Here is a 57,671-nt window from a genome sequence, read left to right on the forward strand (position 1 = left end):
ACCGGCTCCTTCCCTCACAGCAGGCACAAGGGCTCCAGGCCTCCTTGAACTTCGAAGCGACCCCGGCCGGTCAACCGATGCACAGTGGACTGGCGACGCTACAACTCCTAGCGGAATTGTCGGAGCGACAACCGGTTCTCTGTATCGTCGACGACGCCCAGTGGCTCGACCCCGATTCCGCCGACGCTCTTCTTTTCGTCTCCCGGCGTCTCCACGCCGAACGGATCGTCTTCCTCTGGGGAGTGAGAGACGGAGACGGGCCGTTCTTCGCCACCCCGGGAATACCCGAAACGGCGCTGGACTCCCTGGACGACGAATCCGCCTGCGCTCTGTTGGACGCCTCCGTTCCTAATCTGCCGCCGGACGCAAAACGAACCGTTGTCCGACTGTCGGGCGGCAACCCCCTGGCACTGTTCGAAATTGCCTTGGCGCATAAAGAGGGTAGGGCCACCGTTCAGGGATTTGACGCCGCCGCCCAAAACACCGCCCTGCAACTGCGTCATTCCTTTGCCGAACGCATTCGCTCACTCCCCCAAGCGACCCAGACGGCACTGCTGCTTGCCGCAGCCGAACCCAGCCGTGACACGGCCGTGATCCTGCATGCCGCCGCCGTATCCGGCATTTCGGCCTCCGACCTCGCTCCGGCCGAAGCCAAAGGGCTCATTCGACAGGTGGGGGACGAAATTCAGTTCTCCCACCCACTCATGCGTACCGCCGCTTACTACGAGGCACCCCTCCACCGCCGCAGCGAGGCACACCGGCATCTCGCCATCAAGTCGGAGGGCTTGGAAGGCGGCTGCCGCACCGTGTACCACCTCACCTCGGCGACGTCCGGCCCCGACGAAGAAATCGCCACACTTCTCACCGATAAGGCCGCCGGTGACGCCGCACGCGGTGGCCACGCTACCGAAGCGGCCACCTACGAACTCGCCGCTTCATTGAGTACGGATCCGACCGCCCGGCTCGATCGCCTCATGATGGCGGCCGAAGCGGCCCTGGCGGCGGGAACGATCGCCACAGCCGAACAGATGGCCAAGACAGTCGTCTCCGAAGCAACCGACGATACGCATCGCATGCGCGCCACCGAAGTACTCGCCACCGTCTCCATGTGGCACGGCGACAAGGATCGGGCGGGACGATTCTGGTTCGACTCCGCCGCCTATTCCCAACGAGTGAAGCCGTCGCGATCCGGGTTTCCCCTGTTCATGGTGGTGGCAACCGCCATGAATCACGGTGATTTCCAGCTGGCCGAGGCTGCGGTCGATCAAGCCGAAAGCCTGAAACTCGAACACGCACCCTGGGTTCGGCTACTCTATACCGGAACGGTCGGCCTCAACCGCGTGAGCGAGGCGTCGATCGACGAGGCCGTTACCGCACTCCGCTCACTAATCGCTATCCATCAATCCTCTGATGCCAAACCTGACCGCAACGTTCAAATCTTTCGCGCCTCGTGGATGATCCTGACCGGTGATTACACCGAAGCCTACGGCTACATCAACGACGCCGTCACCGAATGCCGCCAACGCGGTTCCCACGGCACCCTCCCCCAAGCGCTCACGGTACGGGCCCTCATCGAACTGCATTGTGGACGCATGTCGGAAGCTCAGGCCGACGCCGAAGAGGCGCTTGCTCTCGCCGACGAGGTCGGTCATCGCGCCGCGTTCCGCAGAGATCCGGCCCTCGCGCTCGCAATGGTGCACTCCATACAGGGGAGAGCCGACGCCGCGGCCGAACTCGTGAATCGGCTCGACGACCAGGACAGCACCAGCGAACTCATTATGAGAGGCCTGATCGACCTGGCCGAACACCGCTGGACGTCGGCATGGGCACGCCTCAGCTCGGTGTTCGACGGCCCCCGTCCCATGCGGGTCCTGACGTTCATTCCCGACATGATCGAGGCAGCGGCCCGCTCGGGACACCTCGACCAAGCCAAAGAAGCGATCGAATACTACGCCACCTATGCCGACGCCACCGCGCAAGCGGGCCTGCAAGCGGTGTCGGCCCGCAATCGAGCCCTCTTGGAACACGACAGTGCCGAACCGCTCTACCGCACGGCGGTAGATCTACACCAACACTCGGGAGGTTCCGCGTTGGCCCACGCCAACACCCGGATACTGTTCGGCGAGTGGTTGCGACGGCAACGGCGCAATTCCGAAGCCCGGTCGCAGTTCGAGGTGGCCCGCGATATCGTCGAACGTCTGGGGGCGCAGCCGTGGTTGGACCGAATCGACGCGGAACTGCGCGCACTCGGCGCTTCGATCGCCGCCCCGCCGCGTCGAGGCAATAGACAACTCACCCCGCAGGAGCACCAAGTCGCCAAACTCGCCTCTACCGGACTCACCAATCGCGAAATCGGAAACATGCTCTTCCTCAGCCCACGGACGGTCGGCTATCACCTCTACAAGGCGTATCCCAAGCTCGGCATCAAAACCCGGACCGAACTGGCCAACATCGACCTCGACGCCTAACCGCGGACCCGCCGTTGCGCTTTCGTCCCAGGGTTGATTAGCATAAGCCCATGCCTCCTCACGATGCGAACGTCACCGAATTCGAGACATACCGGCCCCGGCTCGGTTCCCTTGCCTATCGGATGCTGGGTTCGGCAAGCGATGCCGAGGACATCGTGCAAGAGGCCTATATTCGTTGGAGCAAAACCGATCGCGGCAACGTGCGCGAACCGGGTGCCTGGCTGACCACAGTGGTGACCAACCTCTGTATCAACGAACTCAACTCGGCCCGCCACCGCAGAGAACAATACGTGGGAACCTGGTTGCCGGAACCGGTTCTCGACGGGCACCCGATGCTGGGCCCGGAAGAGGACGTCGCACAACGCGAATCCGTTACCTTCGCCGTTCTGGTCCTGTTGGAACAGCTCTCCCCCAAAGAACGCGCCGCATTCGTCCTCTACGAAGCGTTTTCCTACCCGCATAAGGAAATAGCCGAAATTCTGTACACCAGTGAGGCGGCCAGTCAGCAGCTCGTGCGGCGCGCTCGTGGACATGTCGGCCAGTCGGTCACCCTCGACGACCATGTCCGCTCGGCGCAGGCCCAACGGTTGCTGGAGGAATTTCTCGACGCCGCCACCACAGGTAACCTCGATCAGTTGATCTCCCTCATGACGTCCGACGTGACAACCTCCGGCGACGGCGGCGGACAGGTTCCCGCCACACCGTACCCGGTCCACGGTGCCACTGCGGTCGCCAAACTGCTACGGGGCCTGTTCCGCCCGAGCGAAGCGAAACGCCGTTTGGCGGGCGGTTCACCGCGACTGCATTTCAGCCGCGCCAATCGGACCCCTACCTTGATTGCCGAGGTCGACGGATCGATCGTGGCCACGATGCAGGTGACGATCGTCGACGGCAAGATCGCGGCACTGCGCACGGTCGCCAACCCCGACAAGCTGCGGTTCATCACCGCTCAGTGGAGTCGTGCACCGCACCCCGACCCCGGATACCCGATGTGGTAAACCACGATCCTGCGCCCCACCTGCATTTACGCCGATTCAGACGACGCAGTGCAATAGAGCGTGTCAGGTTTTGCTCGGTCGCGTGGTTCAAGTAGTGACCACGAATCACGCAGAGGAGTTCATATGACAACGCGCATCATTATTCTGGGTGCCGGCTACGCGGGACTACTGGCGGCAAACGGCCTGGCGGCACGATTGCGACCGGAGGCCGCGCAGATCCACCTCGTTGACGCGGAGGAAACGTTCTGCGAGCGCATCCGTATGCACCAATTGGCGGCCGGTCAGGCCGTGAAGTCCGTACCTATCGATCGACTGGTTCCCAAAAAGCGGGTTCGATGCCATACCGCCTGGGTGTCGTCCGTCGACCCGGAGCAGAAGCAGGTGGTGGTACGGAAAGGAAATCGCACCGAGCATCTTGACTACGACATTCTGATTGTGGCGCTGGGGTCGGGGTCGGCGGGGTCGCTTGTGCCGGGCGTCGATGAATACGCCTACCACCTGTCCCATACCGCGGAGGCGAGTGCACTGGATCGACGTCTGCGTCAGCTCGGCTCGTCGGACCGTGTCACCGTTGTCGGCGGAGGCATGACCGGAATTGAAATGGCGTCCGAACTTGCCGAGTCCTACCCGCGCCTTCCGGTGACTCTCATGTCTGCCGGTCAGGTGGGACAGTGGTTGCCGGATCGGTCGCGGCGGTACATCGTACGCTCGCTGTCTGATCTGGGCGTCGTCGTACGGGAAGATACCGAGGTCAAGAAGGTCGACGCGAACGGTCTGCACGTGTCCGACGCCGACTATGTGGATTCCGACGTCACGGTGTGGACGGGTGGTTTTCAACCCGCGTGCCTGACCGGTACCGAGGCGCTGGAGTCGAACGACTGTGGCCAAATCATCGTCGACGAGGGGATGCGTTCGGTCTCGCACTCCGATGTCTATGCCATCGGGGACATCGCTTCCGTCCCCGGTCCGAACGGGACGGCCATGCGTATGTCCTGTGCGGTTGGGGTTCTATCGGGTTGGCGTTCCGCTCAAGCGATCGCGGCACGACTCTCGGGGAGGCCGATGCGAAAGACGCCGTTGAAGTTTGTTGGGCAGAACATCAGTCTCGGGCGTAAGAACGGACTGGTTCAGTTCGTCACTCCTGACGACGAGCCGAAGAAAGCGCATTTGACGGGCCGAAAAGCGGCTTGGGTCAAAGAGTTCGTCAGTCGTGGGGCGATGTTGACTCCGCATTTGATTCGGAGATTCCAGCGGCGCAGACCTACGGATTTGTCCGTGGGGTTAGCCGCTCACAACGGTGCGCGGTGGAATACTTGAGTCTGATGCAAGCCGGCCGCGCAATATCAGTAAACTGTATCCGGGCAACTGCGATAGCCAAGCAACCGCCTACGCCGCAGGGCTTGCGGTGTCAGCCTGTGGAGACCTCGCCGCCGGGCGGTCGACGAATCAGGAACCAGTGGCCCCGCGAGGGGACCATGCCAACCTTCGGGTTGGAATCCCCCGGATTTATCCGTGGGGAGGAGGTCAATCGGTACACGCCTTTGCGCAAGTATCGGGTCGGGGCCTAAACGATTGGTCGTGGACCCGAATTCGGGTCCACGACCCCGCTCTGGCTAGGCCGGGTGACACCTCGGTGCCGCCCTCCTCATCCGATTTTCCCACCTTCCTGCGATGGGAATCACGACTGGTTCTCAGATTTTTTCTTTCCGTATACAGGTCGGACCTTTAGGCTGGAACAGAGTCGTCATTTCTCGGGATCCGGATCGCAATGACGCTACCCGTGATTTCAGTGAGGTCGTACGCCGTCTACCTTGACAACGCACGGTGACCTCATTGCCTTGAATCTTCTCTGTCCCAGCCCACCAGCAAATACGGATGCGGAGCTCGGCATGCGTCTTTCGCTCTTGTCCATGTCCATCGGTGCGTTCGCCATTGGAACCACCGAATTCATCGTCATGGGAATTCTCCCGGTCATCGCCGATTCCGAAGGCGTTTCGCTCGCGACCGCCGGTCTCTTGGTTTCGGCGTACGCCCTCGGCGTCGTCATCGGGGCTCCCCTGCTCACGGTGACCACGACACGTATCCCCCGGAAAGCACTCCTCATCGTCCTGATGGTCGCGTTTGCCACCGCCAACCTGGTCACCGCACTCGCACCCGATTTCACCACTCTCCTGCTCTCCCGCCTGGTGGCGGGACTTCCCCACGGCGCCTTCTTCGGGGCCGCCGCCGTCGTGGGTGCCAACCTGGTGCCCTATGAGCGCCGTGCGCGGGCCATAGCGGTCATCATGTCAGGTTTGACCGTCTCCACCATCGCAGGTGTTCCCTTGGGCGCGGTGGTCGTCAACCATGTCGACTGGCGTTGGGTCTTCGTCGGCGTCGCGGTCCTCGCGCTCGTCTGCGCGCTGGCCGTCGCGATGACCGTGCCGAATATGAACGGACGTGTTCCCACCACGAAACCGTGGGACGAAATCAAGGCTCTGGGTAATCGTCGTGTCATCTTGACCCTGGTCAACGGTGCCGTCGGTTTCGGAGCCATGTTCGCCTGCTACACCTACCTGTCCCCCATTCTGAGCGAAGTGACCGGGTTCGATTCGCTGGGCATAGCCGCGACGCTCGCGGTATTCGGCATCGGCATGACCGTGGGAAATCTGGTCGGCGGTACCATCGCCGATCAACGTCCCTTGACCGGATTGTATTGGGCTTTCGGCCTCGCTGCTCTGATCTTGACGTTCATGTACGCCACGGTCGCGCACCCGGTTATGGCGGTAAGCGCGGTTTTCGCTCTGGCTCTGTGCGTATCGACCATCAGCCCGATCCTGCAGCGTCTGCTGTTGGACGGAGCTCACGACGCCCCTTCCCTCGCGTCGGCCCTGCACCATTCGGCGTTCAATCTGGCCAACGCGAACGGTGCGTGGGTGGGCGGACTGGTGCTGAGCGCCGGATTCGGGCCAACGTCACCTCTCCTGGCCGGGGTGGGCTTGGCCCTCGCCGGTCTAGCGATCGCCGCCGTACTCGATCGAGCCCATCGGCTACCGTCCAATACGGTTCCCACAGGCCAACGCAGTCCACGAGAGTCTGTGGAGGACGACCGTACGGACGGCGATCTCACGTCAGCGTGACCACAGCCAGATTTCGGTACCGCGCGGTCGCTCTTCACCGGCTTCGACGGATTGTTTGAAGACGTATCCGCCGGTTACCAAGGTGACCTGTTTGACCTCGAACCCTTCGTCCCGCATGATCCGGGTGGCCTCGTCCATCGTCTTTCCCTCGACATCGGGAACCTCGACCGGTTCGGGGCCTTCACTGATGACCACATCGATCTCCGCGTCCTCGGAGACGCCCTGTCCGGCGGCGGGACTCGTGGAAATAATGTGTCCTTCAGGGATGGTATCGCTGTACGATTCCTCTTCATCGCCCATTTCCAATCCCATGGACTCCAGCCGCTCTTCGGCTTCGTCTTCGCTCATGTTGACGAGGTCGGGTACCTGCAAAGGCGAGCGCCCGTCGGATAGATATACCGTCACGTCGCTACCGGACCGTATCTCCTCACCACGGCTCGGATCGGTACGGATGACCTTTCCTTCCGGCACCGTATCGGAATACTCGGAGTCGAACGTGGTATTGACACCGATCCTGTCCAACTCTTCCGCGGCCGCTTGCCGTGACTTTCCGCTGAGATCGGGAACGGTGAACCGTTCGGGGCCCAGCGACGGGGTCACGGTGATCGTACCGCCTTGCTTCACACGATCTCCCACGTCGGGCGATTGCGACAAAAGTTCACCGGACGGGACGCTCTCCGAATACTGCCCGTCGCCGATCTCGACTTCGAAACCTTGCTCAGCGGCGTAATTCGCGACGGTGTCGACGTTCTGGTCCAACAGCGATGGGGCGGATACATAACGTCCGAAGCCGACCCACCATACCGCGACGATGGCCAACAGCGCGATCGCCGTCAGTGCCGCCAGCCGCGACCGGGCCTTCCATCGTTGCCGTTTCGACGGGGCGGCTCGAGCGGGGAGCGGATCGGTCGGCATCACCTGTGTGACGTTTCCCGTCGCGCGATTGATTTCTCGTGCGAACGCGTGAGCATCCGCCGGTCGTTCCGGGGGCGGAGCGACAACGGCGGCCAGCACGGCCTGCGCCAGATGTGCGGGAACGTCGGGGTTGAATTCCCGTGGCGACGGAGCCTGTTCGGGCGACGTCCGCATGACTGATTCGAAGTCCGTGGCCGCGAAGGGAGTACGCCCGCACAGCATTTCGTACAACACGACCGCTACCGAATACACGTCGCCGGCGGTGGTGACCTTACCGCCCCGCAGGACTTCCGGGGCCACATAGGCGGGTGTCGCCATGAGGGGACCGCTGTCGTCTCCCGATCGGGCGAGTCCGAAATCGACGATCTTGACCCGATCGGCCTGTGCGTTTTCCTTCAGCAGGATGTTTTCCGGTTTAATGTCGCGATGCACGATTCCCTTGGAATGGGCCGCCTGCAGCCCTTCCAACACCTGCCGAATGATGGTCACGGCCTCACCCGGCGGTACGGGACCCCGGTTCAAGCGGTCACGCAGTGAACCGCCGTCCGCGTGTTCCATGACGATGTAAGGAGCATTGCCGAGTCTTCCCGAGTCAAAGACCGCTACCACGTTCGGATGTGACAGCGCGGCAATGGTTTTCGCCTCATGATCGAATGCGTCCAGACTGAAGGTACGCGCCGCGTCGGAGTCGGGTGAAATCAGTTTGACCGCAACGGTTCGATCCAATCGGGTGTCAACGGCCTCAAAAACGTCCGCCATGCCTCCGGACGCGATGAGTCGGCGTAGACGGTATCGGCCGTCCACGACCGTCCCGAGTTCGATCCCCGTCGTCGGTTCCACAGATTTCCTTCCCTCTTAGGGTCGTTCACAGCAGGACGCTGCGTTTCCACCACTATTACAGTCTATTCGGTCCCTACGACCGACGGTTCGGCACTGTCATCGAGTAACCAGGTATTCGGCTCCGGGGAACAACGGCAAGGAAGTAGACACTACTCCCAGTTGACGAGTCGCTCGGGTGAGTGCGACGTACAGATCCCGCAGTCCCTGCGGGTCGGTCGCTATTCGGTCCGGTTCCACGACGATGACCGTGTCGTACTCCAGGCCCTTGGCTTGACGAGGGGTAACGGAGGTGAATTCCTGGCAATGCAGTTCGTCGACGGAGATGACCGCTACCGACCCGAGGGATTGAGCCTCCGCATACAGTCCGCGCACGGCTTCCTCGATGTCGCCCTTGGCGATATGCAGCCAGGGATCGATGCCGGAGCGACGTACCGCTTCAGTACGAGCCGCCGTCGGATCTATTTCGGACAGCACCCGGTCGGCTACCTCGAGAACCTCGGCAGGCGTCCGGTACGACACCGTCAGTCGGCAATGACGCCACGGCGAGTTGAGTTCTCCGAAGACCTCGTCCCAGTTGCCGGGAGCGGCCGGAGTACCGGACTGCGCGAGATCCCCGGCGACGGTGAAGGACTTCGTCACACAACGACGGAGGAGGGCCCGCCACATCATGGGAGACAACTCCTGCGCTTCGTCTACAATGACGTGACCGAAGATCCATTCCCGATCGGCGGCGGCCCGTTCCGCCACAGAGATGTAAAGGTCTTGGCCTTGCCGATTGCCGAGTTCGCCGGCGTCGATCAGATCGCGGGCGGACAGAATTTCCGAGTCTTCCTCATCTTCGAATTCAAACGACGCCGACCCGCTCGCAATCGAGAACACACCTTCGGCATAGTCCAAGGTGGGATCGAAACCGTCGTCCAATCGCCGCCGCTCTCGGCTGCCCAATTGCTCGGCGGCTTCATCGAGGAGAGCCACGTCGGCTTCACTCCAGCCTCCGCCCGGAACGCGATACAGCGACTCCTGCTGGCGGCGGGTCAAGGTGGCGGCCGCATTGGCCAACCTGGAGCGAGAGGCGAACAGGTCCTCAAGCAGATCGAAAGCGGACAGTTCCGGCCATAGGCGTGAAATCTCCGCCCGAATCGCAAAATCGCGTGCGATTTCCTCCGCCAGACGCGCCCGATCATTGAGGTCGAGGAAATTCTCCCCTCCCAGCGGGTCGGCACCGATGACTTCGGCGTACTGGTTGGCCAGATCCGCGATAACGCGTTTGTGAAAGACCTCGATGGAGTTATTGTGTCGATGACCGCTGTCGCGAGCCGCGTCCCGAGCCGCGGTCACCTTTTCAGGACGCAAATACAGTTCGACACCGTGATAATCGATCCTGATCGCTTCGTTCGGTACTTCCTCCCGATCGGCAATGGCCGCCGCGATGATCCCGGCCATGCGCCGCGAACCTTTCAATTGCGCGACTTCATCGGGTTCGGTGCGGTGTGGACTCACCCCGGGAAAGATCTGTCCCGGGGTCCGCAGCAGGACGTCGTTTTCCGCCAAGCCGGGCAGAACCTCTGAAATATAATGCAGAAAGTCCGTACCCGGGCCGATGACCAGTACACCGCGCCGCGCCAACTGCCGACGGTGCTGATAAAGCAGATAAGCCGCCCGGTGCAGCGCAACCGCCGTCTTCCCGGTCCCCGGAGCTCCGTCTATAACCGTAATGCCTTCCAGTGGAGAGCGGATAATATCGTCCTGCTCCGTCTGGATCGTGGCCACGATGTCGCGCATGTATTCGCCGCGGGGATCATTGAGAGCGGCGATCAGAGCCGACTCGGCGGCTATGTTGTTATCGGATGCGGCGACTTCGCCGGTGAAGTCCTCATCCGTGATCCCGGTTATCCGTCGTTCGCGCACCTTCAGATGGCGACGTCGTTTCACCTCTCCAGGATTGGCGGCCGTCGCCAGATAGAACTCCCGGCCCGCCTCGGACCGCCAATCGATCAACTGCTGATGGCCGGATGCGGATCTAATGCCAATTTTGCCGAGGTAATGCTGCTCGCGCGGAAAATCCAAACGCCCGAACACCAAACCGTCCTCCACGGAATTGAGAACCGCCAGGCGACGATTCCACATATGTGTTTCAATATCACGTTGCGACAATTCCTGGTCGGTTTCGACATGTTTCAACCGAGACGCGCGAATACCCGAATCGGCTTCCGTACGCATGTGATCGAGGCGCTCGTAGAGTGCGTCGAGATTTGCCTGTTCCTCCCGCATGGCGGAAGCACGATCGCTGGACATGAATCTCCTTTTAATGGCAGCTGACCCGACTATCCATGTTAACGTCCAGCATGACGACCACCTGTCCCAGGATGTGAAACCTGGAGGCACGGTCACCATCTAGAGCAACCCCGAGCGCTAGCCTGGGGTGCGCTTTTGACGAAACCGTACGATTGCCCAAGTAATTCACGATCGTATTCAAGGATGCGACCGGTGGACCTACCCAAGATTATTAGAGATATGTCCACGATATGGATACGATAACGCATCGATAACGAATACTTGTGCCATAAAGGTGGCCCCAGTACGGTATTACTACTTGTGAGTGCCCTCACTGTATGTGACTGGAGTAATTCGAATGACTAGAGAAAACTGGGGGACCCGCCTCGGATTCATCCTAGCCGCCGTCGGTTCGGCGGTCGGGCTTGGAAACATCTGGCGGTTCCCGGCCGTATCGTACGAAAACGGTGGCGGCGCGTTTCTGCTGCCCTACCTGATTGCCCTATTGACCGCCGGAATTCCATTGCTGATCATGGAATTCAGCATTGGACGCAAGTATCGGGCTTCCGCCCCGCTGGCGTGGCGCAAGCTCAACAAGAACACGGAGTTCATCGGCTGGTGGCAGGTAGCCATCGCCTCGGTCATCGCCGTGTACTACGCCGCGATCATCGGCTGGGCCGCTTGGTACACCTGGTACTCCTTTGACCAAACCTGGGGGTCAGAGCCCGACGCGTTCTTGTTCACCGACTTCTTGGGCGGCGGTGAAGGTCCGGTCACCGAAGTGGGACTATTTGATCACTTTGGCGACTTTGTCCCGGGCATCGCTCTGGCGATGGGGGTTATCTGGCTAATCGTCGGAATCGTCATCGTCGCGGGTGTCCGTAAAGGTATCGAGCTGTCGAACCGCATCTTCATGCCCTTGCTGATCGCCATGTTCGGAGTTCTGGTCGTTCAGGCGCTGACACTCGACGGAGCAACCGACGGTCTGGACGCGTTCTTCACACCGGACTGGGAAGCCCTCAGCGGTTCCGGGGTATGGGTCGCCGCCTACGGACAGATCTTCTTCTCCCTGTCCATCGGTTTCGGTATCATGATCACCTACGCCTCATACCTGAGGAAGAAGGCCGATCTGACGACCTCGGCACTGACGGTCGGCTTCGCCAACTCGTCGTTCGAACTCCTGGCCGGTATCGGAGTGTTCTCCGTTCTCGGTTTCATGGCCGCTCAATCGGGTACCGGTATCGATCAACAGGTCACCGATGGTGTCGGCCTGGCCTTTGTGGCCTTCCCGAACATCATCAACACCCTGCCCGTCGCCGCCGGCCTGTTCGGCGTACTCTTCTTCCTCTCGCTCACGGTCGCCGGGCTATCCTCGTTGATCAGTATCGTTCAGGTGCCCGTGGCCGCGTTCAAGGACCGTTTCAACCTCAACCACAAGGCGACCGCCATCATCGTATGGCTGGTGCTGGCCGTGGTTTCCGTGGGATTCTTCCCCACGGTGAACGGTCTGCTCCTGCTGGACGTCGCGGACGGCTACATCAACTCCTTCGGCATCGCCGGTGCCGGATTCATCTCCATCGTCTCGGTCGTCTGGTTCACCCGCAAGTGGAGAGACCTCATCGACGAGGCCAACCGGACCTCGGTATTCCAGGTCGTCAAGCGGCGCAAGGACCTCTGGTTCGGCGCTCTCGGGGTTCTCACCCCGCTGATCCTGGGTATCACCTTGTACTCGGACGCTCGCGAGCGCTTCGATCCGAACGTGGTGGACAGCTCGGTTCTGAACTACGGAATTGCGGTGGCCGGTGGCGCCTTGGCATTCGGAATCATCATGAACCTGGTCCTGCGTGCCTACAAGACGCCAGGTGAGGACGACAGAGACCCAGAGGACGAACCGACCACCGATCCCAGCGACGACTCCTCTTCCACCGAAGTCGAGGAATCGCAGGACGATGACTCTGCGGAGCGAAAGGAGGCACAGCAATAATGAGTATCTCGGCAATCGTCATGATGATCGTGGCCATGGTCGTCATTTTCGGCGGGCTGATCGTTTCAGCTACCACGCTCCTTACGCACCCGGAAAAGGACGATTAGAAACCACAACTCGACTGCGTTTATTCGATGAGTATTCGAATCAACGCGACAATCAAACATTACGCGCGGTGGAAGGCGCGGGCCATCATACGGCCCGCGCCTTCCACCGCGTCTATCCGCAACACGCCGTGTTTTCCCATGTCTCAAGGCCAGACGCTCTTAGGCTCTGTATCAGCGCATCACGCCCCAATCGGGCTGGCTCCCTGAGCCGTAAGAGAAGAGGTGAAAGGTGTTTCCTCGGCTGTGGATCCCCTTGTTCGGTTCGATCATGATAACCGGAGGCTGTGCCGACGACCCGGAGGTCAGTAGACATGTCGACCTCCAGCCGATCGAGGCCGCAGGAGAATCCCATGCGGACGCCCGAGGCTCCGCCGTCGTCCGGTCCTTCGCACGGGGAACCGACGTGGAGTTGGAGGTCGAGGGTCTCCTGGAGTCGGAAGCGTACGTCGCTCATATTCACAACCAACCCTGCCAACACGATCCACCGGGCGGCGACCACTGGAAACGCGACCCCGACGCCGGAGAAGGGGCCGACAACGAAATTCACCTGAACTTCCACACCTTCGCCGACGGCACCGCCCAAAGTTCTACGCACAGCGGTTTGGAAGCCCACGAAGACATGAAATCCATCGTCGTTCACCTGGCAACAGTCCCCGATGACCTCGACATGAAAACAGACCGCGCCCTCTGCGGCGACGTAGGAGGTGACCGCTGAGGTTGTTCCAGGTGCTGCAGATTTGCGCGAGGAGGACTCGCAGCGGCCTCATGGCCGCAAGAGGCCCCCACAGCGTAAATCTGCAGCACCTGGAACAACCTCAGCTCCTCTCCAGCTCTACCGCTTCTACGCTTCGCTCGAAGCTCGCCAGTGACGTAAAGGACTGGTGGGATAGTCGAGTGTCTCCTGAAGGAGCAGCCAATCCCACCGCCGCACACACGCCCTTCGCGTTGCCAGCGGCTCGCCGGTTGGCTCGTCTGTGGGGATGGTTGAGTGATTGAGCTCGTTAGGGAACACAGCCGGCTCTACCGCTTCCACGCATCGCTGGAAGCTCGCCGACTGATTACTCCATGGAGCCAAGGTGGTGATTGGGTTCGTTCCAAGAAAAGCCACCGCCATCACCGGATCACAGCAACTGCAGTGTCCTGCAGGGCATCTTAATCTGCTGCCATGCCGTACGTATCGGCATCGAGTTTCACGGTATTCTCTTCAAATTGATCTAACAGTTAAGTTTCATAAGTTTGACATTATTACTTTAGTTCACTATATTAATAGATCCATACCCATCCATTACAAATGGAGGAACAATGCGACATACGAAACGCCTACTTATGTCCCTTCTCAGTGCGGGGGCGCTTGTCGTCAGTCTTGGGCTCCTTGGTGCGCCCGCATCCGCCCATGCCTGGGTTACCGATCTCCCCAGCCGACAGCATTACTGCTCTGACGGGACACTCGATGACTGTGGAGCCATCCAATGGGAGCCACAGAGCGTGGAGGGCCCCAAGGGATTCCCTGAATCCGGAGTCGTAGACGGGCAGATTTGCTCCGCGGAAAACGGATCGTTCGCTCAGCTGGACAATCCTCGCGGCGGAAACTGGCCCGCCACGAACGTCAGCGGAGGTGAATACAGCTTCACTTGGGAACATACCGCGCGACACTCCACAACCAAGTACTCCTACTGGATAACCAACGGATCGTACACCGCGCTCGATCCACTGAGCCGTTCCGATCTCAACCTGGAACCGCTCTACGAGGAATACCTCAATGGACGCCAGCCCAATACCTATGAGACGCACACCTTCAATATCCCGCAGCTCTCAGGTCGCCAACTCATCCTCGCCTACTGGGAGGTGGCCGATACCGGTAACGCCTTCTACGCGTGCATTGACGTCGACTTTGACGGCAACGGCGACCCGGGAGACCCCGGCGATCCGGGTGACCCCGGAGACCCCGGTTGTGGCGGCCTCAGTGAATGGGCCTCTGCCGATGTGTACACCTCCGGTGATGAAGTACAGCATGGTGGAAACCAGTACCGCGCCAAATGGTGGACTCAAGGAGAAGAGCCCGGCACCACCGGTGAATGGGGCGTCTGGGAGAACCTCGGTAGTTGTTGACCACCAATGCGGTACAGCGCTTCCCCTCACTTAGCTGAAGTGCGTTAGCGCAAAACCCCTCCATTACGACCACCTCATCAACGTGTCGGCTCTCAGCGACACCTAAGCAAATCAATGCCGGAGTCCAATAAGGCCTCTGGCCGAAATCTCTAAAAGAAAATCCCCAAAACGGTTTGGTACGCAACCAAATCACAGAGCCGGAATCGAGACCGGATATCGCCTTCGTCGGCAAACTCAACGATCATGCCGCCAGCGCATAATTCCGTGCCCCCATAGGGCCTTCCACATCCTCAAGATAAGCCCGTACAGCATGCGCCCATACTTCTACCCAACAAGCCGTCTGTGGCGCTCAGAAGTAGCCACAGCGCTCGCCGGTGCTCCAGGATTCCTACGTTTCCATCACGACCGCACAGCAATACAACATACAGTGCCCCTGAAGCAGGGATCGGCCACGACGCTGCCCCACCCCATGAATCACCACCAACCGATCTGCAAGCACGAAGCGCACCATACATTCGTCTGCATTTCCGAATTGACCCTAACAACCGCACCTCCCCGGAGGTGCTAACCGGCGAGCCGCTAACGAAGCGCCACAGGCGCAAGTGCAGCGGCGGTAGAGCTGCCTGTGCTTTCCAAAAGAGCTCTACCACCACACCCTCCCCACGGATACGCCAACTGGCGAGCCGCTAGCACTGAAAGTGCGACGCGGCGGTAGAGCTGGAGAGGAGCTGAGGTTGTTCCAGGTGCTTCAGATTTGCGCGAGGAGGATTCGTAGCGACCTTCAGGTCGTGAGAATCCCCCACAGCGCAAATATGGAGTGCCTGGGGCAAGCTCAGCGGTCACCTACCAACCCCAAAAAAGGGATGTGCATACCCCCGATGAATTACGTGAGAAATTATTTAGTATTCTCTCCTAAAAACAAGCCACAAACGTCATGGTTAGGAGACGAGATGGGCTTTAAGAAAATGTTGGCGGGAGGTGCGGTCGGTGCTGGAGCGGTGGCCGCTTCCTTCGCGATCGCCAGTCCGGCACTCGGACACGGTTGGGTTACCGACGACGTCGGCGACCTGACCTCTCGCTCAGGTTTCTGCGCCGAGGGCGTTGCGACCGACTGCGGTTCCATTGAATACGAACCGCAAAGCGTCGAGGGCCCCAAGGGATTCCCCGAAGCGGGACCGGAAGACGGCAGCATCTGCGGCGTGGGAGCCTATCCCGAGCTGGACGACCCGCGTGGTGGTAACTGGCCGAAGAACGAGGTCTCAGCCGGGTCGGTGGACATCGGCTGGAACTTCACCGCCAACCACTCCACCACGAAGTGGGAATACTACATCACCCAGGACAATTGGGACCCCACGGAACCGATTACCCGCGCTCAGCTCGAAAGCGAGCCCTTCGCGGTCGTTGACTGGGACGGCAGCCAGCCTCCGAAGCAGTACATCGACACCGTCGACCTGCCTGCCAAGGACGGCCACCACGTCATCCTCGCGGTTTGGGAGATCGACGACACCGCGAACTCCTTCTACAACTGCATCGACGTTGACTACAACGGAAACAACGGCGGCGACGACGGGGATGACGGCTCCGACGGTGGTGACGACGGCGGCGACCAGCCCGGCACCTGTGAAGGTGTGAGCGACTGGAGCGAAGGCGCCACCTACACCTCGGGCGATGAAGTGGCCCATGACGGCCGCCTCTACAGCGCACAGTGGTGGACCAGGGGCGACGAGCCTGGCACCACCGGCGAATGGGGCGTCTGGACCGACGAGGGCGCTTGTTAGTCGTGCGTTAGAGGAGCTTATGTTCCTCCCCTAAGCGCATACGATGTCATTGCGGGCTCCCGCTGCTGCGACAGCGGGAGCCCGCAATGTTTGAAACGGTCGTGACGATGGCTAGGAGACAATCGGTGACCGTCACACGACTATGGTAATCACTCGGTTCGAGCCCTTTCGACCGAGTTCATCTAATTTAAAGTACTTCACCTTCGAGCCATTCGACGTAGGCCCCGGAAACGGCGGTCGCGCAGTCTATGAGTTCTTCCAGAAGGGCGATCGAGATCCCCGGACGAACCGGTACCTGCATCTCGCCGAAGACCGGCAAAGCGCCCGAATCGGTCGGTTCTCCCACATAGGCCTTCAAAAATCGCCGGGTACGGTTCCATTCGTTGACCGCCGCGTAGGCGCGCAGATTGAATTCCTTCGGGACGGTTTGATAGGCGCGGCAGCGCAGCACCAGAATGTCTTCGTCGGGTCCTTCCGAACGCAGCTGAACCACGTGGCGTTCCCAGAGGGCCACCAGGCTACCGCGGTCGTCCACTAGGTAGCGGATACCGAGATTCTGCAGCGCTTCGATGATTCGTTCCGAGGTAAGGTGCCTTACTTCGTGGCAGGAATCGGAAGCGATCTGACGCAGATCGTCCATGAAGGTGGGATCGATGTCTTCCAGATCCTGTTTAATCAGCTGCCAGCGATCGGCGTCCTCATTCTTGGACTCCGCCGGATCGTGCAACTGGGGAAAATCAATGTGGTCGCGCTCGTACGAGACGAGATCCTCGAACGTGGCCTGCTCCGGAATCGCTTCCGGCTGCGAACCGCGCGCCTCACTACGTTCATCGATGAACTCTTCGGTCATCGATTCCGGAATCGCACCGGAGGACTTTTCAGAGTCGCGCTTTTTACCGTTGCGCCACCATGCCATGTCTCTTCCGCCTCCCACCCGAAATACGCGTGTCAATGGCTTATGCGGGCTCCGCAAGAGTGGAACGTTCGCTCCACAAACGAACCTTGCCGGTGCGCCCGTATCTCAATCCCAGGCGAGTCCCACGTGCCCTACCACAAAACGGCAGAACATCACGCGAACGCCTCGTACCTGCAACGCTACGTGGAATCGATCTAGGCAGCCTAGAGCTTCGGACCAACATTGCACAACCGTCAGTGAGAAATGACCGAAAGTACGAGTCGCACATCACGCTTAACGTCGAATGCGTGTTCTACCTCACTGAATAACTTCACCCGTTGGAGCGATACACGACGGAAGCCCCCATTGCGACCATTGTTCATCATCGGGGAGTCAAGCTCAACGTTCGATCCAACTCCCATACTTCTCCGTTGCGCGCCCGTAGCCCGACCCGGTCGCTGCGATCGCACAGCACTTGAACGTGTCCATCGAGGTCGCCACCGAGGAAGGCCATCCGCATGAGCCCACTGACCAGGCGTTGACGCACGTCCAGCCGCCTCCCTGCCGATTCCACCTGAATAACGACGTGATCCAGCAACACGTCACGGAGACGTCGGTCACCTATGCCATGACCACGTCGTTCACGCAGCGCGGCCGCTGCCGCCTGGTCGATCCGGTATATCTCCGTTTCCGGAATCGATTCCACCACCGTCAAGGGTGATTTGGGAAGACGCTGCCGCCAGCGCGATTGACTCGCGGCAGGCACGGACTCGAGTAGTGCCTCGGCATGATATCGGCCGGGAGCAACGTGAGAGTCCGCGATTCGGTGCACCACGACGTCGATGGGCAGTACCGCCCACAACGCTCGCGTGTCGCCCTCCGCCGGGTCTATGCGAACCACGGTCGTCGTGTCGAATCGCGCGACCCGACGCGCGAAGGTCTCCACATCCGTGCTGTCGTGCGAGTCTACTCGGTCCATCTACTCAGGAATTCCTTCTCCACGTCCGTGACACGTCGCGGGCGTTCGGCTTCGGGGTCCAAGAGCACCATCGTAGTCTTGGCGCGGGCGGCGACCTTACCGTCCGCCAAGAGGTCGTAGGCAAAGGTGAAGGACGAATTTCCGATGCGGTCGATCCACGTCTCCATCCGTGTCCGCTGACCGTACACGACCGGGAGAAGGAAATCCGTCTCGTGACGTGCGACGACGATTCCCTCCTCAAAGGAGGTGATGCCTTCCTTGGCGGCGGCGGTGAACATCGCCGCTACTCGGGCCTCTTCGAACAGAGTCGAGTAGACCGAGTTGTTGACGTGACCAAACTTGTCCATATCGGACCAACGCAGGGTGATGTCGGTTGTGAAGCGCGCCATGCTTAGGAGTCTCCTCGTTCCACGGGGTCAATACGATCGGCCCGACTGGGCACTGCCGTCAATCATGAACGGCTTCATTGCCGATACTCCTCGGTAGGGGCGAAATCTGGGGTGGACCGCACATGCGGACCACCCCGTGTCATAACCGTTGGATCGACGTCGTCGCCGTCGTCCTAGCCGCGCGTCAGCTTGCGGTGCGTGACGCGGTGCGGCTTGGCCGCATCGGGGCCGAGACGTTCGATCTTGTTCTGCTCGTAGGATTCAAAGTTCCCTTCGAACCAGAACCACTTCGGATTGCCGTTCTCGTCCTCGCCTTCCCAGGCCAAGATGTGTGTGGCAACGTGGTCGAGGAACGCGCGGTCGTGGCTGACGACCACCGCACACCCCGGGAAGTCGAGCAGAGCGTTCTCCAGGCTCCCCAAGGTTTCGACGTCCAAGTCGTTCGTCGGCTCGTCAAGGAGAAGCACATTGCCGCCCTGCTTGAGAGTCAGCGCCAGATTGAGACGGTTGCGTTCCCCACCGGACAGGACCTTGGTGGGCTTCTGCTGATCGGGTCCCTTGAATCCGAATGCCGCCAAATAGGCACGGGACGGCATTTCGACCTTGCCGACCATGATGTAGTCGAGTCCGTCGGACACGACCTCCCAGACGGTCTTGTCGCCGTTGAGCCCCTCACGATTCTGGTCTACATACGACAGTTGAACGGTCCCACCGACTTTGACGGAACCGTCATCCGGTTCCTCCATCCCGACGATGGTTTTGAACAGGGTCGTCTTTCCCACACCGTTCGGCCCGATGACACCAACGATACCGTTACGAGGCAGGGTGAAGCTCAGTCCGTCAATGAGTAGCTGGTCGTCAAAGCCCTTCTTGAGGTCGGATACCTCAATAACGCTCGAACCCAGGCGTGGTCCAGGCGGGATCTGAATTTCTTCAAAGTCCAACTTCCGGGTCTTGTCCGCCTCGGCCGCCATCTCTTCATAGCGCCCCAAACGGGCCTTGGACTTGCTCTGCCGGGCCTTCGCATTGGAGCGAACCCACTCCAGCTCGTCCTTCAGACGCTTGCGCAGTTTCGCGTCGCGCCGCCCCTCAACCGCCATACGTTCGGCCTTCTTCTCCAGGTACGTGGAGTAATTGCCTTCGTAAGGATACGTACGTCCCCGGTCGAGCTCCAAGATCCAATTGGCCACGTGGTCGAGAAAGTAACGGTCGTGAGTAATGGCGATGACGGTGCCCGCGTAATCGGCCAGGTGGCGCTCCAACCACAACACCGACTCGGCGTCGAGGTGGTTGGTGGGCTCGTCCAGCAGCAGGAGGTCGGGGGCTTCCAGCAGGAGCTTGCACAACGCCACACGACGCCGCTCACCTCCGGACAGGTGGCCGACTCCTTCGTCCCCGGGAGGGCAGCGGAGGGCGTCCATAGCCTGCTCCAGTTTCGAATCCAGTTCCCACGCCTCCGACGCGTCAAGTTCCTCTTGGAGGCGCCCCATCTCCTCCATCAGGTCATCACTGTAATCGGTCGCCATCTTCATGGCCACTTCGTTGTAGCGATCAAGTTTGGCCTGAATAGGGGCGACGGCCTCCTGGATGTTCTCCAGGACCGTTTTTTCTTCATTGAGCGGCGGCTCCTGGGCGAGCAGCCCCACGGTGGCACCGTCGGCCAGTCGAGCCTCGCCGTTCGATACCTCGTCGATACCGGCCATGACCTTCAGCAGACTCGATTTACCGGCACCGTTGGGTCCTACGACACCGATTTTCGCACCAGGCAGAAAGTGCAAAGTCACGTCATCGAGCACGACTTTGTCGCCGTGCGCTTTACGCGCCTTCTCCATTGAATAAATGAACTGCGCCACAATAATCCTTCGTCTCGCTTTGCTCTGATAACTGCCCATGGCCATCGACGTCGCCCCGGAAGGCGGGAACGTTGACCGTTACTCCGCCGTATTTTCCTGATTTCGACCGTGGAGGAAACAAGGATGGCCTCTACCAATGATGCCAAGTCATCCAACCTTGACTCAGGCGGGGCAGGTGTCTCATCCCACCACAACAAGCACTGAGATACCTACATTCGACGGTTCGTTCGCCGTTGTTGTCAGACACTGTACATCCAACTGTTTCATACTGGATTTCTACAGGTGGTACGACGAGGGCCATGCTGATAAGGAGTAAATCGCCGGATATTGACTAAAAGCTACATTTCAGTCACACGGTTTATTTCCGTCTCGCGACACGATATCGTGTCCCCAAAGAAGGGAATCCTCATGCAAAACAATGCTGCCTTTATTGTCGTGGCAAATCGCCTTCCCATCGACGCCTCGATAGACGAAGAAAGCGGCGAAGTGCGCTGGGAACGCTCGCCAGGTGGATTGGTCACCGCCCTCGAACCGGTCCTGCGGGAACATAACGGAACCTGGATCGGCTGGGCCGGCGGAAAGGGCCCGACGCCCAGTCCTTTCGAGTCCGACGGCGTGCGACTACTACCCGTGGAGCTGTCGGGTGAGGAAATCAAATCCTATTACGAAGGATACTCCAACGCCTCTTTGTGGCCTCTTTATCACGATGCCGTCGAACCGAGTGTTTTCCGCCGTTCTTGGTGGAAAACGTATTGCGAAGTAAATGAACGTTTCGCCGAAGTATGCGCCAATGAGGCCGCCGAAGGTGCCACCGTCTGGGTCCAGGACTACCAACTTCAGCTGGTACCCGCACTGCTGCGGAAACGCCGCCCCGACCTGCGTATCGGCTTCTTCCTCCACATCCCCTTTCCACCAGTGGAACTGTTCATGCAACTCCCACAACGCCAAGAGATCCTCGACGGCCTGCTGGGTTCCGATCTCATCGGTTTTCAGCGCCCACTGGCGGCCAGAAACTTCCTAGACGCCATCGACATGCTGACCGATCTTCACCCCAAGGGCCACCTCATCAACGTCGATGGGCGGCACGTCAATGCCGACGCCTTCCCCATTTCCATCGACAGTGACCGCAATGAGGACATCGCCTCCTCCGCCAAGGTCTGGCATCGCGCCAAGGAAATACGCACCGAACTGGGAGACCCCAAGACCCTGATTCTCGGGGTGGACCGCCTGGACTACACCAAGGGAATCGAACAGCGCCTCAAGGCCTATCGTGAACTGCTGGAAGACGGCTCACTGCAAGTCCCCGACACCGTTATGGTGCAAGTGGCCACCCCCAGCCGGGAGCGCGTTGAGCAGTACCGGGTACTACGCCACCGCGTGGAACGTGAAGTCGGTCGTATCAACGGGGATTTCGGGCGAGTGGGTTTGCCGGCGATTCACTATCTCCATCAGTCCTACGACCGTCTGGAGTTGGCCGCCTTGTATCGGGCCGCCGACGTCATGACGGTGACACCCTTGCGAGACGGAATGAATTTGGTGGCCAAGGAGTATTGTGCGGCGCGGGTCGACGACACCGGTGCCCTGCTGCTGAGCGAGTTCGCCGGGGCCGCCGGCGAACTTACGGAGGCGTTCTTGGTCAATCCCTACGACATCACTCAACTCAAGCGTCAACTGATGGCGGCGGTGGAAGTACCTGTGGGAGAACAGCAGGACCGCATGAGTCGAATGCGGAGGTTCCTGAAGGACCACACCGTCGATCGTTGGGCGCGCAGTTTCCTTACGGCGCTCGGCGTCCCAGATTCTGCGACGACCTACAATCCGGGTAACACCTTTAACGAGGGTGAAGTTACAAATCAGTTACACAATCGCAAGACTTGGTGTTGGAGATATGTATGTCCGAATCGCAGCAGTCGGCTTCGACGGCTCCTGACTCGCTTCAGGATGCACTTAAACACATCGGGCGGGTTCCCACCCTGCTTATCGCCTGTGATTACGATGGGACACTCGCGCCCATCGTCACGGACCCGAGCAAGGCCAAACCCGTCTTGGAATCGGTGACTGCTCTGCGGACACTGGCAACACTGCCTAACACTCAGGTGGCGGTGATATCCGGTCGAGCGCTTCGGGATTTGGCGGCGTTGTCGCGTCTGCCGTCCGAGGTCCATTTGATCGGTTCACACGGCTCTGAGTTTGATGTGGACTTTCCGAAACAACTCAGCGACGACGACCAACGACGCCGGGAAAAACTGCTTGGAGAACTGCAGTCGGTCGCCGCTCGGTTCGACGGGGTGAGCCTTGAGGCGAAACCGGCGGGGGCGGCTCTGCACACGCGCGAGGCGAACGACTCCGACGCCGAGGATGCCACGTCAGCGGTACTTGAGGGACCCGCGTCCTGGCCGGGAGTCCAGACGACGACGGGAAAAGCAGTGGTTGACCTGTCGGTGGTGGCCACCCATAAAGGTGACGCGTTGGAACAGTTGCGCCACCAGTTCGGTGCTTCCGCGGTACTGTACATCGGCGATGACGTTACCGACGAGAACGCCTTCGGTGCCCTTCACGGTCCGGACGTCGGCGTCAAGGTCGGTGAGGGCGATACCAAGGCGAGCTGGCGGGTGTCCGACCCTACTGCGGTCTCGGAGCTGCTGGCGGAAATGACCGACGTGCGGGCCCGCTGGCTCCGTGGAGAATCGTCTACTCAGATCGAGCGCCATTCCATGCTGGCGGACGGTGCCAATCACGCGCTGGTCACCCCGGACGCTCGCATCACGTGGCTGTGCCACCCACGTCCGGATTCGGGTGCATTGTTCGCGTACCTCTTGGGAGGTGAGCCCGCCGGTCACTTTACTGTGCAACCGGTGGAAAAGGGTCTGCCTCTGGGACAGCGTTATCGGGCCGGAACCATGAGCGTGGAAACCCGATGGCCTGGGGTGACGGTCACCGATTGGATGGATTCCACCCCACGGCGGCGGGGTGATTTCAACGCCACCGTTCTCATCCGTGAAGTCACCGGTTCGGCTCCGGTGGAACTGGTTTTTTCTCCGCGTCCGGAGTTCGGGCAAATCGCCGTGCAGCTGCAGCCGGTCGGTGACGGGCTCATGGTTTTGGGCGGTAATGAACCTCTGGTCTTGCGTTCCCCCGATGTGGACTGGACGATCGAGCGGGACGGCGCACACTGTGTGGCCACCGCGGAGGTGGACCTCTCCCGGATCAACGGCCCCTTGGTTCTCGAATTGCGCTGCGGGGTCGACGACCTCACCGAGTGGCCGACTCCGGTGAAGGTACGACGGCGTACTACCGAGGCGGCGTGGCGCAATTGGTCGGATTCGCTCAAGCTGGGCCACGTGGAGACCGACATGGTACGCCGTTCGGCACTGACTCTCCGGGCACTGTGCCACCAACCGACCGGCGCGATCTTGGCGGCGGCGACGACGTCGTTGCCCGAAGATCTGGGTGGAGTTCGCAATTGGGATTATCGCTTCTGTTGGATTCGCGATGCGGCCCTGTCGGCACAGGCCTTGGTCGATTTGGGCAGTCTGCAGGAGGCTGAACAGTTTTTTGACTGGATAGCCGGGGTGCTGGATCGAACCGACGGAAAGCCGGAACGGCTTGCGCCGCTGTACGATGTGGAGGGAATCGCTCCGGGGCCCGAGGCGGTCATTCCCACGTTGCCCGGTTACGCGGGTTCCCGACCGGTGCGGGTTTCCAACGCTGCCAACCGGCAGGTCCAGTTGGACGTGTTCGGTCCGGTCGCCGCACTCATCGAGTCCGTCGCGCATCGTCGCGGCCACCTGTCGGAGTTCGAACAGAAGATCATTTGGCAGATGGTCGGAGCGGTTGAAAAACGCTGGCACGAACCCGACCACGGGATTTGGGAGGAGCGGCAGGCTCCCCGTCATCACGTCTACTCCAAGGTGATGTGTTGGCAGACCATCGATCGGGCGATCAAGCTCTCCGAACAGTTCGGCATGGAGGCCGGTGACGATTGGCGTGAACTCCGCAAGACCATCGCCGACAACGTTCTTGATCTCGGCTGGAACGATCGCATCGGTGCCTATACGGCGGCGTACGGTTCCGACGACCTGGACGCCGCTTCGCTGTGGATCGGCCTGTCGGGTCTCCTTCCGGCAGATGATGAGCGCTATTTGAAAACGGTGCTCGCCATTGAAGCGGCATTGCGGCAGGGACCGACGGTATATCGCTATGTCAAGGACGACGGCCTTCCCGGTGAGGAGGGGGGTTTCACCCTGTGCGCGTCGTGGCTGGCGGAGGCGTTCGTACAGCTGGGTCGTCGGGTCGACGCTGAAGAGCTCTTCGATCAGATCATCGCTTCGGCGGGGCCGACCGGTCTGTTGTCGGAGGAGTGGGATCCCATTGCCGAACACGGCTTGGGTAACCACCCTCAAGCGTATTCACATCTTGGCCTGATTCGCGTCGCACAATTGTTGGAAAAATGAATTAACCGTCCGCATGAGACACAGCACAGGGGTGTTCGTACAATTGTACGAACACCCCTGTGCTGAAGCGAGGCTTCGCCGCCTCGCACGGCTCACCGTCGGGAGGTGAGACGAAGTCTTATGTCACTCCGGTCTGAGGAACGTGGCTATGCGCGTTCGACGCCCGCCTCAACCGTGTTACGCGGCAGCGGCCTCCTCGGCCTCACCGAATACGCCGGCCTCTTCCAAACCCTTGAGCGCGCCGTCCCAGTCGTGATCCGGGAATTCGGCGGAAAACGCCTTCAGCTCGGCTTTGATCTTGTCACCGTGCCCGGCCTCGACCTGGGTCTTAACGGCTTCATGGAAAGCGTCGCTGCCGACTTCCAGGTGCAAGGTCTGTCCGTCGGTCATCTTACGGAGGTAGACGTGCTTACCCTGGTTCAATGGGATGAGGTACTTAAATTCACCAAGTACGCTCAGTCCACCACCTTTTGCTTGACCCGCCTTAACAGATGCACGCGCAGTCTTGGACGTGTTTGCGGCCACGTCTGTCACCCCAATCAAAAAATCAGTGAATCAATGTATCGCCGGAAGATTGTTTGAACTCTTCACACACGGAAGCATATTGTGGCAAGCTACCTGCCAACCATCACCCACTCACGAGGAGCCGGCGCTCAGCAATTGTATCTCAAGCCCACATCACACAACGAGAGAGCCTTTCCGGAATATTCCCATCGCCACCAGCACATGAGGTCAATGCCACCCTGAAATACACATCTTGATGTCAATCAATGAAAAAAATCGGACTTTAAAGCAGTTTTGCTCTGGCGCTGCCGACGATAAACTGTCAAGATGTAGTGGGATGGATTATCAACCCATGTTCCGTACTCCCCGGAAAATGCTCACGAGTTCCGGCCGGCGCCAATTAATGACGCAAACCGGCGCGCCACAACAGGCACGGTTATCGGGTACGCTCGCGTTGATGCCAACCACGACCCTACCTATAGTGATAATGAGAGCTTTAACACTCTACGGGCAGTCCTGAGGAGGTGCGTCATGTCAACTCGCGGAGTCATCTACATTCACTCCAGCCCAGCAGCCGTGTGTCCACACGTCGAGTGGGCGATCGGACGTGTCCTCGGAGTGTCCAGCGTCAAGCTGGGTTGGAGTCGCCAGCCCGTCGATCCCGATACCATGCGTGCCGAAAGGTCCTGGATGGCCGCGCCCGGCGTCGGAGTGGAGTTGGCCTCCGCCCTGGCACAATGGCCCATGCTGCGATTCGAAATCACCGAACAGCCCAGCACCGGACGCGACGGCGAGCGCATCATGCACCTCCCCGACCGAGGAATCTACCGTGCGGCCATGAGTGCCGACGGATCGATCATGATCGCCGAGGATCGCATTCGTGCCCTCATGGCTACGACGACGAATGGGGAGTCCTTGCGCAGCGGATTGGACCAGCTCCTCGGCATGGAATGGGAGCAGGAACTCGCGCCCTACCGCAATTCCGGTCGCTCCCAAGAGCAGTCGTGGCTCGCTCAGGTGAGCTGAACCGACACGCCTCCAGTAGCTTTCAACGTTTTGGGACGCCCGTAGAAGGACGTCCCAAAACCGCGTCTATCGGCTCGGTGTGTTTTCTTCGCTTTCCTCGTCCATCCGATGTGGGGTGGCGCGGTGGCGCATGACCATACCCATGACGACCCCGAACAGGATGCTGCAGCCGCCGATCACCCAGGTAACCACAACCTGGGTGGGACTCAGGTTAGCGTCTTCGGCTACGCCGCGGAACGTGTCCACCTGCTGCGGGATGTGTTGGAACAGCAGGATGTAGCTGAGAAGCACCGCGGTCAATCCCAAACAGGCGTACCAGAACCATCCGATGCGGAAAACCGAGGTGCGGTTGGCGTTGTCGGCCAAGGCCTTGATCTTGCCGCTAACAAACGCGGTAATGATCGTGGCCAGCCCGGCGGCCGTGAGCCCGTAGGTGGTGACCGCTCCATCGACCGCGTCCAAAATGATGGGCCCGTTGGAGGTGGGGTAGATGGCGATCGAAACCAGTGCCATCGGGATACCAATGAACAGTACCGATTTGCTCCGACTCCAGTTGAAGCGGTCCTGGAAGGCCGCCAGGGGCACGATGAGCATGGAGATCAGCGAGGATATTCCCGCGACGACCAGGGACCCGAAGAACAGCAGCCCCATGACCTCGGTGGCCGGCATTTCGTTCAGGATGGCGGGGAAGGTCACGAAGGCTAGTGCCCCACCGTCGATGGGTGCTTCGTCGCTGATGACGTTGCCACCGGACTCGGCGGCCATGAATCCCAGTACCGAAAACACCCCGATACCGGCGAGCAGTTCGAAGGAAGCGTTGGCGAACCCGGCGGTGACGGCGGTGGTGGTGATTTCGGCGTTCCGACGGAGGTAGGAGGCATAGGCGATCATGGTGCCCATACCGATGGACAGAGAGAAGAAGACTTGTCCGTATGCGGATACCCAGATGCTCGCGTCGGTGAGCTTGTCCCACTGCGGAGTGAAAAACGTGGCCAATCCGTCGGTCGCTCCGTCGAGGGTAACGGACCGAACAACCAGAGCGCCGAACAGCAACAAAAGAATCGGGATACAGATTCTGTTGGCCAGTTCGACGCCTTTGCGAATTCCGCGCCACATAATAAACAATGCGACGGCCCATACGCCGATCAACGCAACCAGAATTGTTCCGTTGTATTGTCCGAATTGGGCGATATCATCTCCTGCTTGGAGAAATTCCTCCCCAAAGAAAACACCGGGTTCGTCCGCCCATTGGCTAGTGGTGGAAAATCCGACATAACTCACTGCCCAGGACAAAATCAATGCATAGAAAGTGGCCAGAAGAATCGCCACGGCCACCTGCCACCATGCGATCCCTTCGGCTTTGGGGTTCAGCGCGCGAAAGGCAACCGGGCCGGCCCCCTGGGCTCGCCGCCCGATGGTGTATTCCAAAATCAGCAGCGGAATACCCGCTGTCAAGAGGGCTATCAGCCACGGCAAGAGGAAGGCGCCACCTCCGCCTTCATAGGCCTCCCCGGGGAAACGCCAGATGTTCCCCAGCCCGATGGCAGACCCGACGGCGGCCAAGAGGAACCCCATTCGGGTTCCCCAGTTTTCGCGTGAGGTTTCGGTCATGTTGTCGTCTCCGTTTCGGGGAAGCATGGTCGGTTCGGGTCGAACGGTTCTTCGTACGCCCACCTGTATCGACTAGCGATCCTATGTCCGTCGTCGTTTGGGGACGCCAAACGACGTACTTCGGCCGATAGGGTTTCATACGACCGACGGTGATAGTTCATATTGAATTACTCCAGTCACGTACTGTGAGGGCACTCACAATTATTTTTACGGTACTGGAGCCTCATCGCACCGCACAAGTAGTTGTTATCGATGCGTTATCGATGATCGATAATACGAGATTCAACACGCCACGAGTCGTCCTTGACCCGGGAGCGCAGCGAACAGGAAGCGTCGACCCCTCAGGATAACCGCCGACATGGTGCATATCCGCTGTGCTTGCCCGTATTTCCCAGTAGTTGAGACAGATGTCGACGCTACATAACGTCCAGACGCGTTGTGGGGCGAGGCGCCCCTCCGGCAACCTCGCCCCACAACGCTGAAAGCAGGAGTTATAGATTCCCCTGAGTATCTACGAATCGGCTACGTTCGGGGGCACGTCCCGAGTCCGCTTCAATTCGAAGAACTCCGGCATCGTTCCGGCCACACTGACCCCGTCCCAGAGCTCACCGGCACGCTCACCTCGTACGACCTCGGAAAGGACCGGCCCGAAGAAACCGCGCTCCACTCCGTCGGTGTTGACCATGGCGATGACCGGCGTTCCTACGTCGTTCCCGACCAGACGCATCGCACCGTCATGCGACTCCTGCAATCGCTCGTCATGATCCTCGACGTAGGCCTCCTGCGCCAGATCTGCGGGAAGCTCCGCGTCGCGCAGGGCAGCCGGAATATACGTCTCCGCATCCTTCTCACCTTGACGATGAATGTATTCGCCCATCGCCCCGTACAGACGCCCCACGGCGGCATTGTCGTATTTCTGTGCCACGGCGGTAGCGAGCCGAACGCCGGGGCGCGTCTTCGGCAGCATGTCCCGATATTCCTCGGGCAGTTCGTCCAGCCGGTCCTTGTTCAACAGGTACAGGCTCATGACGCGCCATTCGATGTCGATGTCGCGGACGGCGGCGGCCTCCAACAGCCAACGTGAAGTGATCCAGGCGAACGGGCAGGCGGGATCAAAGTAGAAACGTACTTTTTGTGTCATGATCCGAGATTAGGCTACTCGTCGGACATTGCCCACTGCGCGCTCGGTAACCAGATACTCCACGATGCCTGCAGCTAAGCGGTCACTGCGGGACGACGAAGTCCGTCTTAAGGCGATTCCCCTGATCACGACCCACCGCTAGCAGAGCCTTATGTGAATCGAGTACCGCATACGGCCCCGCCACCCCTCGCGGGGCGACGGCCTGGCCGTATCCGATTTTGCGGCGCTCGGCATCGTCGACCGTCACCGTCGGCAGTAGCTCCGCCGCACTGTCGGACATCGACAGCACGGGCAGGGAGTCGAATTCCTTCAATTCCTCCAAGGTATGCGCGTCGCCCAGTTCGAACGGGCCTATCGACCGGCGACGTAGCGCGGTGAGATGCCCGCCGACGCCCAACTCCTCCCCCACGTCACGGGCGATCGCCCGAACGTAGGTTCCCGAGGAACAGGTGACGGTAAGGTCCGCCTCGAGAAACTCGCCGCGACGAATACGATGCACTTCCAGGGAGTGGATCGTGACGCGGCGCGATTTCAACCGCACCTCTTCGCCGTCTCTCACCCTCTGATAAGCACGTTTACCGTCGACCTTCACGGCACTCACGGCTGAGGGAACCTGGTCGACCTCACCCACCAAACGTTCCAGTGCAGACCGGAGTCGAGTTTCAGTGACGTCGGAGACCGGCGCGGTCGAAACGACGTCTCCCTCCGCGTCGTCGGTGGTGGTCGCCTGTCCGAGCCGGACGGTTGCCACATAGGTCTTCGACGAACCCGACACATAGGTCAGCAACTTGGTGGCCTTACCTATGGCGATGACCAACAATCCTGTCGCCATGGGGTCGAGGGTGCCGCCATGTCCCACCTTCTTGGTGCCCGCGATGCGTCTCATGGCGGCCACCACTCCGTGCGAGGTCGTGCCCTGAGGTTTGTCAATTAGTACGAAACCGGCTTGATCTGTCACGGACACCAAGCTTACAGGTGCCGTGACAGAGCCTTATACCACTATTGATGCCGTTCCAGTGACTCTTGCAGCGCTCGCCGCAACTCGTCGGCGGAATCGCCGCGCGAGTCGGTCGTCGTGCTGTGTGAACGAGATTTCTGGGACGTGTCTTCGTAACGCATTTCGGTTCCTTCGATCGGTTCGATCGCTGCTCATGCCGAAAAACAGGGCAGGCAGCGCAGATGTGCACAATGAAATAGAATTCCCAAAACGGACTCGGAAGACGATCGTCTTCTGATATTGAGCTGAATGAGGTGGGAAGCCGCGTCGTCCATGTATACGACCGACAACGGCGGGCCTGGTTATGGCCTAAATACCTCAGCGCACGCGAACTGATCGAAGTCACGCACGTCGCAAAGCCAATTGGGATCAACCGGCCAATCGGTGATTACTCCGCGACGAGGTGCCGGTAGGGTGGAAACCCGTCGCGGCAAGCAAGAATTTTGTCGTTCCGCATGGCTCAAATCCTAACGGTCGTTAAGCCACTCTGAGACAAGTTTCCCGAAAAGTGAGAAGAAAAAGTTGAACGAACGTTAAGCCGGTTCTCTCTCAATCCCTACGACGCTCCAAGTTCCCTGGTACATGCGCCATAGGATGAACACCAGACGCACGCACATGAAGCAACTGAGGCCTGCCCATATTCCGGACAGCCCCCATCCGAACGTCAAAGTCAGCCAGGTGAACGGAAGCCACGACACCGCAGCCGTGACATTCATATTCCGCATGAACCGCAGATCACCGGCCCCGATCAACACGCCGTCCAAGGCATAGACCACCCCGGCGACCGGCATGAGGAGAACCATCCACCACCAGACGTGGTTCAACTGCTCACGTACCTGCTCATCGGAGGTGAACACCGAACCGAGGAACGATACCGCCACCAGCAGAGCGAACAGGAAAACAACGCCGTACCCCAACCCCATCCAGGTCAGCCGACGCGCGGTGGCCTTGGCTCGATCAACCAGTCCGGCCCCGAGGTCCGCTCCGATCAATGCCTGCGCGGCGATGGCGACCGCGTCCAAGGCCAAGGCGATCGCAAACCAGAGCTGGATACCGATCTGATGCGCCGCCAGCGCGGTGGCTCCTATCCGGGCGGCCACCGCCGCCGCGGATATAAAGCAGGCCTGCATGGCGGCTCCGCGCACCAGCAGGTCCCGATTGGCCGTCAACTGTTTGCGTATTAGCGTGACGTGTGGGCGCAGGGAAACACCTTCGCGCGTGATCGCACGCAGGAACAGGCATCCGGCGATGATTTGAGCGACCACATTGGCCACCGCCGACCCCAGCAGCCCCATTCCCACCGGATACACCAATGTGGGGGTCAGGATTGCGGCTATGACAAACCCCAGACACACAAAGTACATGGGTCGCCGCGTGTCCTGGAGCGCTCGCATCCATCCTTGGCCGGCAGCGGTCACCAAGAGAAAAGGGGCTCCGAAGACAGCGGTGCGCAGCCACAGCTCCGCCTCCGCCGCTACTTGGGGGTCGTCGCCCAATGTCTGCGCCAAGGGCCCGGCGAACAGTTGAGTCGCCACGATCAATGCGCTTCCGGCCGCTAGCGCCAACCAGGTTCCCTGTACGCCTTCACCGACCGCTCCCTCGCGATCTCCGGCCCCGAACCGACGGGCCGCTCGAGAGGTCGTTCCGTACGCGAGAATGGTGCCGATCCAGGCGGCCAGACCCATGACGGTCGTTCCCAACGCCAGCGCGGCCAGCGGGACGGCACCCAGATGGCCCACCACCGCGGTGTCGATCAACATATAGATCGGCTCGGCGGCCAGAACCACCAAGGCAGGGGCCGAAAGGGAAATGATGCGCCGCACCGAGACGGCGGAGGTGGATTCGTCGGGGTGGTCACAGCGGGAGCCGTCTCCCGTGGCGGATCGTTCGTCCATGGAAAGTGTGTTCCTACTGAAAACATGCCCTGCCGAAGCAGGGCAAGGGTCACTGAGGAAGTTCAGATGTCATCGCCGGCTTCGCACCGTCGCCTTGCGGCGACGGTCGCCGGGCCTAACGGATACGCTTCGGTTTACTTGGCGTCGTCACCGGCGTCGTCGCGGTAAGGATCCGAATCTCCGGCGAACTGAGCACCGTCGCGTTCCTGCTGTACCGAGGCGTCCCGCTCGGCCGCCTCCGCGATGAGGCTCTCGATTCGATCGGCGTGTTCGGGGACCGTATCGGCCACGAAGGTCAAGCTGGGACTGTTGCGCATGCCCAGAGCCTTACCGACGACGCTGCGCAAATGCCCGGTGGCACTCTGCAGCGCGGCCGCCGTGTCCTGAACTTCCTGTTCTGTACCCAGTACCGTGTAAAACAGGGTGGCATCCCGCAAATCGGAGGTAATCCGGCTGTCGGTGATGGTCACCATGCCCATACGCGGATCTTTCAATCCACGCACGGCCGTCGCGACGAGGGTACGAATCCGTTCCGCCACCTGGGCTTGTTTCGCTGGGTCTGCCATTGTTCTGTCGGCTCCTTTTAATTCACTCATACCACGGCTCGGTCGGACGGATGCGACATCCTAATCCTCCGGACCGTACACACGCCTACGCGTGCTCAACAACTGTACTTCTACTCGGTCGGCTATCGCCCGCTCGCAGCGGTCGAGAACCTCGGAAAGGTGGCCATGATCCGGAGCCACGGCCGCCACTCCGAGACGAGCCCGACCGTACAACTCTTGGTCGGCCACCTCGGCAACCGACACTTCGAACTTTCGCAGCGCCGCGACGAGTGGACGGACGTAACCGCGCTTGTCTTTCAGGGAGTGTGACTCCGGGGGAAGCAGGATGTCGAATTCAATGGATCCACAAAACACCCTCAGAGAATACGTCAGGAGTTCCCCGCCGGCAACGACATTCCCGGTTCCCCGTTCCTCGTACGCCGTCTCTGTTCGCCACAAGGCATCGCCTCATGTCGACGTGGTGGTCACGATTCGGACGCGACGGTGAGATAACCGGATTCGAGGAAATGTTTGATCACGGGAAAGAGACCCGCGTACAGGGCACCGGTGTCGCTTCCGTAAGCGTCGGCGAACACCGACACGAGAGCGCCGACCGGTACGGATCCATCACAATTTCCCAGGAACTCCACAATGAGAGGATCGATTTCCTCCGCCACGCCGAGATCCCCGTGTGATTCGATCCATTGCCGTTCCACCTCCCAACCGTCGGTACCGATGGTGGCGAATTGCCCCAGCCTGACGTTCGGGCATAGGACAAGGGCGGCGTTCCACAGTCGGTCGGGTTCCCATGAAACCAGACGGTGGAACAACATCCGTTCCACCAAATCCGACCACGGTTCCGCAACGGCGTGGCGCAGATCGTCACAGCGAACTCGAGAAAAGCCCGGGGTTCGCCGCAGGTTGACGAAACCGAAGCCGATTCCCTCTACCTCTCGTTCGTCGAACCAGTTCAACCATTCGGCGGCCTGCTCCGCATCATGCTGCTGGCCCGCATCGGCCTGCCAGGTACGCACGTAATCGAGCGGGTCTACGACCTCCCGTTGCACCACCCATGCGGTGACATCGTCTTCGGGAATCCAGGAACCGACCCGCTCAGTCCACGGTTCACCCTTCCGGTGCAACCAATTGGCGAGAAACTGCATGGTCCCGCCCGGGTTGAGCACAGTCGGGGCGGACGCGGCCAATTCCGCACCGATCGCGTCGGCCGCACGTCCACCGTCACGGTGGGTCCACCCCTCGCCGGGGGTACCGACCACGAAGGGCGGGTTCGCAATGACCTGATCGAAAGTACGGCCCGCCACGGGTTCGATCAGGTCCCCCTGTCTCCAATCGACCTCCAGGTCGTTCACACCGGCGTTGAGAAGTGCGAAGGCCAAGGCTCGTTCGGAAAGATCGGTGGCGGTGACGTGTGAGGCGCGAGCGGTAGCGTGAAAAGCCTGAATTCCGGATCCGGTACCCACGTCAAGCACGCTGGCTACATCACGCCGCAAGGTCACGTCCCACAGCAGACGTGACGCCCCGCCGATACCCAATACATGGTCACGGGAACGTGCTCCGCGCATCCCCGCCAATTGGTCCGAAAAGATCGCGTGCCCGGCCGGGTCGAACTGCAGACCCCACCCGGACGTCAATTCCGCGGTCAGCAATCCGATCTCCCGAGCACCATCGACGGTCAACGGATCCAGGGCCGAACGCGCCTCCGACGGCGACACCGACATTCCCAGGGTGAACCACCGCACCCAGGTGTCCTGCACCCCGTCACCCAACTGCCGCATAACGGCCCGATAGTCGCCCCGATCGGCCTGACTCATCGCCGTCGCGCCGAAGCGATCCCGGAGTGCCTCAGGCCAATATCCCGACCTCAGCCACGCCGTACGCAAACGGCCGGACGTCTCGGCGTCGATTACCTTACCGGTCATCCCTCACTCTTTTCTGCCACCGACACAGGACGGCGGGCCAGGGACGATCTCCCTGGCCCGCCTGGAATACCGATCGAGGACTACTCGCGCGGCTTTTCCCGCATCTCGTAGGCTTCGATCAGGTCGCCCACTTCGATGTTGTTGTAGTTCTTCAAGGTAATACCGCATTCGAAGCCTTCACGCACTTCGTTCGCGTCATCCTTGAATCGACGCAACGAAGCGAGTTCCGTCTCCGTGACCGTCTTGCCGTCGCGTACCAAGCGTGCCTTCGCATTGCGCTTGACGACGCCCTTGGTGACCAAAGTACCGGCGATGTTGCCGAACTTCGACGAGCGGAACACTTCGCGGATCTCGGCGGTACCGATGTCCACTTCCTCGTACTCGGGCTTGAGCATCCCTTTGAGGGCCGCTTCGATCTCTTCGATCGCCCGGTAGATGACCGAGTAGTAACGGATGTCCACGCCTTCGCGATCGGCCATGTCCTTGACCTTGCCTTCAGCGCGAACGTTGAACGCCAGGATCGAGGCCGTCTCTTCGTCGCCCGCACTGGCGAGGTTGACATCGTTCTCGGTGACCGGACCGACGCCACGGTGAATGACGCGCAGCTGCACCTCGTCGGGAACTTCCAGCCCGATGAGAGCTTCCTCCAACGCTTCCACCGAACCGGCGCCGTCACCCTTGATGATGAGCGACAAGGTCGTGCGCTCGCCTTCGGCGATCTTGTCCATGAGGTTTTCCAAGGTGGCACGGCCGACACGCGAAGCCTGCTGTGCCGCACGACGTCGCGCCTGACGCTGTTCCGCGATTTGACGCACCGTACGGTCGTCGTCGGCGGCCAGGAAGACGTCTCCCGCCATCGGAACCGACGCCAAACCCTGCACCTGCACCGGGAACGACGGCTTGGCTTCCTTGACCCGTCGTCCCTGGTCGTCCAGCATGGCACGAACGCGACCGTAGGCGTCTCCCGCCACGATCGAGTCTCCGACGCGGAGCGTACCCTTCTTGACCAGGACCGAAGCGACGGGACCGCGTCCCTTGTCAAGATGCGCTTCGATCGCCACGCCCTGAGCGTTACCTTCCCGGGGAGCTTCCAGTTCGAGTGCCGCGTCGGCGGTCAACAGCACTGCCTCCAGCAGACTGTCCATACCGATGCGCGGTTTGGCGGCGACGTCGACGAACATCGTGTCACCACCGTATTCCTCTGCCACCAAACCGTATTCGGTGAGCTGCTGGCGCACCTTCTCCGGGTTGGCGTCCGGAAGGTCGGTCTTGTTCACCGCAACCACGACAGGCGAACCGGAGGCCTTCGCGTGGTTCAGTGCCTCCACCGTCTGCGGCATGACGCCGTCGTCGGCGGCCACCACCAGAATGACGATGTCGGTCACATTCGCACCACGGGCACGCATGGCCGTAAACGCCTCGTGCCCCGGGGTGTCAATGAAGGTAATGGCCCGGTTTTCGTCCTCATGGTCCACACTGACCTGGTAAGCACCGATGTGCTGGGTAATCCCCCCGGCCTCACCGGCCACCACGTTGGATTGCCGCACGGCGTCCAACAATTTCGTCTTACCGTGGTCGACGTGACCCATGACCGTCACGACCGGCGGACGCGGCTTCAATTCGGACTTGTCCTCTTCGAGGTCGATACCGAACTGCGCCAACAGTTCCTTGTCCTCTTCCTCGGGAGAGACCACCTTGATATTGAACTCCAGGTGCTCACCGAGCAACTCCAGCAATTCGTCGGGAACCGACTGGGTCGCCGTCACCATCTCACCGAGGGAGAACATCTCCTGGACCAGGGTGCCCGGCTGAGTGTCGATCTTGTCGGCGAAGTCCGCCAAAGTCGCACCTCGCGGTAGGCGAACCTCACGGCCCTTACCGCGCGGAGCACCCGACTGCATCTTCGGTGCCGACAGATTGTCGAACTCCTGCCTCTTCTGACGCCTCGACTTACGGCTCTTTCCGCGCGGTCCGCCTTTACCGAAGGCACCTGCGGCACCGCCACCACGGGCTTTACCGCCACCACCGGCGCGGCCACCACCGCCACGATACGGTGCCGGCGCGCTCTGCGGACCGCCGCGCGGACCGCCGCCACCGTAGTTGCCACGGTAGTTGCTGGCTCCACCTTGTTGGCCGCCTCGGCCGCCACGACCACGGCCACCTCGACCGCGACCACCGCCGCCTTCACTACGACCACCGCCGCTGGGGCGCGAGGACATCATGTTCGGATTGGGACGGGCCGGCATCATGCGCGGCGACGGACGCGGACCACCGCTGCGTTCACCAGAGCCTTCTCCGCCCTTGGCCGGGCGAGGCTTACGCTCCGAGTCACCGGAAATGCCGAACGGATTGTTTCCACCCGGACGCGGTCCCGGCTTCGCACCGCCACGCGGCCCCGGTTTCGGACCGGGTTTGGGAGCGTTCGGACGAGGTCCGGGCTTAGGCGCCTTGAAGGGAGCCTCCGTAGCGCTCGAACCGCCCTCGCTGTCGCGCTTCTGCCGGTCGGCGGCCTTACGAGCCGCTTCTTCCTGCTCCTTCTTCAGCTTTTCCGCACGCGCCTGCTCCGCGGCCACCTCGATGTCGCGGGCGCTCGCCGGTTTCGCGGCGGCCGGCTCGCTCTTGCGCGGTCCAGGCTTCGGAACGGATTTACGCGGGGCCTTAGGTTTGGGGGCACTCTTCGCCGCCGCTTCAGTATCGGCGGTCGCCTTGGTGTTCGCGGTTTTTTTCTTGTCCGCTTCCTGGGCCTTGGTGGTTTTGGTTTTGGCGACCTTGGCCGGCGAGGGAGCGGCGGCACGAGGTTTGGCCGCCTTTTTGGCCGTATCGGTCTTGGATTCCTTCTTGGCCGCCGACTTGGCGGTCTTCTTAGCGCTCTCGGCGGGGGCCGACTTCGTTTCGACGGCCTCTCCACCGCCTTGGGCGGCAAGTTCTTGTCGCAGTCGTCGGGCCACCGGGGCCTCGACGGTGCTGGACGCGGTTTTAACGAACTCGCCCATGTCCTTGAGCTTGGCCAACGCCTCTTTGGACGTGATTCCCAGCTCCTTGGCCAGTTCATGTACGCGGGGCTTAGCTGCCACTGCACTCCTCACTTCGAGGTCGCACGGGCAGAGCCCGGCGACCCTATCGGTCCACTTGAAGCCTCATGATTAGTGGGCGTTCATTTGGTGGTCTGCATTTCTGTCTACCTACTTCGTGTACGGGAGCTTTCCTTGCGGTCACTCCGAGTCGAAGAACGTTCGTATTGCGCCGTCGTCGATGGGCCCGGAAAGACGTAGGGCCCGGCGAAAGGCATGCCGACGCAATGCCTGCTCAAAGCAGTGCACATTTCTGTGAACATGAGCTCCACGGCCATTGAGGCGACGCCGTGGATCAGGCAGAAGCCGTATGGGCACTTCACCTGGTCCGCCAATGCGGTCGGCGACAATACGCAACAACCGGTCAGCTGTTGCACGCTTCTTACAACCCACGCACGTGCGGGTTGGGTTGGCGTTACGAACCACTCCCCAGTCTACCCCCTCCATTTTAGCCCCGACACGGCTGGGGCGCTGCCGTCTTTCACGCCCCTTTCCCGCGCACGACTCGACACGGTAGAGAGAAAAATGGTGATATCGAGGACATTTGCGCAGCACAAGGGGTTATAAAGTTAATTCTTTCAATGACGAATCCGGACGGTCCCGCCCCTACTCCGGCGGGACCCGCCTACGTGTTTTTCGCTACATCGGATTCGGATTTGATGTCGATCCGCCAACCGGTGAGACGTACGGCCAGCCGAGCGTTCTGTCCTTCACGACCGATCGCCAAGGACAGCTGGTAATCGGGAACAACCACTGCCGTCGCTCGGTTCTCCTCATCGACGACCCGCACCGAACTGGTTTTTGCCGGTGACAAGGAGTTGGACACGAATACCGTGGGGTCTTCACTCCAGTCGACGATGTCGATCTTCTCACCGCCCAGCTCGTTCATCACGGCCCGAACCCGAGCCCCCATCGGACCGATACAGGCCCCTTTGGCGTTGAGGTCTTCGGTTGTGGCGTTAACGGCGATCTTGGTGCGGTAGCCGGCTTCGCGCGCGACCGCCTTCACCTCGACATCGCCTTCGTCTATCTCGGGAACTTCCAATTCGAACAGTTTGCGCACCAGAGCCGGGTGCGTCCGCGACACCGTCACCTGCGGTCCTTTCGCGGTCCGGTTGACTTGGGTCACCACCGCCCGAATACGCCGACCGTGTTCGTACTTTTCGCCCGGAACCTGTTCGTTTACCGGCAATTGAGCTTCGATTCGCCCTAGATTGACCATCACCATGCCACGCTGATTGCGTTTTCCATCGGCTTCGATGACACCGGTGACGATATCGCCTTCCTTGCCGGAGTACTCACCGAACGTCGCTTCGTCTCCAGCCTCGCGCAGACGCTGCAAGATGACCTGTCGGGCCGTTTGGGCGGCGATTCGCCCAAATCCCTCAGGGGTGTCGTCGCGCTCGGAAACAACCTCACCGTCATCGTTGAACACCGGTACCAGTACCGATGCGATGCCGTCCGTGCGGTCCACCTCCACACGAGCCTTGTCGTTTGCGCCGGGGGTGTGCTTATATGCGGTCAATAGGGCGGTTTCGATCGCACCAAGAATGGTCTCAAAAGGGATGTCGCGCTCACGCTCCATTGACCGTAGCGCCGCCAGGTCGATGTGCACCTGATCTCCTTAACGTTGTGTAGTTGTAATGGCCGGAAGAGGCGATCGTGGCCAAACGCGGACGACCGCGCTTATTTCAGTTCGATCTGAACCTTCCCCGGCCCGAGCTCACTGTATTCCAAGCGGCGGTTCGCACCCTTGGACTCCAGTTCAATCCCCCGCTCATCGGCAGCGGCGATGCGGCCGTTCAGCCGCTCCTCCCCCACAGACACCGCTACCAAACGCCCGATGTTCCGTTTCCAATGCCGGGGCAAGGTCAACGGACGGTCGATTCCAGGGGAAGACACTTCCAGAGTATAGGGGGCATCGGCAAACCATCCACCGGTTGTTTCCGCGCTCTCAAGTGCATTGTTGACTTCCTTGGAGATTTCGGCAACAGCATCGAGACTGACACCGTTGTCCCCGTCCGCCACCACCGTGACGACGACTCGTCGTCCTGCCTTTTTCGCCTTGAGATCATCCAAATCATAGCCGAGACGTTCCACTGCCGGGGCGATGATCTCCCGCAGCTGATCGATATTCACATCACTCATGCGCTCTCCTTTAAAATCGCGTCCATACCAAGCGGGCCGTGCACGCCTCTCCCCCGAGTCCATTATCCAGAACACCATTGCCCACACAGTGGCGGCCAACAGCCCATTCACACATCGGTAGCGGCACGAATACGGCCCAATCGTCGAGAGTAGCGGCCCGCCGCGAGCTGCGTTAGCGCACTTGCGAAAATAGTGTCGTGGCTACTAGACGAACCGTACTTTTCAGCGCCGCGGTCGTGGGGCTCGCGACCGGTTGCTCCAATTCGGAGTCTCCGCCCCCGAAACCCGACCCGGCTATGGAAGATATGCTTTCGGCATCTCTCGCCCTACGAGACATCGCCGACACCTTGGAAAGAGAAGATATCTCGGCAGACCACAGTGCCCACGCCGAAACGCTCCAGCGCCTTCTCGGCGATGTCGACGTAGAACCCCTCGAACTCGAGGTCACCGATATCGCGTCGCTGGCTACAACCGAATCCGAACACGCCGAAGCAGCCCAGGAGGCGGCCCTGACCGCCGATCGGGGGTACGCCGTCCTACTCGCCGAAATCGCCGCCTGCCGAAGTGCCCACGTAGAAACCTTGCAGAACCATGACTGATCACCACCACCTCGATCGCGGACTCCAAGCCGAGTACGCGGCGATATACGCTGCCGAAACCCTTTTGCCCGAGGTCAGCGGCGCGGAACGCTCCGCCGTCGAACAGACCCTGGCGGCTCACCGCGAGCTCCGCCTCGCTCTGTTCGATGTATACGACCAGGAAGACTGGTCGATACCGAAAGCCGAACCCGCCTATGAAATAGACGATTCAGAGGACACCACCACGATCCTGGTCGAAATAGAACAACGGGTCGCCACCACTTGGCGGGCCGGTTGCGCCTCAGGCAATGACACCGAAAGGAAACAGTGTGTAGCGGCGTTGGAAACCGCGGCGATCAATCTCGTCAGGTTGAAGGCGTCTCAAGGTTCTTCGATCATCAACCCCTGGCCCGGCCGTACGGACGGGTGACGTGGGTTAGCGCATTTACTCCATTCAATGAAATGCGTATTCTGAAGAGCACCACTACATCGGACCCATTACTGAGTATACAAAGCACCCGTGCCATACTACCTGTAACACTGTTTCGGAGGAACGTTCATGAGCATAAAATACTCGCTATTGGCGCTACTCAAGGCCAAACCCGCATACGGCTATGAGCTACGCGCCTCATTCGAATACACGACCGGCTCCACCTGGCCCCTCAACATCGGCCAGGTATATACGACACTTGCCCGGCTGGAACGTGATGGTTTGGTGAATTCCCTCCCCGAGAATGAAGCGGGGCAGCGTCTTTACGAAATCACCGAGGCCGGCCTGTCGTCCTTGGAAGCCTGGTTCACCGCACCGGTCAAATCAATCGACAATACGCGTGACGAACTCGCCATCAAAATCGCGCTTGCCGTAACGACCCCCGGTGTCGACACCACTGCCGTCCTGCAAAAACAACGCATGGCAACGCTGCGAACTCTGCAGGAATACACTCGGTTGAAAAATGCCACCCACAGTGACGATCTTGCCTGGATTCTGGTCTTGGAGTCGATGATCTACCGGGCCGAGGCCGAAATCCGTTGGATCGATCATACCGAGGCGGTCATCGAGCGCACGCCGCAGCACAGTCTGAGTCCGGTTGAACCGCGTGGATTGCCGTCCCAGCAAGCGGAGCGGAAGGCCGACAAGGCCCAATCCGGTTAACGGAAACTTGTTGGTACGGACCTGATACGGTCGATGTGCCGGAGCAATCGTGGGCCCCGACGGTCCCGCGGGCGCTGACTGCGGGATTTTGTTTGGGGCCTTCCAACCGTTCCGGCCTTAACCCCACAGAATTCAATCTGTCCCCCGTTTCCACAGACAGGACCACATCATGGCTGTCCTCTCCATGCGGAATGTTTCGCGCACTCACGGTTCCGGAGCCGCCGCGGTAACCGCCCTGATCGACGTCGACCTTACCGTGCAAGCCGGTGAATTGGTCGCGGTTATGGGACCGTCCGGTTCCGGGAAGTCCACATTGCTGAATCTTGCCGGCGGACTCGATCAGCCCTCCTCCGGCGACGTTCACGTGGAAGAGTCCGATCTCGCCACTCTGAACAAGACCAAATTGGCGATTGTGCGACGCAATCGCGTCGGTTTCGTCTTTCAGGATTACAACCTGGTTCCCTCGCTGACCTTGGTGGAGAATGTGGCTCTACCACTCGAATTGGACGGGGTCAAAGTTCTCAGGGCCCGTCAGGAGGCCATGCGTGCGCTTACCGAAATGGGCGCACACGAACATGCCGACAAGTTCCCCGAGGAAATCTCTGGCGGGCAGGCGCAGCGAGCCGCGATCGCACGAGCCCTCATCGGACCGCGTCGTCTGATTCTGGCGGACGAACCGACCGGTGCCTTGGACTCGGCCGCCGGCATGGATGTTCTGGACGTTATCAAGAGCCGCTGTGAACGGGGAGCCTCGGGGATCGTCGTCACGCACGACGCGCGTGCGGCGGCCTGGGCCGATCGAATCCTGTTCCTGCGTGACGGTCGTATCGTCGACAGCTCGGAACCGCTCAGCTCCGTGGATTCTTTGCTGGAGGAAACCGGACTATGATCCCGTCTCTACGGCTGGCCGGCCGTATCGCCTATCGGGAAGCGTGGCGGAACAAGGGCCGCACCGTACTGACCATCGCCCTATTGATGTTTCCACTGGCCGTGGTCTCATTCGCCGTCACGTCCTACAGCACGTTTCGGATGGACCTGACCGATAAGGTCCAGTATGAAACCGCTTCGGCCGATGGAATGATCAAGGACTCTGGATTCACATCGGTATCACAGCCGGACTCCTCTCGTCCCAACGTCGGTTGGAACGAGACCGGGCCGGAACACGAACGGACCACAAGCGAGCGGCGACGCCAACTGCAGGAACTGGTCCCCGACGTCAACCGTCTCACCCCTTATTCCGAGTGGAACGGTGGAAACGCCACCACGGTTCACTTTCAAGGCTCCTATCAGTCCGCCCAGGCCACTCCGTACGATCCCACCGATCCTCTGTTGGATTCGGTGTTTCGGTTTCAAGGTGGCCAACCGACCGAATCGAACGATGAAATCGTCGTCAGCAGCGCCTTGGCCGATCACTTGGATCTTCAGATCGGCGACATCGTTCAATTCGCGGTGGAAGGCGTCCGCAACGATTTCACCGTGACGGGAATTGCCGAGCGTTCCAGCGATTTGAATGCCTACTTCCTCCTGAACCCGACACTCTTCGATGACGTCATCGAGCATCCGTACCGCTCCTGGCTCATCGACACCGATGGGGTGGAACTTGATTCCGCCACCGTGCAAGCGCTCAACGACGCCGGGTTCGGCTACTTCACCACTTCCTATCCAGCGGAGGACGATTCCACCCCGTTCTTTAACCGTCGCAACCCGAACGACGCCATCATGCTCGGGTTGACGATCACCTTCGTTCTCATCGAGATCGTCCTGCTGGTCGGCCCCGTCTTCACCATCGGCGTTAAGCGCCGCACCCGTGAATTCGCGATGATGAGCGCCAACGGAGCCACTCCCCGTCAACTACGCCTCACGGTGCTCGCCAGTGGCCTGTTCCTGGGATCGATCGCCGCCTTCGTCGGTATCGCCGTCGGCAACAGCATCGCGCTCGTGAGCCTTCCCGCACTTGAACAACTGGTCGGGCATCGAGTGAACACGCTTAGCTTCGTAGTGCCGTTGCAATTGGCCGCCATGATCACTGCGGTCTTGACCGCAGTCGCGGCAAGCCTCACTGCGGCCGTCTCGGCCTCTCGTGTCAACGTCATCAAGACCATTTCGGGCCATACCGCACCGCCCCGGGCCCGCAAACGGTGGCTCGTCATCGGCCTGATCGGCATCGCGCTCGGATTCGGCTGCTCGATCGTCGGATTGTGGCTCAATGTGACCTCCGTCAGCATCGCCGGGGTCATCATAGTCCAAATAGGCCTTATCGGTTGCACGCCCAGTCTGGTGGCGGTGTTCCAGGTTCTTGCGAAGCGCCTTCCCGTCACTCCCCGAATCGCACTGCGGGAAACCGCTCGCAGTCGTTCGATCGCCTCACCCGCCGTCGCGGCGATCATGGCCGTGGTGGGCACCGGCCTGATTCTCAGTTCCATCGCCGTCATCAGCGGTGAACGTGATGCCAACTCACTGTGGGGAAATCATTCCGACGACGACCATCTCGTTCTCAACTACCATTTCCTCTCCGAAGAGGAGTTTCACGACGCCGACTATGAGAGCCTCCGTCACGACGTGCACCGCTCGCTCCGCGAGGTCATCGACGGAGCGGAGTTCTACCCCTATTACGATCGGCTCAACTGCAGTTCCAGCACTGAAAACATAAGATGTCCGATAAGTCTTGACGTTCCCGCTGAAAACAGGTGCCCCTGGGACGATCAACTCCACTCAGAGATATTGAGTGAGGCCGACCAGCGCCGAGCCGTCGACGATCCACGTTGTGTGCGCACCACACGCGCCATCTATCGTGACTCCACACCCATCGTCGGGCAGGACCGTGAACTTATCGCCGCACGGCTCGATCTTTCGGGCGCGGATCTCGATCGAGCCGAACGTGCGCTCAACTCGGGCGCGGCGGTCGTTTCTCACGAACAACCGGTGACGGATGGAACGATCTCGGTATCGGTCGACAATTCAGAATCGCCGCTGAACAGTGAAAAGTCCTACGAGATTCCAGCGGTGGTCATTGACGGCGCTACGATCCCCACCACTTCCTTCATGGTCGGATTTGACCGTCTTGCCGAATGGAACCTCCCCCTAAGCAGTCCACCCCAGGAAATACTCATCGCCGACGCGGACATTACTCCGGAAACCGGCCATCTGGTGCAGGGCGTGGTGGAGGAAAACGGATTTAATACAGAAGAAATGTCCATTAGTTCATATGTCTGGGAGTCGAATTCCAACCGTCCCGAATTCAAGTACATCACACTGGGATCAATCGGATTGAGCGCCTTGATCGCTCTGGCCGCCACGGTATTGGCAACCGGGATGGTCATCGTGGAGTCACAACGCAACTTGACGACCCTGGGCGCGGTGGGTTCCTCACCACTCATGCGCCGGAATCTGTCCATGTGGCAGGCCGCCTCGATTTCCACGATCGGAATCGGATTCGGCTTGATCGTGGGACTGATGGGGCTGGGAGTCGTTCTGGGAATCCTCAACGCGCAGGCAGCACAGCAATACCCCTTGCAGGAGCCCTTTCCCTTCCGGTTCCCGTGGAAATTCGTACTGACCGTTGGGCTGTCGGTGCCGCTCCTGGCCATGGCCTCAGCGTGGACCTTTACCCGGTCGCACATTCCCAGCGAGCGTCGGATTTCGTAATCGGCCCGGCACCTGACCGGGCCGATTCACTTCTGTCGCGGCCGCTGAGCTAAGCGGTCGGTATGAGGCGCTCAGGAATCTCCCGACCAACGGGCGTACCGGCAGGAAGCCCTTCACTGGGCCAGGTCAGTATTTCGGCACCGTCGTCGGTGACAAGGAGGGTGTGCTCAAACTGAGCCGACCATTTCCCGTCACGGGTGACCGCCGTCCAACCGTCGTCCCACATCACATGATCCGGAACTCCCAGGTTGATCATCGGTTCGATGGTGAACGTCATTCCCACCTCGATCTCCACCTCGAGTTGAGGCTCGTCATAGTGAGGGACGTAGAGCCCGGAGTGGAACGCCGTTCCAATGCCGTGGCCGGTGAACTGGCGGACGACCCCGTAATCATGCTTGTGAGCGAAGGTTTCGATGACCCGCCCCACGGTGTTCAGCTGCCGCCCCGGCTTGACGGCCTTGACCCCGCGCATCGTCGCGACCCAGGTGTCCTCCACCAGTCGACTCGCCTCCGCGGAAACGTCACCGACGGTAAAGGTGGCGTTGTTGTCGCCGTGTACTCCGTTTTTGTAGGCGGTGATGTCGACGTTGACGATATCGCCGTCTTCCAGACGGGTGGAGTCGGGGATTCCATGGCAGATTACTTCATTGAGCGACGTACAGGCCGATTTCGGATAGTGCCGGTATCCCAATGTCGAAGGATAGGCACCGTGATCGACCATATAGTCGTGCGCGACGCGATCCAGCTCGTCGGTCGTCACACCGGGTGCTACGGCCTTCTCCACCGCTTTGAGCGCATCGGCCGCAATACGACCGGATTCTCGCATTTTTTCAATCGTCTCCGCATCCTTCACCTCTGATCCGGTAAAGGGACTTGGAGCGGGTTTTCCGACGTATTCCGGGCGGACAATCGCATCGGGAACCTGTCGTTGCGGTGTCTGTTTACCCGGACGCAATGGGGCTCGTGTAGTCATGTCTTCCAGGGTAACCCGGTTGAAGTGGCCCATTCGTCCGCCGTTGAGTCCACACCCTCGCCACCCCTGAACAACACCCCCAGGGTGAGACATCAATTACATACGGCGATCCGGCCGAAGGTTTTTATGAAAAACATTTGCGTATTGCCCGAGTGTCGTGGACTATAGTGCTATCGCGATGCTGCCCCGGTCGCCGCCGGGGCTTGATCGAGCCGGTGTGCGGTTCGCTGTCAATCGGACCGATCGACGGCGTGTTCGCGGCACCTACCAGGCCGCGAGACTCTACCCGCGCCGTCGGGACCGCTTGGCACAGCTCCTGGTCCGTAACGGGAATCCAGTTGAGCGCCCCGCGATCGTTCGGACACATCACCGACGATCGCGGCGTGGCTGAAGAGAAACCCGCACCGGCTCCATTCCGCCCTTTTAGCCTGCGGCCTTCTCCTCCTGGGATTCTGACTCCTGCGGTGCCTCATTCTCCGTCGCTCCGGATTCGACGTCGCCACTCGTTGCCTCGGCCGCCACGTCGTTGGCCATACGCTGCCACAACATTCCACCCGAATGGGCCAAGGCCCCCATGGTCGAGGGAACCAGTGGAAGAATCCAGTCGGCCAAGAATCCGGTATGCGGCATGTTCAGCACGAATATGGCCGATCCCGCCGATACCAAGCCCTGCAGAGTGCCTCGCCATGCGGCCCGAGTCCCATCGGCTATGGCCGCCCGTCGCTCGGCCGTGGGATCGTGGAACGTGTCCAACCCGGAGGCGTCTTTTCGCCCCAGGTAGAAACCCGCCAAGCCGAGAACCCCCGAGGACGAGAACGTAGCAGCCATGAGTGTGCTGTCGAATACCACGAGCACTGCTACGAATATCCCGACGCCGGTGGCCAAGGCGATGACGGCCTTCAGCCAATCGGTTTTTTCCCCTGGATACCAGTAATACTTGGTGACGCCTTCTTCAACTTCGCGAACGTACTTTCCCATGACTGCTCGACTCCTCATGGACGACTGGTCGTTTTCCGGGCCAGTGGCCGCGTGCCACACCCCGGTCCGGTCGCTCTCGTCGTGTTGCAGCGCTTGACTCCCCACAGAGAACGATCCGCACCGTCCCGGTGCCCACCTCCTGCTCACAGGACGCGGAACACTCCGCTTACCAGTATGCTGTGTCACATTGGATTCCTCGACCAAACCGTCGCATCGACCTGTGCCTTATCGCACATAAAGCACGGTTTGTCGGTTTAACGACAGCGCGACACAGAGTCATCGCCAACAGAAAACATCTATTTTCGCAGTTCACGATCCCATTACGCGAAAGATCCCGACACCTCAGCAATCACTACACCGAACCTGACCGATACACGACACTGCACACGTGCGCCGTCGATCGGATGAGGATTGTACAGTCGCTCAAGGCACGAACGCGCCCAATGTCCATGCGGAACACTGGGCTCGTACGACGACTGCCGGTGGGCGCTTCACCTATCGGCAACGCGCCCACCGGCAGCGATGTAAACCAGTGTCCCCTATGTCGGTTCAGTGGACGTCGACCTGGGGTCCGGCCAGCTCCTTCAATTCGTCTGGCAGGTCAGCACCGTATTCGTCGGCGATCTTGACCGCTTCTTCGATCAGGGTCTCCACGATCTGTGACTCCGGAACGGTCCGAATGACCTCACCTTTCACAAAGATCTGTCCCTTCCCGTTACCGGAAGCCACGCCCAAGTCCGCGTCACGTGCTTCGCCCGGACCGTTGACAACGCAGCCCATGACCGCCACCCGAAGTGGTACTGGCAGGCCTTCGAGGCCCGCCGTCACTTCTTCGGCCAGCTTATAGACGTCGACCTGGGCTCGGCCGCATGACGGGCAGGATACGATTTCCAGGCCGCGCTCACGGAGGCCCAGCGATTCAAGTATCTGTAGTCCGACTTTGACTTCCTCGGCCGGCGGCGCTGACAACGAGACGCGAATCGTGTCCCCGATGCCTTGCGAGAGCAGAGCTCCGAAGGCGGCCGAGGATTTGACCGTCCCCTGGAAGGCCGGTCCGGCTTCGGTTACCCCGAGGTGCAGCGGGTAGTCACAGGCCTCCGACAGTTGCTGGTAGGCCTTGACCATGACCACGGGGTCGTGGTGCTTGACCGAAATCTTAATGTCGTAGAAGTTGTGCTCTTCGAACAGCGACGCCTCCCAGAGCGCTGATTCCACCAGTGCCTCGGGCGTCGCCTTGCCATATTTCTCCAGGAGACGTTTGTCCAGCGACCCGGCGTTCACCCCGATGCGTATCGGAGTTCCCGCGTTCTTGGCGGCCTTGGCGATTTCACCGACCTTGTCGTCGAACTTTTTAATGTTTCCCGGATTGACTCGCACCGCCGCACAGCCCGCTTCAATGGCGGCGAACACGTATTTGGGATTGAAGTGAATATCGGCGATCACCGGGATCTGCGATTTAGCGGCGATAACCTTCAATGCGTCCGCGTCCTCCTGTGTGGGACAGGCGACGCGCACAATCTGGCACCCGCTGGCGGTCAGCTCGGCGATTTGCTGCAAGGTCGATCCGATGTCGGCGGTCCGCGCTGTGGTCATCGATTGCACGCTGACCGGGGCACCGCCACCGACCAAAACTCCACCGACGTTGAGCTGCCTGGTCTTACGGCGCTCGGATATCGGCTCGATCTTTTCCTTCTTACCGGGCAGACCCAGTTCTACAGCAGTCATGGATTCTATTGTCCACCTAGTTGAAAATCGTAATCGGATTGACTATGTCGGCAGTGATCGTCAACAGCATGAAACCGCCGAGAACGATCAAGACGACATAGGTGAGCGGCATGAGTTTGTAGTAATCCACCCGCCCCGGGTCGGGTTTGCCGAATCGGGTAGCGACCCACGAGCGTGCCTTCTCATACCACGCGATGGCGATGTGGCCACCGTCCAACGGTAGCAGTGGAAGTAGGTTGAACACGCCTATGAAGTAGTTCAACACGACCAGCAGCATGAAGAACATCACCCATTGATCGTGTTCCACCATTTCGCCTCCCAGCCGGGAGGCCCCCACGACACTGACCGGGGTGTCCTCCCCGCGTTCCCCACCAAAGATCGAGTCCCAGAGCGGAGCGATCTTCTTCGGCAGGTCCTTCAACGCGATGAAGGTCTGCTGGAACATGTCGCCGGTATAACCGACGGTGTCGGCAAAGCCCGCCACGGGGCCGCTCTCCATGACCGGATCGATCGTGGGATCGACGTATACGCTGACGCCTAGGCGGGCCACCTCTTCGACGGAGCCGTCGGTGGTTTGTACCTCTGCCGCGTACGGGGTCAGGTCGAACGTCGTTCTCTCGCCGTCCCGTTCTACTTCCACCGTGGTGGGTTCATTGGGTTCGAGGTCGCCGACCACGGCTAGGAGGGAATTCCAGTCGCTGACGTTCTGGCCGTCGACGGCGGTGATTTCATCGCCGTCTTCCAACCCGGCGGTTCGGGCCGGCGTCGGTTCGTCCGTACTGGAACAGGTAAAGTCGCTGGTCGCATCGTCGGGAGGAATGCATTCGGCTACCGAAATCGTCGCCGTGTCGCGGGCGTTTTCCACGGACTTCGCCAAAGCGGGGTTGGCGATGCCGACAAATGAAATCAGTACCCAGAGAATCACGAAGGCCAGGATGAAGTGGGTGATGGATCCGGCGGCGAGGACGATCGAACGTTGCCAGAGGGGTTTACGCCAGAAGACCCGCTTTTTGTCCTTTTCGTCGAGGCCCTCTTCTTCCTCGTCGTCGGGCGTCATCCCAATGATTTTGACGAAACCCCCGAGGGGAATCGCTTTGAGACCGTATTCGGTTTCACCCTTTTGAAAGGACCAGATGGTGGGGCCGAAGCCCACGAAGTAGCGGCTGGCCTTGATTTTGAAGGCCTTGGCCGTCAGCAGGTGCCCGAATTCGTGGAGACTGATCGAGATGAGGATGGCCAAAGCGAAAAGGATGACTCCCGTGATATATGCCGGCAAGTGTCAGTCTCCTTAATGTGTTCGTAGCTGGCTGGCTTTTCACGCGTCGCACACGACACCGAGGCGTTCGCACACTGGAGGCACCGTCAAGCCCGTGCGTACACGACCACTGTGGTGCGGGAGCAATGTCAGCGGTTACGGTACTCGGTTTCCACTGTCCTGGAGTGTGCGGTCACGCCATGAGTGGTGACATGCCGATCTTAGCCGCCAAACTCGAATTCTACCCGGCGACCACACCGGATCGTCGCCCACACGATGGTGCCGGGCAGCGTACCCGCAACCCGTCGGCAGAGCTGTATTTGTCAGCCGGAGACGCGGTAACTCAGTCGAGCAAACTGGCCAAAGCGCTGAGTGGTTACCAGACTCAACCGGTCCGGCTCCACGCGTCGGGGAAACAGCGGAGTTCCACCGTCGAGCGTGGCCGGGGCCACTGTCACCGTCAATTCGTCCAGCGCACCGGCGTCAAGAAACTGGGCGGCGAGGTTTCCACCGCCAACGATCCAGATATCACCTCCCGCGGCGACTTTCCGCAGAGTGGGGAGATGGTCGGCGACGGCTCCGGACAGGAAACGCACCGACGAGTGTTCCGAGGTGGGCAGATCTCGGGTCGTGAAGACATAAATCGGCAGGTCGTCGAACATTGCCGTCTATTCCGCAGCGCCCAGGTTATCCCGACCCCACTCATAGGTGGTGGAGCCCATGACCTGCACCGCGGTATGCGGAGGTTTAAGTCCGGGGTCGGAATCACCGTCAGTGGGGACGGCGAACAGCCAGTCCAAAGAGTCGTTTTCGTCAGCGATCCAACCGTCGATGCTGGTAGCGGTTTCGTAAATGATTCGTCCCATCCGGCCACCCTAACCGTGCTCGGCGACATCTCGGTTCCGCCGAACGTCGAACACCGTGGCCGAGCGACGGTGGACGATTATCGTGGCCCAACCGCCGCCAAAGCCTGTTGCGCTTCGGTACGAGCCCATCGTTCCGCCTCCAGAACATCCGCGACGTCACGTGGTGGCGCGTAATCGGGAGCGCGTTCCACAACCGCGGCCACGGTGTCCACGATCCCCAGGAACGGTATCTCGCCCTTGCGAAACGCCGATACGGCTTCCTCATTCGCCGCGTTGAAGATCGCGGGATACACTCCCCCGCGGCCGCCGACGAACTTGGCCAGCTCGACGGCTGGAAAGGCGTCGCCGTCCAGGGGTTCGAATGTCCAGGTGTGTGCGTTGCTCCAGTCCACCGGACGTGCGGCGTGTTTGACGCGATGTGGCCAGGCGAGGGCGTGTGCGATCGGTAGGTGCATATCCGGCGGTGAGGCTTGGGCGATCGTGGAGCCGTCACAGAATTCCACCATGGAATGGATGACCGACTGCGGATGGACGGTCACGTCGATGCGGTCGTAGGGAATGTGGAACAGCTCATGCGCCTCGATGACTTCGAGGGCCTTATTGACCATGGTCGCCGAATTGATCGTGATCACGGGCCCCATGGCCCAGGTGGGGTGGGCCAGTGCGTCGTCCACGGTGACATGGTGTAGTTCGTCGCGACCGCGTCCTCGGAAGGGCCCGCCGGACGCCGTCACGATCAATCTCTCGACTTCGTCGGCTTCTCCTGACCGCAACGCCTGCGCCAGGGCCGAGTGTTCGGAGTCGACCGGGATGATCTGCCCGGGCCGTGCGCGTTGCGCGACAAGTGAACCCCCGGCGATCAGGGACTCTTTGTTGGCCAACGCCAGGCGATGTCCGGCTTCCAAGGTCGCCAAGGTCGGTTCCAGCCCGATCGAACCGTCGATGCCGTTGACCACCGTATGGCAGGGGATACGCGCCAGCTCGGTCATGGCCTCGGGCCCACTGACGATGTCGGGTACCCGCGTACCGCCCAGTTGACGGTAGGCCGCACGGAAATCCGCTTCACGCTCGGCATCGGCGATACCGACGTAATCCGGTTCCACCGCCATCGCCTGTTCGGCAAGGAGCCGGGGCCGCGAACCGCCCGCACCGAGTGCTGTCACACGGAAACGGTCCGGTTGGGCGGTCATAATGTCGATCGCCTGGGTACCTATCGAACCTGTGGACCCCAATAGGGTGATTTCGCGTATGTCTGTCACCGTGCCATTATGTCCGATGGCGTCGGCCCGACGACAGTGGATCGCCGTCGTGTTCAACCGAATACCACGGTCTTGTGACCGTTCAACAGGATCCGATGGTCCAAGTGGGCGGCCAGTCCGCGGGCCAGGCAGGTTGACTCCAGGTCGCGACCGGCAGCGGTCAGACCCTCTGGGGTGGCGGTGTGGTTGACCCGGGCGACCTCTTGATCGATGATCGGTCCTTCGTCCAGGTCGGCGGTCACGTAGTGGCAGGTCGCCCCGATCAGTTTGACTCCCCGGGCGTGGGCCTGGTGGTACGGGCGGGCACCTTTGAAACTGGGCAGGAACGAATGGTGAATATTGATGATTCGGCCCGGCAGCTTGTCGCACAGTCGCGGGGAAATGATCTGCATGTACCGTGCCAGCACCACCACGTCGATGTCGTAGGAGTCCACGAGGTTGAGTAGTTCTTCCTCGGACTCCTCCTTGGATTCACTTGTTACCGGAATATGGTGGAAGTCCACCTCATGCGACTCCACCAATTCCTCCCAGTCGGGGTGGTTGGACACCACGGCGGCCACCTCGCCGTGCAGGGCACCGATTCGGAATCGATAGAGCAGGTCGTTCAGGCAGTGTCCTTGTTTGGACGCCATGATCAGGACACGCGGACGGTGCGCTCGATCCGCCAGATTCCACTCCATGTCGTAGCTTTGCGCGATGGTATGGAACGCTACCGACAGCTCATCCGCATTCACGCCCGTGTCGAGTTCGAATTCCACCCGCATAAAGAATCGCGCGCTGTCGGGATCGGAGAACTGTTGCGAATCGACGATGTTGGCGAGGCGTTGACTCAGAAACCCCGATACCGCATGGACGATGCCGATACGGTCAGGGCAGGACAGAGTGAGAATAAAGTGGCTGCTCATCCCTAAATCATAGGATGATTATCCGGGCGCGACAACCGTACCGTCACCATGGCTTCCACCACGATAGGATGTCGCCATGTCCGCTTCATACCGAATCGCCATTCGATCGGCCGCCTCCCCCAACACCCACCGAACCGCTCGAACGCTGACCTCCCTGATGGCATCGGCGGTGGTCCTCTCCTCGCTCAGCGCATGCGGTGACGACAATCCGAGCACACCGTCACAGCCCTCGACACGGACGACGTCCTCCCCCACCGGTGACGCCCCACCAGAGCAGTCCGACATCACTTTGGCCTTCGCCGGCGACGTCCACTTTCCCGAATTCGACCAAGGCGTCCCCAACCGCACTCATGCCCTTCTCGACGACCCCGAGAACGCTTACGGTCCGGTCGCCGACATCTTCGACCAGGCCGACGTATCGATGGTGAACATGGAGACCGCGGTAACCGACAGTGGCGCCGAACAGGACAAACTCTGGACGTTTCAGGCACCGTCCGAAGCCTTCGCCGCGACGTCAGCGGCCAATGTCGATATCGTGTCCCTCGCCAACAACCACACACTCGACTACGGACGTCAGGGGCTGGACGACACCGTTTCCGCCGCCGACGACCACAATGTCGCCTACGTCGGTGCCGGGGACAACGCGGACGCGGCCTACAGCGCCTGGATGACCGAAGTAGAGGGAACCTCGATCGCCTATCTCGGCTTCAATCAAGTCTGGGAGCTCTGGGACGACTGGCAGGCTCAAGACGACCGCAGTGGACTCGCCTACGTACAGAACAAGGAGCTCGCCACCGCTGCCGTCCGTCAAGCGAAGGAAGTGGCCGACGTCGTCGTTGTCTACCTGCACTGGGGTTCCGAAGGCGACCCGTGTCCGACTGCGGAAATGACCGAAGCGGCCGAAGCGCTTGCCGACGCGGGGGCGGACGCTTTGGTCGGTACGCACGCCCACCTGCTTCTCGGCGACGGTTGGATCGACGATACCTATGTTCACTACGGTCTGGGAAACTTCCTCTGGTGGCGCGATGACGCCTACAGCAACGACACGGGTGTCTTGCAGCTTCATCTACAGGACGCCGGTATCTCCGACGTCGAGTTCCTGCCGGCTCGAATCAGCATGGAGACGGGGCAGCCCATACCGGTCGAAGGTCAAGAGGCCCAACGCATTCAGCAGGAGCGTGAGGAGCGTCGTTCCTGCACCGGATTGAGCCCCACTCCGCGGCAATAGCGACCGGCCGTCACACCGATCAGCGACATCACGCGACTCCGCAGGGTGGGGACTACGGAACCGCGGACGCCCTAACGCAGCCAGGCCTGCGAACGAATCGGTGACAGGCGTGCCCACCGTTGCCCGAGTCCCCAGCTGTCGCCCGCATTGGTGGCGGCCAGCGCCACGGCGAGAACGACGTAGACCAGATGCTCGTCGACCACTGGATTGTTCTGTAGCGGCCATGCCGACAGGTAGAGCATTCCCATCAGGCAGACGCTCCCGACTGCTGCCAGACGCATTCCGACTCCCAGGATCAGTGCCGTTCCCACAGCCGCCATACCTCCGATGAACAGCGCGTCGACCCAGGCCTGGCCACCCATCGATTGGAATAGCTCGGAGAACGTACCGTCACGACTGGCCAGATATCCGGCCGTCGGGCTGACTCCGTCAAACCAAGCTTGGCCGGCGGGCGTACCGTAGCCCAGACCCAAGGTCTTGTCCAGGGCCGGCCAGAGAAAGACCGCGCCGAGAACAATACGGAGTACGGCCAGACTCCGGGCTCCCGGTCGAGGACGAGTCTCCGCGCCGGTGTGGTTGTCATTCGTCTGTTCCTGCACAGTATTCAAAAGATCCCTCCCATGTGTCCAATCCACCACCCAGAGCGATATATATCTCTAGATCCATGGACAGAATTTAATTGTAATCTTACCTTTTTATTGAGGGATCTTCGCATGAGCCCGTGCGCATCGTATATCGTCCGATGATCGGCCGTAGCAAGCACATTGACGTTGGCGACACGGATATGCGGTTCTCACCCAGCACAATGTGAATCGCGACGACGTGGGGAACCGCGCGACGGAATCCGCAATGAACGGCACGAAACGGCACTCCTTCCCACGTCAGCGGAGCTTCAGTCCCCTTACCAATTGAGATCCAACGCCGTCTGGGAAGCGAAGTACGGAGCCGTCGTCATGCCGCGCTCGCCCAAGCCGGTGAGAAGCCAGACGCCTTCCATGACCTGATTGCGGTAGAGCAGCTCTTTGGGACCCGGATCGACTCGCTGTGAATAGACCCCCGCCCAACTCCGCCGCACAGTCGGTAGAGATCGCCCGAAGAGCGCTTCCGCATCACGCAACAACCGTGCATAGATATCGTCGGTGATGTCGAAGCCGAACGGTTCATGATCTTCCCGGACGTTTCCGATGGTCAGTGAACCGTCCGACCGCTGCACCAATAGCAACGGCTCCGGCGAGTCGGAACCGGGAGACTGAATGATCGCCGGTGAGTCCACCGTCAGGTGTCGCATTGATTCGACGGTCGCCACAGCGGTGGGAACCTTGTCCATGAGCGGCCGAGTCTGCACCATCTCCATTCGCACCCGCCGCAGGGGCAATTCCCCGGCCAACTCCCGCAGCAGCCCCGAATGCCACGCGCCCGTCGCCAATACGACACAATCGCCTTCATATCTCCGCCCCCTGTCGTCGTACACCCACCCGGTGCCGACATCGCGGACTTCGCGGTCACTAAACCAGCGATATCGTCCCGTCGCACCCATATAGGCACGCAGAGCGGGGAGGAGCTGCCTCGGTTCCACCACGGCGTCAGAGGGACACCACAGGCCGGCCTGAAAGCTCCCCTGCAGCAGAGGATTGATTCGACGTGCCTCCGTCGGTTCCAGCAATTCAAATCGACCGCCGATGTCGGGGTCGGCCGCCACCTCCGCGGCCACCTCCAGGTCGATTTCCGTTCGCGCGATCGTCATCGAACCGCACGAGCGGAAACTGAGGCCATCGGCGAGTTGAGCGATCTTTTCCCACAGTTCACGAGAGCGCATTCCGGCTCGATCCTCCTGATCGTTGACCCGGCTCGTTGTCCACACCAGACCAAAGCCTCTCACCGAGGCACCTCTGCTCTCGTGTTCTCGCTCAATATGAATGACGTTGTGCCCGTGGTCGATCGCTTCCCACGCATGCATGGTGCCGAGAATTCCGCCTCCGACGATGATGATGTCCATGCGATTATGTTGTGAGACTTGAGAAAACAGCGAATGTACTTCCGGTTAATCCCACCCCAAGCAATGAGAAACCCTAACGTCACCCCGCGATAACACCAATTCGCATATAGCTTTCTAACTCTTTCACCACCACAACGGGGCAAAGCTGATCCTACGCGAACGGACACGCACCAGATCCACCGTATACATTGATATGCCTGGGGCATTGTGGCACGTAACCCCAGGCAGACTCACGATGACGTTTCAGGGTCCCGTTCACCGGACGTCGACCGCCCTGGGAAGGTTGACCTCCTCCCCACGGATAAATCCGGGGGATTCCAACCCGAAGGTTGGCATGGTCCCCTCGCGGGGGCCATTGGTTCCTGATTCGTCGACCGCACGGCGGCGAGGTCTCCACAGGCTGACACCGCAAGCCCTGCGGAGTAGGCGGTTGCTTGGCTATCGCAGTTGCCCGGATACAGTTTACTGATATTGCGCGAACGGCTTGCATCGGACTCACGTATTCAACCGCGCACCGTTGTGAGCGGCTAACCCCACGGACAAATCCGGAGGTCTGCGCCGCTGAAATCTCCGATAACCCCGGTCGCCGTATCACCACGTCCGCTTCGGTTACCGATCGCCATCCGAATCGGCCTCCACACGAAGTGGATGACCTGCCGAGGTGATACACTTACCGCTCTTCAGGTTCCACTGCCAACCGTGCATTTGACAGGTCAAGGTGTTTCCGTCGATCTTGCCGAATACCGACAGATCGGCCTTCAAATGAGGGCAACGCCGCTGGAACGTCCACTCTTGCATGGTGATGTTCTCCTCGTCCGGCGATTGCTCGGCGTACCAACCCTCGGCGTACTGCAGGCGCTCTTCGTCAAGACATTTAAAGAACACGTAAATGAACTCGTTGTACTGCCCGATCCGCGCGGCCGTGAACCGGCAGGACAAGAACAGCGAATTGACCCAGTCGTTCTCTTCAATATGGAGAAGGTGCTGGATCAGGCGACGCTCGGTTCGAAACCGATAACGCACCTTGCGGCCGTCGTCGGGAACGATGGTCTTCTCCAAGAAATCGAAGA

The 57,671-nt window shown here is 60.4% G+C and carries 45 protein-coding genes and 2 pseudogenes (2 of these 47 cut by a window edge); 18 read left to right on the top strand and 29 right to left on the bottom strand.

Annotation, left to right across the window (positions count from 1 at the left end; genetic code table 11):
- The 4 genes from HALAL_RS0115670 to HALAL_RS0115685 all read left to right on the top strand — a co-directional run.
- Positions 1-2,468: the 3' portion of a helix-turn-helix transcriptional regulator gene (locus HALAL_RS0115670; protein WP_025274907.1), read on the top strand. The gene continues 244 nt to the left of window position 1, outside the view; 2,468 of the gene's 2,712 nt are visible here — the last part of the coding sequence; its start codon lies off the left edge, out of view; it ends in the stop codon at positions 2,466-2,468.
- 50 nt (positions 2,469-2,518) lie between these two features.
- The gene (sigJ, locus tag HALAL_RS0115675) at positions 2,519-3,466 is read left to right on the top strand and encodes an RNA polymerase sigma factor SigJ (RefSeq protein ID WP_025274908.1); all 948 of its coding nucleotides are present in this window, start codon (positions 2,519-2,521) and stop codon (positions 3,464-3,466) included.
- Between the two features lie 123 nt (positions 3,467-3,589).
- The gene (locus tag HALAL_RS0115680) at positions 3,590-4,783 is read left to right on the top strand and encodes an NAD(P)/FAD-dependent oxidoreductase (RefSeq protein ID WP_025274909.1); all 1,194 of its coding nucleotides are present in this window, start codon (positions 3,590-3,592) and stop codon (positions 4,781-4,783) included.
- A 572-nt stretch (positions 4,784-5,355) separates the two neighbouring features.
- Positions 5,356-6,585, top strand: a complete 1,230-nt coding sequence (locus HALAL_RS0115685; protein ID WP_025274910.1) for an MFS transporter — start codon at positions 5,356-5,358, stop codon at positions 6,583-6,585.
- On the opposite strand, the gene HALAL_RS0115690 is transcribed toward HALAL_RS0115685, so the two are convergent.
- Entirely contained in the window at positions 6,577-8,340 is a 1,764-nt protein-coding gene (locus HALAL_RS0115690) for a Stk1 family PASTA domain-containing Ser/Thr kinase (protein WP_025274911.1), read from the bottom strand. The genes HALAL_RS0115685 and HALAL_RS0115690 overlap by 9 nt on opposite strands.
- A 96-nt stretch (positions 8,341-8,436) precedes the next feature.
- A complete protein-coding gene (locus tag HALAL_RS0115695; protein ID WP_025274912.1) occupies positions 8,437-10,635 on the bottom strand; it encodes a HelD family protein in 2,199 nt (732 codons plus the stop codon).
- A gap of 337 nt (positions 10,636-10,972) precedes the next feature.
- Between HALAL_RS0115695 and HALAL_RS0115700 the strand changes: the two genes are divergently transcribed.
- The 5 genes from HALAL_RS0115700 (at position 10,973) to HALAL_RS19145 (ending at position 16,592) form a co-directional block, all read left to right on the top strand.
- The gene (locus HALAL_RS0115700; protein WP_084472046.1) at positions 10,973-12,598 is read left to right on the top strand and encodes a sodium-dependent transporter; all 1,626 of its coding nucleotides are present in this window, start codon (positions 10,973-10,975) and stop codon (positions 12,596-12,598) included.
- A complete protein-coding gene (locus HALAL_RS18325; RefSeq protein WP_084472047.1) occupies positions 12,598-12,705 on the top strand; it encodes a methionine/alanine import family NSS transporter small subunit in 108 nt (35 codons plus the stop codon). Before HALAL_RS0115700 ends, HALAL_RS18325 begins: the two co-directional genes overlap by 1 nt.
- 268 nt (positions 12,706-12,973) lie before the next feature.
- A complete protein-coding gene (locus tag HALAL_RS0115710; RefSeq protein ID WP_156937774.1) occupies positions 12,974-13,420 on the top strand; it encodes a hypothetical protein in 447 nt (148 codons plus the stop codon).
- A gap of 587 nt (positions 13,421-14,007) precedes the next feature.
- Positions 14,008-14,814 carry a lytic polysaccharide monooxygenase gene (locus HALAL_RS0115715; protein ID WP_025274915.1) on the top strand — a complete coding sequence of 269 codons (807 nt, stop codon included), beginning with the start codon at positions 14,008-14,010 and terminating at the stop codon, positions 14,812-14,814.
- Between the two features lie 950 nt (positions 14,815-15,764).
- Positions 15,765-16,592: a lytic polysaccharide monooxygenase gene (locus tag HALAL_RS19145; protein ID WP_025274916.1), complete on the top strand. Its 828-nt coding sequence runs from the start codon at positions 15,765-15,767 to the stop codon at positions 16,590-16,592.
- Between the two features lie 187 nt (positions 16,593-16,779).
- Here the strand turns inward: HALAL_RS19145 and HALAL_RS18740 are convergent, their stop codons facing one another.
- The 4 genes from HALAL_RS18740 to ettA form a co-directional block, all read right to left on the bottom strand.
- A complete protein-coding gene (locus tag HALAL_RS18740) occupies positions 16,780-17,508 on the bottom strand; it encodes a type III secretion system chaperone family protein (protein WP_025274917.1) in 729 nt (242 codons plus the stop codon).
- A 361-nt stretch (positions 17,509-17,869) separates the two neighbouring features.
- A complete protein-coding gene (locus HALAL_RS0115730; RefSeq protein WP_025274918.1) occupies positions 17,870-18,466 on the bottom strand; it encodes a DUF8185 domain-containing protein in 597 nt (198 codons plus the stop codon).
- Positions 18,454-18,855, bottom strand: a complete 402-nt coding sequence (locus tag HALAL_RS0115735; protein WP_025274919.1) for an acyl-CoA thioesterase — start codon at positions 18,853-18,855, stop codon at positions 18,454-18,456. The genes HALAL_RS0115730 and HALAL_RS0115735 overlap by 13 nt, the downstream gene beginning before the upstream one ends.
- A gap of 173 nt (positions 18,856-19,028) precedes the next feature.
- Complete coding sequence (ettA, locus tag HALAL_RS0115740) at positions 19,029-20,708, bottom strand: energy-dependent translational throttle protein EttA (protein ID WP_025274920.1); 1,680 nt, start codon at positions 20,706-20,708, stop codon at positions 19,029-19,031.
- 408 nt (positions 20,709-21,116) lie between these two features.
- Here ettA and HALAL_RS0115745 point away from each other — a divergent pair.
- Positions 21,117-22,508 (top strand): annotated as a pseudogene (locus HALAL_RS0115745) (alpha,alpha-trehalose-phosphate synthase (UDP-forming)); the annotation flags it as partial.
- A 92-nt stretch (positions 22,509-22,600) separates the two neighbouring features.
- Positions 22,601-25,162: a trehalose-phosphatase gene (otsB, locus tag HALAL_RS0115750; protein WP_025274921.1), complete on the top strand. Its 2,562-nt coding sequence runs from the start codon at positions 22,601-22,603 to the stop codon at positions 25,160-25,162.
- 177 nt (positions 25,163-25,339) lie between these two features.
- On the opposite strand, the gene HALAL_RS0115755 is transcribed toward otsB, so the two are convergent.
- A complete protein-coding gene (locus HALAL_RS0115755; RefSeq protein ID WP_025274922.1) occupies positions 25,340-25,687 on the bottom strand; it encodes a hypothetical protein in 348 nt (115 codons plus the stop codon).
- Positions 25,688-26,197: 510 nt separating this feature from the next.
- Between HALAL_RS0115755 and HALAL_RS0115760 the strand changes: the two genes are divergently transcribed.
- A complete protein-coding gene (locus HALAL_RS0115760; protein WP_025274923.1) occupies positions 26,198-26,692 on the top strand; it encodes a DUF3145 domain-containing protein in 495 nt (164 codons plus the stop codon).
- 66 nt (positions 26,693-26,758) lie between these two features.
- Here the strand turns inward: HALAL_RS0115760 and HALAL_RS0115765 are convergent, their stop codons facing one another.
- The 11 genes and pseudogenes from HALAL_RS0115765 to rimP form a co-directional block, all read right to left on the bottom strand.
- Positions 26,759-28,303 (bottom strand): sodium-dependent transporter, encoded by a 1,545-nt coding sequence (locus HALAL_RS0115765; protein ID WP_025274924.1) that lies wholly within the window; start codon positions 28,301-28,303, stop codon positions 26,759-26,761.
- Between the two features lie 511 nt (positions 28,304-28,814).
- On the bottom strand, positions 28,815-29,444 hold the full coding sequence (locus tag HALAL_RS0115770) for a mycothiol-dependent nitroreductase Rv2466c family protein (RefSeq protein ID WP_025274925.1): 630 nt from the start codon (positions 29,442-29,444) through the stop codon (positions 28,815-28,817).
- Between the two features lie 82 nt (positions 29,445-29,526).
- Complete coding sequence (gene truB / locus HALAL_RS0115775; RefSeq protein WP_025274926.1) at positions 29,527-30,408, bottom strand: tRNA pseudouridine(55) synthase TruB; 882 nt, start codon at positions 30,406-30,408, stop codon at positions 29,527-29,529.
- Positions 30,409-30,974: 566 nt separating this feature from the next.
- Entirely contained in the window at positions 30,975-32,336 is a 1,362-nt protein-coding gene (locus HALAL_RS0115785; RefSeq protein WP_025274927.1) for an MATE family efflux transporter, read from the bottom strand.
- A 134-nt stretch (positions 32,337-32,470) separates the two neighbouring features.
- The gene (gene rbfA / locus HALAL_RS0115790) at positions 32,471-32,902 is read right to left on the bottom strand and encodes a 30S ribosome-binding factor RbfA (RefSeq protein ID WP_029768155.1); all 432 of its coding nucleotides are present in this window, start codon (positions 32,900-32,902) and stop codon (positions 32,471-32,473) included.
- A 60-nt stretch (positions 32,903-32,962) separates the two neighbouring features.
- Positions 32,963-33,262: a DUF503 family protein gene (locus HALAL_RS0115795; protein WP_025274928.1), complete on the bottom strand. Its 300-nt coding sequence runs from the start codon at positions 33,260-33,262 to the stop codon at positions 32,963-32,965.
- Positions 33,263-33,366: 104 nt separating this feature from the next.
- The gene (locus tag HALAL_RS0115800) at positions 33,367-34,821 is read right to left on the bottom strand and encodes a methyltransferase (RefSeq protein ID WP_025274929.1); all 1,455 of its coding nucleotides are present in this window, start codon (positions 34,819-34,821) and stop codon (positions 33,367-33,369) included.
- Positions 34,822-34,901: 80 nt separating this feature from the next.
- Positions 34,902-37,895, bottom strand: a pseudogene (gene infB, locus HALAL_RS17110) (translation initiation factor IF-2).
- Positions 37,896-38,033: 138 nt separating this feature from the next.
- Positions 38,034-38,339, bottom strand: a complete 306-nt coding sequence (locus HALAL_RS19385) for a YlxR family protein (RefSeq protein ID WP_425402652.1) — start codon at positions 38,337-38,339, stop codon at positions 38,034-38,036.
- A gap of 178 nt (positions 38,340-38,517) precedes the next feature.
- Complete coding sequence (gene nusA, locus HALAL_RS0115815; RefSeq protein WP_029768157.1) at positions 38,518-39,507, bottom strand: transcription termination factor NusA; 990 nt, start codon at positions 39,505-39,507, stop codon at positions 38,518-38,520.
- Positions 39,508-39,578: 71 nt separating this feature from the next.
- Positions 39,579-40,040 carry a ribosome maturation factor RimP gene (gene rimP / locus HALAL_RS0115820; protein WP_025274930.1) on the bottom strand — a complete coding sequence of 154 codons (462 nt, stop codon included), beginning with the start codon at positions 40,038-40,040 and terminating at the stop codon, positions 39,579-39,581.
- 197 nt (positions 40,041-40,237) lie between these two features.
- Here rimP and HALAL_RS0115825 point away from each other — a divergent pair, with 197 nt between their 5' ends.
- The 5 genes from HALAL_RS0115825 (at position 40,238) to HALAL_RS0115845 (ending at position 45,416) form a co-directional block, all read left to right on the top strand.
- On the top strand, positions 40,238-40,639 hold the full coding sequence (locus tag HALAL_RS0115825) for a hypothetical protein (protein ID WP_156937777.1): 402 nt from the start codon (positions 40,238-40,240) through the stop codon (positions 40,637-40,639).
- Entirely contained in the window at positions 40,632-41,048 is a 417-nt protein-coding gene (locus HALAL_RS0115830) for a DUF4439 domain-containing protein (protein ID WP_025274932.1), read from the top strand. Before HALAL_RS0115825 ends, HALAL_RS0115830 begins: the two co-directional genes overlap by 8 nt.
- 129 nt (positions 41,049-41,177) lie before the next feature.
- Positions 41,178-41,771: a PadR family transcriptional regulator gene (locus tag HALAL_RS0115835; RefSeq protein ID WP_025274933.1), complete on the top strand. Its 594-nt coding sequence runs from the start codon at positions 41,178-41,180 to the stop codon at positions 41,769-41,771.
- 169 nt (positions 41,772-41,940) lie between these two features.
- The gene (locus HALAL_RS0115840) at positions 41,941-42,660 is read left to right on the top strand and encodes an ABC transporter ATP-binding protein (protein ID WP_025274934.1); all 720 of its coding nucleotides are present in this window, start codon (positions 41,941-41,943) and stop codon (positions 42,658-42,660) included.
- A complete protein-coding gene (locus HALAL_RS0115845; protein WP_025274935.1) occupies positions 42,657-45,416 on the top strand; it encodes an ABC transporter permease in 2,760 nt (919 codons plus the stop codon). Before HALAL_RS0115840 ends, HALAL_RS0115845 begins: the two co-directional genes overlap by 4 nt.
- 49 nt (positions 45,417-45,465) lie before the next feature.
- On the opposite strand, the gene map is transcribed toward HALAL_RS0115845, so the two are convergent.
- From map to purU, 8 genes are all read right to left on the bottom strand, one after another.
- Entirely contained in the window at positions 45,466-46,389 is a 924-nt protein-coding gene (gene map, locus HALAL_RS0115850) for a type I methionyl aminopeptidase (RefSeq protein ID WP_025274936.1), read from the bottom strand.
- Between the two features lie 423 nt (positions 46,390-46,812).
- Entirely contained in the window at positions 46,813-47,367 is a 555-nt protein-coding gene (locus HALAL_RS0115855) for a hypothetical protein (RefSeq protein ID WP_025274937.1), read from the bottom strand.
- Positions 47,368-47,916: 549 nt separating this feature from the next.
- Positions 47,917-49,092 carry a flavodoxin-dependent (E)-4-hydroxy-3-methylbut-2-enyl-diphosphate synthase gene (ispG, locus tag HALAL_RS0115860; RefSeq protein ID WP_025274938.1) on the bottom strand — a complete coding sequence of 392 codons (1,176 nt, stop codon included), beginning with the start codon at positions 49,090-49,092 and terminating at the stop codon, positions 47,917-47,919.
- A gap of 16 nt (positions 49,093-49,108) precedes the next feature.
- Positions 49,109-50,368: a M50 family metallopeptidase gene (locus tag HALAL_RS0115865; RefSeq protein ID WP_025274939.1), complete on the bottom strand. Its 1,260-nt coding sequence runs from the start codon at positions 50,366-50,368 to the stop codon at positions 49,109-49,111.
- Positions 50,369-50,670: 302 nt separating this feature from the next.
- Positions 50,671-51,009 (bottom strand): dihydrofolate reductase family protein, encoded by a 339-nt coding sequence (locus HALAL_RS18980; RefSeq protein WP_211240489.1) that lies wholly within the window; start codon positions 51,007-51,009, stop codon positions 50,671-50,673.
- Between the two features lie 6 nt (positions 51,010-51,015).
- Positions 51,016-51,213 carry a dihydrofolate reductase family protein gene (locus tag HALAL_RS18985; RefSeq protein ID WP_211240490.1) on the bottom strand — a complete coding sequence of 66 codons (198 nt, stop codon included), beginning with the start codon at positions 51,211-51,213 and terminating at the stop codon, positions 51,016-51,018.
- Between the two features lie 77 nt (positions 51,214-51,290).
- A complete protein-coding gene (gene dxr / locus HALAL_RS0115875) occupies positions 51,291-52,403 on the bottom strand; it encodes a 1-deoxy-D-xylulose-5-phosphate reductoisomerase (protein WP_425402663.1) in 1,113 nt (370 codons plus the stop codon).
- Positions 52,404-52,525: 122 nt separating this feature from the next.
- Complete coding sequence (gene purU / locus HALAL_RS0115880) at positions 52,526-53,377, bottom strand: formyltetrahydrofolate deformylase (RefSeq protein ID WP_025274941.1); 852 nt, start codon at positions 53,375-53,377, stop codon at positions 52,526-52,528.
- 76 nt (positions 53,378-53,453) lie between these two features.
- On the opposite strand from purU, the gene HALAL_RS0115885 reads away from it, so the two are divergent.
- Positions 53,454-54,605 carry a CapA family protein gene (locus tag HALAL_RS0115885; RefSeq protein ID WP_025274942.1) on the top strand — a complete coding sequence of 384 codons (1,152 nt, stop codon included), beginning with the start codon at positions 53,454-53,456 and terminating at the stop codon, positions 54,603-54,605.
- Positions 54,606-54,676: 71 nt separating this feature from the next.
- Here the strand turns inward: HALAL_RS0115885 and HALAL_RS0115890 are convergent, their stop codons facing one another.
- The 3 genes from HALAL_RS0115890 to HALAL_RS0115900 all read right to left on the bottom strand — a co-directional run.
- Positions 54,677-55,204, bottom strand: coding sequence for a membrane protein (locus tag HALAL_RS0115890; protein WP_025274943.1), 528 nt, complete (start codon positions 55,202-55,204; stop codon positions 54,677-54,679).
- Between the two features lie 302 nt (positions 55,205-55,506).
- Positions 55,507-56,601 carry an NAD(P)/FAD-dependent oxidoreductase gene (locus HALAL_RS0115895; protein ID WP_025274944.1) on the bottom strand — a complete coding sequence of 365 codons (1,095 nt, stop codon included), beginning with the start codon at positions 56,599-56,601 and terminating at the stop codon, positions 55,507-55,509.
- A 609-nt stretch (positions 56,602-57,210) separates the two neighbouring features.
- A protein-coding gene (locus HALAL_RS0115900; protein WP_025274945.1) for a Rieske 2Fe-2S domain-containing protein crosses the window boundary here: on the bottom strand, positions 57,211-57,671 show its final stretch. Its footprint extends 1,096 nt past the window's final position; only the last 461 of its 1,557 coding nucleotides appear in the window; the start codon falls outside the window, past its right edge — the gene reads right to left on this strand; the stop codon is at positions 57,211-57,213.

The organism is Haloglycomyces albus DSM 45210, assembly GCF_000527155.1.
GTDB lineage: Bacteria > Actinomycetota > Actinomycetes > Mycobacteriales > Micromonosporaceae > Haloglycomyces > Haloglycomyces albus.

What these genes read in the sequence shown, in the direction of transcription:
- sigJ (WP_025274908.1), top strand. Translation starts at nt 2,519, where the DNA reads ATGCCTCCTCACGATGCGAACGTCACCGAATTCGAGACATACCGGCCC.
- HALAL_RS0115680 (WP_025274909.1), top strand. Translation starts at nt 3,590, where the DNA reads ATGACAACGCGCATCATTATTCTGGGTGCCGGCTACGCGGGACTACTG.
- HALAL_RS0115685 (WP_025274910.1), top strand. Translation starts at nt 5,356, where the DNA reads ATGCGTCTTTCGCTCTTGTCCATGTCCATCGGTGCGTTCGCCATTGGA.
- HALAL_RS0115695 (WP_025274912.1), bottom strand. Translation starts at nt 10,635, where the DNA reads ATGTCCAGCGATCGTGCTTCCGCCATGCGGGAGGAACAGGCAAATCTC.
- HALAL_RS0115700 (WP_084472046.1), top strand. Translation starts at nt 10,973, where the DNA reads ATGACTAGAGAAAACTGGGGGACCCGCCTCGGATTCATCCTAGCCGCC.
- HALAL_RS18325 (WP_084472047.1), top strand. Translation starts at nt 12,598, where the DNA reads ATGAGTATCTCGGCAATCGTCATGATGATCGTGGCCATGGTCGTCATT.
- HALAL_RS0115710 (WP_156937774.1), top strand. Translation starts at nt 12,974, where the DNA reads ATGATAACCGGAGGCTGTGCCGACGACCCGGAGGTCAGTAGACATGTC.
- HALAL_RS0115715 (WP_025274915.1), top strand. Translation starts at nt 14,008, where the DNA reads ATGCGACATACGAAACGCCTACTTATGTCCCTTCTCAGTGCGGGGGCG.
- HALAL_RS19145 (WP_025274916.1), top strand. Translation starts at nt 15,765, where the DNA reads ATGGGCTTTAAGAAAATGTTGGCGGGAGGTGCGGTCGGTGCTGGAGCG.
- HALAL_RS18740 (WP_025274917.1), bottom strand. Translation starts at nt 17,508, where the DNA reads ATGGCATGGTGGCGCAACGGTAAAAAGCGCGACTCTGAAAAGTCCTCC.
- HALAL_RS0115730 (WP_025274918.1), bottom strand. Translation starts at nt 18,466, where the DNA reads ATGGACCGAGTAGACTCGCACGACAGCACGGATGTGGAGACCTTCGCG.
- HALAL_RS0115735 (WP_025274919.1), bottom strand. Translation starts at nt 18,855, where the DNA reads ATGGCGCGCTTCACAACCGACATCACCCTGCGTTGGTCCGATATGGAC.
- otsB (WP_025274921.1), top strand. Translation starts at nt 22,601, where the DNA reads ATGTCCGAATCGCAGCAGTCGGCTTCGACGGCTCCTGACTCGCTTCAG.
- HALAL_RS0115760 (WP_025274923.1), top strand. Translation starts at nt 26,198, where the DNA reads ATGTCAACTCGCGGAGTCATCTACATTCACTCCAGCCCAGCAGCCGTG.
- HALAL_RS0115765 (WP_025274924.1), bottom strand. Translation starts at nt 28,303, where the DNA reads ATGACCGAAACCTCACGCGAAAACTGGGGAACCCGAATGGGGTTCCTC.
- HALAL_RS0115770 (WP_025274925.1), bottom strand. Translation starts at nt 29,444, where the DNA reads ATGACACAAAAAGTACGTTTCTACTTTGATCCCGCCTGCCCGTTCGCC.
- HALAL_RS0115785 (WP_025274927.1), bottom strand. Translation starts at nt 32,336, where the DNA reads ATGGACGAACGATCCGCCACGGGAGACGGCTCCCGCTGTGACCACCCC.
- rbfA (WP_029768155.1), bottom strand. Translation starts at nt 32,902, where the DNA reads ATGGCAGACCCAGCGAAACAAGCCCAGGTGGCGGAACGGATTCGTACC.
- HALAL_RS0115800 (WP_025274929.1), bottom strand. Translation starts at nt 34,821, where the DNA reads ATGACCGGTAAGGTAATCGACGCCGAGACGTCCGGCCGTTTGCGTACG.
- HALAL_RS19385 (WP_425402652.1), bottom strand. Translation starts at nt 38,339, where the DNA reads ATGGAGGGGGTAGACTGGGGAGTGGTTCGTAACGCCAACCCAACCCGC.
- rimP (WP_025274930.1), bottom strand. Translation starts at nt 40,040, where the DNA reads ATGAGTGATGTGAATATCGATCAGCTGCGGGAGATCATCGCCCCGGCA.
- HALAL_RS0115830 (WP_025274932.1), top strand. Translation starts at nt 40,632, where the DNA reads ATGACTGATCACCACCACCTCGATCGCGGACTCCAAGCCGAGTACGCG.
- HALAL_RS0115835 (WP_025274933.1), top strand. Translation starts at nt 41,178, where the DNA reads ATGAGCATAAAATACTCGCTATTGGCGCTACTCAAGGCCAAACCCGCA.
- HALAL_RS0115840 (WP_025274934.1), top strand. Translation starts at nt 41,941, where the DNA reads ATGGCTGTCCTCTCCATGCGGAATGTTTCGCGCACTCACGGTTCCGGA.
- HALAL_RS0115845 (WP_025274935.1), top strand. Translation starts at nt 42,657, where the DNA reads ATGATCCCGTCTCTACGGCTGGCCGGCCGTATCGCCTATCGGGAAGCG.
- map (WP_025274936.1), bottom strand. Translation starts at nt 46,389, where the DNA reads ATGACTACACGAGCCCCATTGCGTCCGGGTAAACAGACACCGCAACGA.
- HALAL_RS0115855 (WP_025274937.1), bottom strand. Translation starts at nt 47,367, where the DNA reads ATGGGAAAGTACGTTCGCGAAGTTGAAGAAGGCGTCACCAAGTATTAC.
- ispG (WP_025274938.1), bottom strand. Translation starts at nt 49,092, where the DNA reads ATGACTGCTGTAGAACTGGGTCTGCCCGGTAAGAAGGAAAAGATCGAG.
- HALAL_RS18980 (WP_211240489.1), bottom strand. Translation starts at nt 51,009, where the DNA reads ATGTTCGACGACCTGCCGATTTATGTCTTCACGACCCGAGATCTGCCC.
- HALAL_RS18985 (WP_211240490.1), bottom strand. Translation starts at nt 51,213, where the DNA reads ATGGGACGAATCATTTACGAAACCGCTACCAGCATCGACGGTTGGATC.
- dxr (WP_425402663.1), bottom strand. Translation starts at nt 52,403, where the DNA reads ATGACCGCCCAACCGGACCGTTTCCGTGTGACAGCACTCGGTGCGGGC.
- purU (WP_025274941.1), bottom strand. Translation starts at nt 53,377, where the DNA reads ATGAGCAGCCACTTTATTCTCACTCTGTCCTGCCCTGACCGTATCGGC.
- HALAL_RS0115885 (WP_025274942.1), top strand. Translation starts at nt 53,454, where the DNA reads ATGTCCGCTTCATACCGAATCGCCATTCGATCGGCCGCCTCCCCCAAC.
- HALAL_RS0115895 (WP_025274944.1), bottom strand. Translation starts at nt 56,601, where the DNA reads ATGGACATCATCATCGTCGGAGGCGGAATTCTCGGCACCATGCATGCG.